The following is a 57,671-nucleotide window of genomic DNA, read 5'->3' as shown; positions in this document are numbered from 1 at the left end:
ATCTTTCGAAATTCAATTTTTACTGCATTCAGTTTGAAATAAGTGCACATTCATAACCCCGTTATTGCGAAATGAATGTGTTGTACTGTGAGAAGAGAACCTTAAAACTGCGCACCCATTTTTAATATGATGAGCATATACTGTGATAGCCCGGATCGCAGCGGTTACCCCGCAACAAGCGTTGGCCAATTTCAGTGACCTGAGAATAAGCGGCTGTGTGAGGAGTATGAGCGAAGAGCCGGAAACAGCTCCTAAAAAAACCTCTTTATTAAGACAATTACACTACAGTATGTTTTTCAACTCTGGTAACATTTTCGGCAGTCCATTTTACCTTTTTTACAAAAGGCTGTTCACGAACCGGACAGTCCAGAATCTGACAAACGGGGCAGGAGATGGGTTTGCAGTCATCCATATGGAAATTGAATTCTACGGTTCGTTTTGTGTTTTTTGCCAGAAGGAGGATTACTTTTTCCATCTCATTATGAGCATCACGAAGGCTGTAATACCAAGGCAGAGTAATGTGGGCATCAATGTGTAGAGAGGCGCCAAACTGCTGGATTTTCATGTTGTGAATGTCGATCCATTCTGTATGTCTGTTTTTTTCTAATAGATCGATGATGCTGTTGAGAAGTTCCGGGTTCTGCTCATCCATAATTCCGCTCAAAGACTTACGGACAATTTTGTAGCCCACAAAAATAATGTAAAAGCCGAAGATGAGAGCGACTACGGAATCAATCCAGTAGATTTTTGTAAAATATACTACAATTAAACTCACCACGACTCCCAAAGTGGTAAAGGTGTCGGACTGTAGATGTTTCCCGGAAGCGATCAGAACTAGAGAGCTTTCTTTTTCGCCCTTTTTAATGGAAATGTAGCCCAGTAAGTAATTGATAACCGCAGTAACTGCTATGATGGCAATTCCCCAATCAAGACCTTTCAAAACTCTTCCCGTTACCAAACTGTTGATTCCTTCGTAGATGATCATCAGTCCGGCGATGGCAATGAGGGCTCCCTCTATTCCTGCGGTGACAAATTCTACTTTACCATGACCGTACGGATGGTCTTCGTCTTTTGGTTTGGAAGCCAAGTGTAGAGAATACAGCCCCATAAAAGCACTGATGACATTGACGATACTTTCCATGGCATCAGAAAATACGGCATCGGAATTTGTAAGTTTCCATGCTACAATTTTTCCGACGAATAAAATTATTCCGAAAACGGCAATGAGCCTTTGGAAACCTATTTTATCCTGATTGGTATTTTTAGTTGTCATTTTTTTATTAATCTTAATATCACTTTGTGATATTATTTTAGGAATTCTTCCTATGTTTTTGAACGTTTCACTATCAGTCTCAGCTATGAGAGACGGGAGTGTTGAAATGTTTTTTTGATAGGATTTAATCCTATCCTTTGTTAAAGCGTCCCTTTGGGACTTTGATGGCCAGGGGTTCTGAATAATATCAAAAGCCCTTTGATAAAAAAAAGAATCTCTTTTTGGAGACTCTTTTCTTTTTTGTTAGTTTATACTAAGTTATTTGCTACTAAGTATTCTGCAATTTGTACTGCGTTGGTTGCAGCGCCTTTTCGCAGATTGTCTGCTACAATCCAGAGGTTAAGCGTTTTTGGCTGTGAGAGATCTCTTCGGATTCTTCCCACGAATACCTCGTCTTTACCTTCTGAGTAGAGTGGCATTGGATACTCGTTGTTTTTAACATTATCCATTACGATTACTCCCGGAGTTTCTGATAAGATTTTTCTTACTTCGTCAAGCTCAAATTCGTTTTCAAATTCGATGTTCACGCTTTCAGAGTGGCCGCCCTGTACCGGAACTCTCACTGCAGTTGCTGTTAAATTGAATGTATCGTCACCTAAAATTTTCTTAGGCTCTTTCATCAATTTAATTTCTTCCTTTGTGTAATCATCATCAGCAAATACGTCACAGTGTGGCAATGCATTTTTAAAGATTTGATAAGGATACACTTTAGCAACAGAATCGTCACCTGCGATTTCAGCATTCAGCTGATCAACTGCTGCTTTACCGGTTCCTGTTACAGACTGATATGTAGAAACAATAACTCTTTTTAAGTCATATTTTTTATTCAACGGGCCTAAAACCATTACCAACTGAATGGTAGAACAGTTTGGATTCGCAATGATCTTGTCTTCTTTTGTTAAAACATCCGCATTGATTTCAGGAACGACTAATTTTTTAGTAGGATCCATTCTCCATGCTGAAGAATTATCGATTACGGTAATTCCTGCTTCGGCAAATTTTGAGGCATACTCTAAAGAAGTTGATCCACCGGCAGAGAAGATTGCGATATCAGGTTTGGCAGCTATAGCGTCGTCGATGCTTACGATAGTGTAATCTACCTGTTTATACTTCACCTGTTTACCAATAGATCTTTCCGAAGCTACCGGAATTAATTCTGTTACAGGGAAATTTCTCTCTTCGAGAACTTTAAGCATCACTTGTCCAACCATTCCTGTTGAACCTACTACAGCTACTTTCATTGTTGTTTAAAAAAATTAAATTAATATATAATTAAGCTCCAAAGACTCTGGTCCATGGAAATGCAAATGCAAATAAACCTACTGCGATTAATCCCATAATCACGATTCCTAAAGAAATAGTGTCATTAGATTTTACTTTTTTATTGATGATGGTCATTAAAACAGCAGCGATTAACATAGAAAACGGGTGCTCTACATACTGAAATCTCAAGTCAGCGTTTTTCATCACTGATCCCATATCCAGACCTTTTGTAAAATTCATGATCAACATTACAATACCGATTAAGAATTGTACGTGAAAGAAAATCATCGTAAAAAGCGTGATTTTTTTCAAAAACTTGTTTACTTTACCACTGTATCCGAACATTACAGTTAAGAGTGCGATAATAAATAAAGAGGTTAAAGCAAGCTCCAGATAGGCAAAGCCTTTATGTGCGCTCAGTAAAATTTTGTAAAGATCCATACTTCTATTTTTTCTATTTTTTTAAAGTGTACAAATATAAAAAAATCCCAGCTATAAAGCCGGGATTTGGTATTTAATAAGTTCTAAATTATTAGAATTTAAATGCAACAGAAGCTGCCCAAGTTCTACCGAAACCGAAGTAAACAGTGTTTCTTGTATCTAAACCTTTATAGAAGTTTGATGGATTATTAATATATGCATCATACTTTTGCTGTGCTGTTGTAGTAACACCGCCAGTCGTTGTAGTTGTGAAATCTGCAAGTTCACTAATGTGAGTAGAAGATTTACCGTCAGAAATGTAAGTAGTATCAAATAAGTTGTATACATTACCTGTTAATACTAATCTCTGTCCGTTTCCTACTTTGAATGAGTAAGAAAGACCTAAATCAAACAAGTTATAGCTAGGATATTCCAAAGCTCCTTTTTGAGCGTTTCTTGAAATTGAGCCATCATTTCCAACTAAATAATCACCATTAAAGTTTACAAGTCCATAGTAGTTAGAGTAATAATTCCAGTTAGCAAAAACGCTAAGGTCTTTAACAGGCTTCAAAGTGAATCCTAATGCAGCTGTTGTTTGAGCGGCATCTGACACTTTTACATCGTCAAATGCAAGAGTTACATCATTTTTTCCATTGAATAAAATTGGCGTACCGTTTTCATCAAAGATATTTCCTGTAGGGTTTCCTTTATAACGCCAGTCACCCATAGAGAACATACCGGTAATGTTTAAATAATCAGTAACTTTTAAATTACCTTCAAATTCAACTCCCATGTGAACTTGCTGAATTCCTGTAACGTTTGCAAACGGTCTATTATAAACATTTGTTCCTGTGGCAGGAAGCGCCGGATTGATAGCAATACCTGGAAGATTTGTAAATCTTTGATATCTGTCTTTCCAAGAAGTATAGTAAAGATTTACGTTTGCAGTAAATATTTTACTTCTGAAACCATATCCTAATTCTGCAGAAGCGATTTTCTCATTAGTCAAAAGTGGGTTTACAATCTGTTGATTTCCAGTTGCTCTACCATCACTTAAAGGACTTGTCGGATTTGCTGCAATTCTTGAAGTCAAAGGCGCATTAAATACAGCGTTGAATAAAGGCTGTTTAGAATAGTAACCTACATTCGCAAACACATTATGCATATCGTCGATGTTGTAATTCACTCCTCCTTTTGCATTAAATCCAAAAAGGAATTTTGTGTCAGTCTTAGTGTTTACTGTTTGACCTTGCTGTACTGTTACACCATCGATGATCCAGTTATCAATTCTTTTATATCCTTGTTCTGAAGCTGAACCTTGGACGAATGCTGAGATTTTATCATTAGAATATTCAAGTTGACCGAAAACTCCACCCCAGAGAACTTCACCGTCATAATTTCTATAAACGATTTGGTCTTTATCTTTAACAGATTTTGCGAAAGGATTTGCTGAAGGAGCAGCATTTTGAACTAAAGTAACATCGTATCCTCCAGGAATATTCATATTGTCCTGCTCAATGTATTTTGTATTCCCCCAAAGGTCAGTTAATACACCTGGGTGATATCCATAGTAATATCTTAAATCAATACCTCCAGAGAAATTCCAGTTTTGATTGATTTTATGCTGGAAATTTGATAAGAAACCGTACCAGTCGTGAGAATTGATACTTGCTCTTCTCGCAAGACCATTTCCTGTAGATTTTGTAATAGAACCATTTCTAAGAACAACACCAGGCATAGTGTTATTTGCTCCAAAATCAGCAACGTTTCCACCTTGATTCCATCTTACAATGTCATCAAATCGGATTAAACCGTCAGCAGTTTTTGGAAGAGTGTTGATGTTGAAACTGTTAATTCCACCAATAACTCCAGTTCCACCACCTCTACCCCAAGATCCGTAAAGAACTGAAGATAATTTTGATCTCTCAGAGATTTTCCAATCCCAGTTAACTGATGCTACTGGTTTGCTATAGAAGTTTACTGATTGAGACATTACTTCGTCATTCAAATAACCCCAGTTTGAGTTGTATCTTCTGTTTGGCTCATCTACACCATTACCGTATTTAATGAAGTTTGCAATTGAACTTTGGAAGTTCTGCATATGTCTTTGAGGAGAACCTGTAAATGTAAATTGGAAATCATGCTTTTCATTAGGCTGGTAACCTAAAGCAAAATAATAGTTGTATGCTTCAAATTCTGATCCGTCGATGTAAGTTGATCCTGCAGTTCTAGCCATTAAGAATGATGTAGACCATCCTGTAGCAGACTTACCGGTATTGTATGAGAATAATGTTTTTAGATAACCGTCATTTCCAACGCCCACCATCACATTTCCTTCTCTTTTTTTGTCAGCAGCTCTTGTTACGATGTTTACAGTACCCCCAACAGAAGCGATTGCTAATTTTGAAGAACCTAAACCTCTCTGAACCTGCATAGCAGAAGTTACGTCTGAAAGACCTAACCAGTTACTCCAATATACAGCTCCATCTTCCATACCATTTACAGGCACACCATTGATCATTACTGCAGTATTGTTTGTGTCGAAACCACGGATGTTCATACGACCATCACCAAATCCTCCACCGCCTTTAGCTGAATAGATTGATGGTGTGGATTTTAAAATTTCAGGAAATTCTTGATTTCCCAATCTTTCAACAATTTGTGCTTCTTTAATTGTAGAAACAGCAACTGGTGTTTTTCTGTCTTTTGCAAGATCGGCAACACCCGTTAGTACAACTTGCTCAATATCTTTTGACCTTGTGTCAACCGTATCCTGAGTCTGTTGTGCATAATAAACGCTAGCTGTAGAAAGTGAGATCATCACAGTTAGCATCGATTTGTTGATTAATTTCATAATCGTAAGTAATAGTTAGAATTAAATTTACCGCAAAATTCGGAAAAATAAATTTAACTATTATTAACTTAATGTTAATTTTTATTCAGTCTTAATAGTAATTAAATTATTGATTTTCAGTTAGTTAACTTATTTATGTGTTTTAACGTGAAAAAAATCATATTATTTAATATTTAAAAAAAAGCCGTAGTTTTTATTAAAAATACAATGTTTTACATAACAGCTTTTAAACTTAAATCTATGTTTTTGGCGGAATGTGTCAATGCTCCCGCGGAAATGTACGTAACTCCTGTAGTTGCGATTTCTTTTAATTGATCTCGTGTGATCCCGCCTGAAGCTTCACTTTCACATGATCCTTTGATTAATTTCACTGCTTTTTTCATAGTAGCCACATCCATATTATCAAGCATGATTCTGTCGACTTTTGCGTTGATGGCTTCCTGTACTTCTTCAAGATTGCGGGTTTCCACTTCTATCTTTAGTTTCTTTTTAGATTTTTTCACATAATCTTTCGCCATTTTCACTGCATTGGTAATGCTTCCGTTGTAGTCGATGTGATTGTCTTTCAGCATAATCATATCATACAAACCGTATCTGTGATTGGTTCCGCCACCAATGGCAACCGCCCATTTTTCGCAGACTCTGAAGTTGGGAGTCGTCTTTCTCGTATCTAAAAGCTTCGTTTTTGTTCCTACTAATCTTGAATCCCAATCCTGGGTCAATGTTGCAATGCCACTCATTCTCTGCATGCAGTTGAGAACCAGTCTTTCTGTTGACAGGATTGATCTTGCGCTTCCTGTAACGATAAAAGCAACATCTCCGACTTTTGCAACGTCTCCGTCTTTGATGAAATTTTCAATTTTTAAATTCTTATCGAAAGTTTTGAAAATAATCTCAGCCAGCTCAACTCCTGCCAAAATGCAGTTTTCTTTCACCAAAAGTTTTGCACTTTGCTGTAAGTCCTTAGGAATCGTAGAGAGTGTAGAATGGTCGCCATCCTGGATGTCTTCTTCCAAAGCGTTTTTTATGAATTGCTTTAAAACTTTATCTGTAACGTAGTCTGGTCTTTTCATTATTATAATTTTTTTAATTCGTTTTCAACTTCCTCGATTGACAGAAGATAAGATTTGAAATTTTTGGGTACTTTATTGTGTATGTGGATTTTCAAGATTCAAAAGTATGTTAAATCTGGGGTTTAGCTGATGTATTGCTTATTGCTTTTTTGCAGCATTGAAAAATTATTTATAATATTCTATTTGCCTTTTCCAAACATACAAATCTTTTCCATCTACATTCTTGATGCATTCAATCCAATTATCATATTTGTCAAATTTATATTTGAAAGTAATAATATTTGGTTTTAAAATGTCATCTTTTTTGCCCCACGTGTCTATATAGAAGAGTTTTTTAATATGATTGTTTTCATATTCAAAACAAATTTGATTGGAAATTTTTCCTTGATAAAAGTGAGTCATACTATGTAGATAACCGTTTGAATTAAAAGAATATTCTGTAGTCGAGTTGCTTGCAGTTCTTCCGGGTTTTATATCTTCGTCGTATTTTCCGTTGCTTTTAAGTAAAAAATTATGATATTGATCATCATTCAACCGTGCAATTTTTATGATCCTTCCCGATGGATCGTATTCATAACTAATTTCGTTGTTAAAAAAAACTTTGTTTAGCGTATAATCATTAGGTTCGAAAATTTTCTCCTTGACTACACGAAAAAAATCATCGTATATTTTTACCTTGGTTAATCGTGGTCTGTAAATAGTATCGGTGGCAGAAGTATAGGAGCGTTCACCTATATTCTTCATATATTTATTTGTAATAGAGAAAATACTGTCGGTTTTAGAAATACTGTCAAATTTTGAAACCGATAAATTGTCGAATTCTTTATTATCTCTTAAGTAAAATTTTATAGGATCATTCTTGATTTTATAAGTGCTTTTTTCGAACCTCGGTATCTTATTTTTCCCTTCATAGAAATAGAGTTTGGTGTCCTCAGAATAATCATTTTTTGATATTTCCTTTTTTAATCTTCCTGATAAGTCGTATTCATAGTTATAACTATCAACGATTTTTCCAGATTTATAATACCATGTTTCCTTTATGATTTTTCGATTTTCATCATAGTGCGTTTCATTGTTTATGTATCTGCAGAAATTAGTTTCAAACCATGTTTTTGACATTCTTTCCCTAAGAAATTTAGGAATCATAATTACAGCATGTCCATATTCGCTGTCACCTTTCATAAAAGTAAACGGACTTGAATCATTCAGAAAGACAACTTGTTCTTTTATGAATTTAGGTCTTCCTAAAATTGAATCTTTAATTACTTGTGAATTATATAAAGATGATAAAAATAAAATGAAAAACAGAATTCTCATAAATAATCAATTATGCCTGCACTAAATCTTTATTGTAAAATGCACCTTTATTTTGTGTCATTTCCATCGACTGGGTAATAATCAAGTGGGCAACGGTTGTAAGATTTCTTAATTCTGAAAGTTGAGGCGATAAAATAGAGTAGTGGTAAATTTCGTCAACAGCAGCTGCGATTTCCTGATGTTTTTGAAGAGCCATTTTTAGGCGGCTGTTGCTTCTTACAATTCCTACCAGGTCACTCATCATTTCCTGAAGCTGTTTTCTGAGGTAAGAAACGATTACCATTTCGTCGATAATTTTCATGCCTTCTTCATTCCATTCGGGAACTGCTTTCAGATCGTCAAAATTAAAATTATTTTCATTTAATAATTCCATTGTTTTCATGGCTGCATTATGTCCGAAAACCAAACCTTCCAGTAGTGAATTTGAAGCTAATCTGTTTGCACCATGTAATCCTGAGTTTGTACATTCTCCGACGGCAAACAGATTATTGAGAGAAGACTGCCCGTCTTTATCAACTTCTATTCCGCCCATCAGATAATGACAGGCAGGAACAACAGGAATTAGTTGGGTAAAAGGATCGATACCTTCGTCTTTACATTTTTTATAAATATTAGGAAAATGTTCTAAAAACTTTTCCTGGCTCATATCTCTGCAGTCAAGACCGACAAATTCGTCACCGGTAACTTTCATTTCTGCATCAATGGCTCTGGCAACAATGTCTCTTGATGCCAATTCTTCACGCTCATCGTATTTGTGCATGAATTTCTGACCTTTTTTCGTTCTCAGTTTTGCACCGTCTCCACGAACTGCTTCAGAAATCAAAAATAGCATTCCATCAAGTTTGCTGTACAGAGCAGTAGGATGAAACTGATAATACTGCATATTGGTCACCTTACCTTTTGCGCGGGCAACGAAAGCTATTCCGTCTCCTGTTGCAATGACAGGATTGGTGGTGTTTTTATAAACGTGTCCCGCTCCACCAGTGGCAACCAATGTTATTTTTGAAGTAATTTTTTTTATCGATTTAGATTTTTCATCTAAAATGTAAGCGCCGTAACAGTTAATTTCGCCCTCATTCAGTTCCTTTCCGGGAACGTGATGCTGAGTGATGATGTCTATAACATAGTGGTGATCAAGAATTTCGATATTCGGGCTGCTTTTGACGGTCTCCAGAAGAGCTCTTTCGATTTCAAAACCTGTAATGTCTTTGTGATGTACAATTCTGTTTTCGGTGTGGCCACCTTCTCTTCCTAAAGCAAATTCACCATTTTTCATATCGAAATTGGCGCCCCATTCCACGATTTCATTAAATCTTGCTGGTGCTTCTCTCACTACCATTTCTACAACATCACGCTTGTTTTCTCCGTCTCCGGCACGCATGGTATCTTCGATGTGTTTTTCGAAATTGTCATTTTTAGAATCTGTAACTACGGCCAAACCGCCTTGAGCGTATTTGGTGTTGCTTTCGTCTTCGTCAGATTTTGTTACAATGATTATTTTGGCATCGGGAAGCTGTTCTGAAACTTTTATGGCATATGAAAGTCCGGAAATCCCGGAACCAATTACTAATACATCCGCTTTTATCATATTCTTGCTTTAAGACAATCGTCTAAATAATTAAATAAATTTAAACAATTTTTCGTTTGGTTTCCTTACTTTTTTCATGTGCTGAAACTGATCTTCTTCCGATCGGTAGCCAAGTGCCAATGTTACAGTCACTTTTTCTTTTTCAGGATTAATATCTAAAATTTCTTCGATCAGTTCTTGTCTGAATCCTTCCATCGGGCAGGTATCCACATTTTCTATTGCCGCAGCATACATTAAATTGGCTAATACGATATAGGCCTGCTTTTCTGCCCAGTTCAGAATGTCATCATGCTCCTGTCTGCTGAAATGATTGGTTATGCTTTTTTTAAATAAACTTAAATCTTCAACAGGATGTTTGCGTACTTCTGAAATATGATTGAAATACCCATCAAGATACGTTTCTTCCATATCTTTTTTGGATATTAAAACGATGAGGTGCGAACAGGTGGAAATTTGAGAAGGATTGTAGAAAGCCGGAATCAGTTTTTCCTTCATGTCTTTGCTCTCAACAACGAAGATTTTATACGGCTGAAGCCCTTGAGAGCTAGCTGCCAGTTTTCCCGCCTCAAGAATATTGAGCAATGTTTCCTGCGGAATGATCATTTCGGGATTAAATTTTTTCACAGAATATCTTCTGCCTAAAGCTTCCAAATAATTCATAAAGACAAATTTAAGAATTGAATATGAATAAAGAGAGTTTTGTGCCGAAATTCTATTTTTTAAATTTTCTAAATAAAAAACCACTCCTTTTTTAGGGGAGTGATCTCAATATAATTAAAATATGAAAAAAAATTAGTCTCTGTTTTTGACCATAATCCAACCTGTGAATTTGACTGGAGTCTTGGTTTTGTTATTCTCGTTCCATGTTACAGAATACCAATAACTTCCTGTAGGAACTTTTCTTCCATTCGCAGTTCCATCCCAGATATATCTGTTGGTTTTGTCTCCCTGATGAAGTTTTGAACCATATCTGTCGAAAACATTAAAGGTTAAATCTAATTTATCTGATAATGCAGAATAGTCAATAAAATCATTCTGTCCATCTGCGTTTGGCGTAATTACATTAATTAAATTCGGAACCGTAACATTTACCACAATCGGTTCGCAGTCGTAAACATCTCTAACGTAAATTTTGTGCATTCCTCTTGAAATTCCGGTAAATATATTGGAGTCCTGCCAGTTGACGTTATCTAAAGAATATTGGTAAGCCGGAGTTCCGCCGTTTACGTTAACGGTGATTGTTGTGTTCGATATATCAATTGAACTTACCACCGGTTGCTCTGAGGCATACACTTTTACAGTTTGTGTAGCGGTACAGTCACCTGTTTTTAACTTTACCCAATATGTTCCGACACCCACGTTAGTAATGATTTGAGTAGTAGCTCCTGTGCTCCATTCGTATCCGCTAAATCCCGGTCCGGCGTCTAAGGTCGTTTTGTCTTCAATACAAATTACTTTATCTACTAAAACTGTAGAAAAAACAGCCGGTATTACAATTAAAGTCACTTTAGCAACAGAAAAACATCCGTCTGTGCTGAATACGCTGATGTAAACTACACCATTTGGAGCTGTGTATGTTCCGGGATTGCTGATTTCATTTGTACCGTTCAATGCATCAGTTAGTGAAGGATAATATTTTTTTGTAGTACCACCCATAGTAGTTACGCTGGCGTTAACCAAATTAAAAATTCCTACTGACGGATTGGTTGGTTCAGAACAGGCTCTCAGGGTGGCATCATTGACAACAACAACCGGGAAAGTGTTCAGTGTAATAACTGCATTGTCTACACATCCCTGTGGTGTAGTAACTTTTACATGAATCGTAGTTCCCTGTGCGGCAGGAAAAGCAGCAAAGTTAGTTATCTGATTAGTGCCTGCGATTAAATCTGCAAGTGTAGGGTAATATTGTTTTGTAACAACGGGAAGTGTAGTTACGGCGGCATCATTTAAATTAAAAATACCAACGCCTGCATTGTTATTGTTACATTTTGTCAACGATGCATCGACGGCTTCGAATGGAGACGGGTTTAAAATAATCCTTGCATCACCATTATCACATAAAGTAGCAGATGGATCTTTGATTACTACGGTTATCGTTGTATTTCCTGTGTACTGAAAATTGGTAGGATTAGCAATCGGAGTAGAGCTTCCTAAAACATAATACGTAATAATATAGTTGCTCGGAATGTTGACAAACTGGCTCGCGTAAGATGTCAAATCAACAAAGCCATTTCCTGTAGAAGGATTGGTACATACGAAAGGCGTAATAGAGTTCTGTAAAATCGGAACTTTGTCGATGAAAATTTTAGCATTTTTAATAGAATGTCTTGCGCTCGCGGCACCTGTACCTGCTGAAAAACCAAAATATCCCGTGGTCATCCCAATAGCTCCGCCTGAAGGAGCAAATGACTGATTGGTAATTAAAACACCATCAATTCTAATCTGAATAATCCAGTTGTTGATGTTGGCTGGGTCAACCTCTCCGTTTACTTCAACGTGCTTGTAAGCAGTTCCTACAAAAGGTTGTGTTGACTGTAAATCTGGCGAATGAAACGTGCTTCCTGCTGTAACATTATATTCTACGTTAGGATTTCCTGCAGGAGTATTATTTGTACCATAAAGCAGGTGTACTTTGCTCATTTGGCCTTCTGTGGAATTGTTGAAAATGTCAAATGCGACCATCAGTCCGTTTGCGTTAGCCGGAATTCCCAAACCTCCACCTGTTGTAAATGCTGTTGGTGGGTTAGAAAGGTACCAGAATGTTAATCCATCGCCTCGTCCGTATGATGTTGTTCCGTTTCCATCGATTCTAAAATCAAATTCCACTTTCCATTTATCACAGTATTTTAAGTTAATCGGATTAGAAAGTTTTATTGCACCAAACTGGCTGGTCTGGTCTGCAGTAAGCTGTACGAAATCATTGGGCGCTGTTGCTGAAGGAACAATATCCCATCCTGTTGTGTTGACAGGGTTTCCTGTGAGTTGATGAGTCTGGGCAGATATTTTTTGAAAAAAGAACAAAAGAATGACTGAAAAATAAAAAAGTAACGTTTTCTTCATTTTAGTAGATTGGTTATTATGGTGATGTTATAAATTGCTTTTAGAAAATTTTATTAAAAGTGAATTATCATTATTGAAAAAATCATAGTATGCTCAATGATTAATAAAGTTTGTTTCTATATTGATTGTTTTGTATTTAATTCGCTTAAAATCAAAATTTGTATTAATTTATTTACTGTAATTAGACATTACAAAAAATCACCCCAAATTTGGAGTGATTTTATTTAAGAATTATTCTCTGTTTTTTACAAGTACCCAGCCATTGTATCTCGTCGGGGTGCTGTTTTTATCGTTTTCGTTCCATGAGATAGTGAACCAGTAAGTTCCTGTTGGAATTTTCTTTCCGCCGGAAGTTCCATCCCATTTAAAGTTTCTCATTTTGTCGGCTTCGAACTTCTTATTTCCATATCTGTCGTAAACAATGAAAACAAGATTTTTCTTGTATGCTAAAGCAGTGTAATCGATGAAATCATTTACATTGTCTCCGTTAGGCGTTATTGCATTCAGAAGATTAGGAACAGTTACCTGCACTTCTACAGGTTCGCAGTTATAAACATCCTTCACGAATATTTTATTTTCACCTCGTGGTAATCCGGTGAAAATATTTGAGTCCTGCCAATTGGTTCCATTCAGAGAATACTGGTAAGGAGCAGTTCCGCCCTCAACATTTACAGTGATGGTGTTGTTTGTAATATCTAAACTTGCAATTACAGGATTAGAGGCAGCCTTTACCGTTACAAGTTGCATTGCGTAGCAGTTTCCTGTTCTTAAAATAACCCAGTAGGCACCAATAGGTACACCTTGTATAGATTGGGTCGTTGCTCCGGTGCTCCATTCGTATCCGTCAAAACCTGCTCCGGCATCTAAACTTGTTCTGTCTCCAATACAGATAATTTTATCTTTTAAAACAGTAGATCTCACTGGAGGAATTACTTTTAACGTAATCTTTTTAATAATAAAACATCCGCTGACTGCTGTAACTTTCACATACACATCTGCATTGGCAGAAGTATACAAAATAGGAGTCGGAATTTCATTAGTTCCTGCTAAGGCATCTGCTACAGAAGTGTAGAATTTTTTAGTAACGCTTGGTTCTGTAGTTATATTAGCTGAGGTCAGATCAAATACACCTGTCGTAGGGTTGGTTGGGTTAGAGCACGATTCTATATTTCCATCGGTTACAGCCGGTAGAGGAAGGAAGTTTAAGGTAATCTCTGCTGTTCCGCTACATCCTTGAGGTGTCGTTACTTTTACGTAAACAATGGTTGGAGCTGATACAAAGGCGGTCGGATTGGTAATCTCATTGGTTCCCGCAATAAGATCGGCCATGGTTCTGTAATATTTTTTTATAATTCCAGGCACGGCACTTACATTCGCTGTTGTAAGATTAAAAGTAGCTGTACTTGCATTATTGTTATTACATTCAGAAATAGTTCTGTTGTTTGCTGTAAAAGGTGACAGCGAAAGCTGGATCTGTCCGTCGGGATTGTCGCAGAGTATTCCGTTGTTATCTTTAATAAAAACATTTACAGTGGTGTTTGCGCTGAAAGGATAGTTTGTAGGGTTGGTAATAACGGTGCCTCCTACAGAATATGTAAATGTGTAATTAGCCGGAGTGGCCACAAATTGCGAATTAAACAAAGTTAAATTTGCATTTGCAACTCCAGTTGTAGGATTTGGGCAGTAAGTCTGCGTTGCACTGGGCTGTAAAATACTTACTTTATCTGTATAGATTTTTACGTTTTTGATAGAATGTCTTGATCTGTTTCCTCCGGTTGATGCTGAAAAACCAAAATATCCGACAGTCATTGTTGCTGCAGCACCTGACGGAGCGAAAGACTGGTTACAGATGACGTTGCCGTCAATTTTTATCTGAATAATCCAGTTTGTGGGAGCGGCCGGATTTACTTCTGCTGTTACTTCTACATGTTTGTAGGTAAGTCCCTGAAAAGGCAATGTAGTGTTCATATCCGGTGAATGGAATGAACTTCCTGCAACATTGAAAAACTCCACGTTATTTGTATCTGTAGTGTTTAAAACCTGTCCGTAGGCAACATGTACTTTACTCATCACAGCAGTCGTTGTGTTGTTGTAAGTATCGAAACCTGCAACAAGACCCACCGCATTCTGAGAAACTCCAAGTCCTGATCCCAATACACTTGCAACGGGTGGATTAGCCAAATACCAAAATGCAAGACCATCTCCATTGCCGGTCTGGTTAGAGTCCATCCTGAAATCGAATTCCACTCTCCACTTATCACAAAATTTTAGGTTGATCGGATCATTTAATCTGATCGAACCGGATTGGTTGTTGGTGTCTGGAGTAAGCTGTATAAAATCTGTGTTTACAACAGTGGGGGAAACCATCGTCCATCCTGTTGTATTAACCGGGTTTCCAGATAATTGATAAGTTTGTGATTGTAGATTTCCGAAAAAGCAAAGGAAGAGTATAGTAAAATAAAATAGTAGTTTTTTATTCATCGATCAGGTTACTTTATGATTAGACGCGTAAAGATATTAAATCCTGATCAATAAATATTGATATAATGTTAATTTTATAAAAATATATGTTTATATGGTAGAATATTTTGTAATACGTAAAGAAATAATTAAAATCTGTAATCTTAAATTAGAATGATTCAAAATTTATACATTAAAATAAAGAATTGCTGTCAATATTCTCAAAGAATGAATCAACTTCAAGGTTAGAGGAACTAGCAGCTGCTACGGCGAGTTTATCACAGAGTTCATTCTCAAAATGGCCAGCATGCCCTTTTATCCAATGCATTTTTGGGTGGTGTTCATTATAAAGCACTGCAAAACGTTTCCATAAATCTGGATTTTTCACGTTTTTCCAGCCTCGCTTAATCCAGCCTGCAAGCCAGTTTTGATTGATGGCATCAGAAACATATTTGCTGTCTGTGAAAACATGGATGTCGTTTTCTGTAGATTTTAGTTTTTCTAACGCTGTAATTACTGCCAGCAATTCCATTCTGTTATTGGTGGTTTTTCTGAAGCCTTTGGAAAATGTTTTCTGGTAATTTTTCTCAGGAACTTTCATGACGATCCCATATCCTCCTTTTCCCGGATTTCCGCTGCATGCGCCGTCTGTATAAATTTCGATTCTCAAAATAGTTAGGTTGAGATTATGGTTGAGTTTATGGTTGAGTTTTGTTAAATAGATTTGAAGGTAAAAGTCTAAACCTCACATTCATCTTACATTAAAACGGAAAATCATCCTCATCATCCAAATCATTCATTGAAGATCCCGATACTTTAGAATTATCCGGCAAATCAAATGCTGCTCCTGGCTGAATCGTTGTTTTTATTTTTTCAAAACCACTTGGTTCGGGAGAAGCTGAACCTCCTGATGGATATCCGTAATCTGTTTCTCCAAGATCACCAAATTTTGCGAAATGCTTCATGAATGAAAGCCTTACATCTGCAGTTGCTCCGTTTCTGTGCTTTGCAATAATCAGCTCGGCCTGGTTTTCGGTAGAAGATTCCTGACCTTCTTCATCGTTATCCCAAACAGCAATTTTATAATATTCTGGTCTGAAAATAAAAGATACAATATCGGCATCCTGCTCAATGGCTCCGGATTCCCTCAGATCTGAAAGCTGAGGTCTTTTTCCGGGACGCGTTTCCACGGTTCTTGAAAGCTGCGAAAGTGCAATTACCGGCACGTTAAGTTCTTTGGCAATTGCCTTTAGTGAACGCGAGATCATTGCAATTTCCTGTTCACGGTTTCCTCCGCCTTTTCCTCCGCTGCTTGCCGTCATCAGCTGAAGATAATCGACCATGATAATCCTTACCCCATGCTGCATTACCAATCTTCGGCATTTTGCACGGAAGTCGAAAATAGAAAGGGAAGGAGTTTCGTCAATATATAGAGGTGCATTTTCAAGTTCAGAAACATTCGAGAACAAACGTTGCCATTCTTCATCGCTCATTTGTCCTTTTCTTAATTTTTCTGATGAAATTTTTGTTTCAGAAGCAATCATCCTGGTGATCAACTGTACTGATGCCATCTCGAGAGAAAACAGAGCCATCGGGATTTTTGAACCTACAGCAATGTTTCTTGCCATAGAAAGTAGAAATGCCGTTTTTCCCATCGCCGGACGTGCTGCAATGATAATTAAATCTGAATTCTGCCAGCCTCCGGTTTCTTTGTCAACTCCTGTAAATCCGGATGGAACTCCGGAAATTCCTTCTTTATCTTTTAAAGATTTGATGGTGTCAATCGCCTGTTTTACCAAAGTGTTTGCCGTATCAAATCCTTTTTTGATGGTTCCGTTAGTAATTTCAAAAAATGACTGTTCAGCTTTATCCAAAAGTTCAAATACATCTGTTGATTCTTTATAAGAAGTATCAATGACGTTGGCAGAAACATTAATTAGACTTCTTAAAATATATTTCTCCAAAATAACACGTACGTGATATTCGATATGGGCAGATGAACTTACACCCATCGTTAATTCTATGATGTAATGATCTCCGCCTGCAGAACTCAGCTTATCTGTTTTCTTTAGTTCCTGAATAACCGTCATCAGATCGACAGGCTGGTTGCCCTCGTATAATTTTAAAATTACTTCAAAAATCACCGAATGTCTGGGGTCATAGAAAACTTCGGGTGTCAAAAGGTCGATAGAGTGGTCAAGTCCTTTTTTGTCAATTAAAAAAGTACCGACAACCAAACGTTCAAAATCTACAGCATTGGGAGGCATTTTTCCATCTGCAATCGATAATTCTCTAGCAAAGTTTCCTTGAGTAAGAGAAGATAAAGTTTCTTTCTGCGCCATAATGCAAAGATAGTTTAAATAAAAAATAATTTGAAATGAGTAATTAAGATTTATTGTTGATAACTTATAAAATATCAGTATCGAAAGGTGTTGGGTGATGTTAATAAAAAAATCACCCCATCGCTGAGGTGATTTTAACAATATATAAACAAATTAATTTATTCTCTGTTTTTTACCAATATCCAACCGCTGTATTTGGTTTGGGTACTGTTGGTATCAGTTTCTGTCCATGTGATCGTATACCAATATGTTCCGGTTACGATTTTTTTACCACTGGAAGTTCCGTCCCATTTATAATTTCTCATTTTATCAGATTCGTAGATTTTGTTTCCGTATCTGTTGTAAACTGTAAATACCAAATCTTTTTTGTATGCTAATGCAGAATAATCTACTTCGTCATTTACATTATCTCCGTTTGGAGTAATTGCATTAACTAAATTAGGTACCGTTACCTGTACCAAAATTGGGTTACAGTCGAATGAATCTTTCAGATAGATTTTGTTTTCACCTCTTGGAAGATTATTGAAAACATTTGAATCCTGCCAAGTAGTTCCATCAAGAGAATACTGGTAAGGAGCTGTTCCTCCGGAAGCATTCACGGTGATGGTGTTGTTTGTAATATCTAAACTTGCAATTACAGGCTGCTGAGAAGCATAAACACTGACCTGCTGTAAAGTGAAACAGTTTCCTGTTTTCAATTTAACCCAGTATGCTCCCACAGGAACTCCCTGAATAGCTTGCGTTGTCGCTCCGGTGCTCCATTCGTAAGCGCTGAAACCTGGTCCTGCGTCTAAAGTTGTTCTATCTTCAATACAGATAGTTTTATCTTTTAGAACGGTAGATTTTACTGGAGGATTTACTGTCAAGGTTATTTTAGCAATGTTGTAACATCCATTTTCAGTATAAACTCTTACAAATGCAACACCTGCTACAGAATCATACAGATTAGGAATAAGTATTTCGTTGGCTCCACTTGTAGCATCGGCTAAAGTTTTGTAATATTTTTTAGTAACAGGAGTTTGACTTGTTACCACAGCTGTTGTTAAGTCAAAAATTCCGTGAGTGATATTGTTTTCAACAAAACAAGCTTCTATAGTTGCATCGTTTACAACAGATATTGGATAGAAATCTAATGTTATAATTCCTGATGCACTACAGCCTGTATTTGTCGTAACCTTTACGAAGACCTGTTTTGGAACCGTAGAAGGATAAGCTAAAAAGTTTGTAATTTCATTTGTTCCCATATTAAGATCATTCAATGTAGGGTAGTATTTTTTAGATACTGCCGGATCTGCATATACCGGTGCCAATGAAAGATTGAAAATACCTGTTGTAGATTTGTTATTGCTACATGCTTTGATGGTAACATCAGTCACAACAATTGGACCTATAACGAAATTGATTGTTCCCACCTGTGTACAGGCATTAAGCGGATTGGTCGGGTTTGCTGGATCCGTGTAATGAATGCCGTAATAATATGTGTCTGTAGTATTTACACTAATGGGTGCAGTTATAGGATTAGAGTTTGTTAATGCAGTATTTGATGTTAAGTGATACGTAACGCTGAAATTTGGATTTCCGTTAATAATTCCGGTAGAGAGCGTGCTGAAATCAAATACCGAAGGATTTGAACAGATACTGACATTTCCATCATGGTTTGTTCCTGGTGCTAAAAACGGGTTAGGCGTTAAAGTAGAATCATCAAAAGCAGATACTAATGTTGCTGAACCGCCCCATGTTAAAGAAAAACCAAGATTACTTGTAGGAATAAAGTTGTCTATAAGCAGATAATATGTTTCTCCTGCGATAACATCCAAAGGAAGTTCCCATTGATCAAAAGGTGCGATAATAGTTGAGCTAAGACCGGTTGCTCCACTTGTACCTGAGTAATTACATCTGATTGCGTCTCCAAAATCCTGAGTGGCACAATTAATATTTGGACCATAAACTGCAAAATCGTAATCATAATGAAGTACACCAGGTACTGTGTCAGGATTAATGGTAAATTCAACTGTACCGCTGGTTGCAGCTGTGAATACATACCATACAGAATGGTTCTCGTTTCCCAAACAACTTCCAGATGTCTGTTCTAAAACTGTACCGGCAGTATCGGAGTTATAGGAGATTGAAGAATTTCCACAAACAGGTATGGCAGATATACAATCTGACTGTGAAAAATATAATTGTGATGTTATTAAAACAAAAAAGAGTAGTAATTTTTTCATGTGAAATGAATTTAAGCAAATTTAAGCAAAATATTACAAATAGATTAAAATAAAGAAATCGCCCAAAAGCGATTTCTTTATTTTTTAATCCTGAGATTAATCTCTGTTTTTAACCATCACCCATCCTGAGAATTTAATAGGTGTTTTGTTTTTGTTGTTTTCAGTCCATGTTACAGAATACCAGTAAGTTCCTGTAGGAATTTTCTTACCTGCTATCGTTCCATCCCATGTATAATTATTAGACTGGTCTGCTACATGAATCTTGGTTCCGTATCTGTCAAAAATTGTCAATACTAAGCCAGATTTATTTCTTAAAGCTGAATAATCAATAACGTCATTTACCCCGTCACCGTTTGGTGTAATTACATTGATAATATTAGGTACTACAATGTTTACTTCCATTGGCACACAGTCGTATGAATCTTTTACATAAACTGTATAGTCACCTCTGGTAAGTCCGGTGAATGAATTAGATTCCTGCCAGTTTACGTTATCTAATGAATACTGATAAGCCGGTGTACCACCAATTACATTAACATTGATTGAGTTATTCGAAATTTCAATATTTGAAACTACCGGCTGCTCTGTTGCGTAAACTTTTACTTTCTGAATAGCTGTACAGTCTCCTGTTGTTAGTTTTACCCAATAAGTTCCTACTCCTACATTTGAGATCACCTGAGTTGTTGCTCCTGTGCTCCATTCATAACCTGAGAATCCTGGTCCTGCATCTAATGTTGTCTTGTCTTCAACGCAGATTACTTTATCGATCAATACTGTAGAGTATACTGGTGGAATTACAATCAGGGTGATTTTCGCTACTGTGAAACAGCCGTCGGTACTGGTAACTCTTACGTATACAACTCCGTTTGGCGCAACATAATTAGTGGCGTTAAGAATTTCGTTGGTTTGGTTAACGGCATCTGTTGCAGACGGATAAAACTTTTTGGCAGCTCCTGTAGTGTTTACACTGGCATTGGTAAGATTGAATAATCCTGTTGATGGATTGCTTTCAATAAAACAAGCTCTTAAGGTTGCATCTGTAACCACTACGACCGGGAAGAAATTTAATTTAATTTCTGCAATATCTGTACATCCGAACTGAGATGTCACCAACGCGTAAACTGATCCACCGGCAGATAGATACTGGTAAGGATTTGTAATTACATTGGTATTGGCATTCAGATCAAACATTGAAGGATAATACTTGATCGTCGCAGTAGGATCATTGATCACGTTTGCTGTTGTCAGATTAAATACTGCAGTTCCTTCGTTGTTATTGTTACATTGGGTTAGTGTAGCGTCGGTTGCCGTGATTGCCCCATTTTTAAATTTAAATTTACCAGTCTGTTTACACCTGTTAATAGGGTTGGTAGGATTGGCAGGATCTGTATATGAAATACTGTAAAAGTACGTGTCTGTCATATTCACACTCGTTGGAACGGTGATAGCGTTTGTACCCGTCAACATATCATTTGTATTGTAATAATAAGATACGTTGAAGTTCGCATTGCCGTTGATGATTCCTGTTGATAATGTGCTGAAATCAAAAACTGCAGGACTTGTACATACTACGACCTCGTTTGGTTCTGCCGGGTTAGCGTTAGGAAGTCCTGGCGCAATGAAAGGATTGGTAATAAGTCCCGGATCATTAAATGGTGATGCTAAAGAAGCAGTACCACTCCAGTTTAAGTTAAATCCAAAAGCTGATAAGCTAAAGTTGGTAATCACGATATAATACGTTTGACCCGCTACTACGTTCATGTATGGGCTAAACTGATTGTTGTTACCATAAAGTGGTGGAATTGGTGCAGGAGTTGGTAATGGTAAATTGATGTCCAAACCTGTATTTCCAGGTGTTCCTGAATAATTACATCTTACAGGAGAAATGAAAACATTGCTGCCATTTTGAAGTGAAGTACAGCCATTAATTGTTGGTCCGTACACAGCAAAATCGTAATCATCACTTGGATCGTTTGGAGCAATGGTAAAAGCCAAAGTTCCGGTAGTAGCTGCTGTAAAATTGTACCACACAGAAAAACGTTCGTTGGTACCCAAACATCCACCATTCTGATTTAGGATTTCAGTAATATTACCGATTCCTGATGAAGTATAGGAGATATCTGAATTTCCGCAAATAGAGATAGCGCTAATACAATCTGACTGCGCATAAAATATCTGAGAAAACATAAAAAGAAAAACGAGTAGAGTTTTTTTCATTTTCGAAAAATTTAATTACAAATATATAAAAAATATTAAGCTAAGGGTGAGCGTTTTATAATATATTTAAATGTAACGCTCAATGTTTCCTAATATTGCATTTTTCTCAATTTAGGATTTGTAGTTGCTACCACCAATGCAATCAGTAAAGTCATGCTGCCCCCGAATACAACCGAGCGAACGACTCCCATCAGTTTTGCAGCAAGTCCGCTCTCAAATTGTCCCATTTCGTTGCTCGACATGATGAAAATGGAGTTGACACTCAATACTCTGCCTCTAATGTGATCCGGAGTTTTCAGCTGAACAATAGTTCCGCGGATGACTACGGAAATTCCGTCGAGCATTCCACTTAAAACCAAAAACATGAACGATAACCAATAGTAATGTGACAGCCCGAAACCGATGATGCAAAGTCCGAATCCTGCAACGACACTGAGTAAAACTTTACCCTGATTTTTGCGTAACGGGATGATAGAAAGCGTAGTAATGATAATCATAGAGCCAATATCCGAAGCGGCATTCAGTAATCCGAAACCTTCAGCACCGGACTTTAAAATATCTGTCGCAAAAACTGGAATCATCGCAACGGCACCGCCAAAAAGAACAGCGAACATATCCAGACAGAGTGCTCCAAGAATCTCTTTCGTTTTAAAAATATAACAAATCCCTTCACGCATACTTTCCATTACTTTGATCTTGTCTTTTTCATGTTGCGAAAATTGCTTATTCAGCTGCCAGAAAAAGATAGAAGCAATAGATATTAAAGATATGATAACGATTAACGTCCATTTTACTCCAACCAAACCAATTAAAAATCCTCCAGCAGCGTGCCCACAAACTGAGGAAATCAGGAATGTTCCCTGATTTAAAGTAATAGCACTCGGTAAATTGACTTTCTGAACAATTTTAGGAATCATTGATGGAACAATCGGTCCTATGAAAGCTCTTACAATTCCTGTGAAAAAAATAACTCCGTATATGTAATAGGTAATTTCGTGTCCTGAAAAGTGAAGTTCTACATTAAAGAAGGCAGGAATCAACAGTAAGCCAATCAGAAAAACATAGAGATAAGTGCAGATAAGAAGCAGTTTCTTCTTCTCATTCATATCGATCACGTGACCGGCGTACAAAGCGCAACTCACTGCTGGAATCACTTCCGATAGTCCGATCAAACCGATGGAGAAAGGATCTTTTGTTAACTGATACACCCACCATCCTAATAAAGTGGCCAGCATTCTGAATGCTAAAACAATAAAAAATCTCCCTGTAAGAAGATTTCTGAACTCTATATTTTCTAAGGTTTTAAGCGGTGCAAAAGAAATCATTCCGCAAAAATAGCCCTAAAAATTCATTCAGGGCTATTCATATATGGTCTTTTCAAAAGAATTTTCTTATTTCTTCCGAAAGATAACGTCTATTTTAGTCGGCTCTCAAAGAGCTGATCACCAATGCAGCAACTCCGGCAGCACCAATCACGGCAGCTCCGCCTACAACTCTACCCTGAGATCTGTCTTTTACTGCAGCAACATTAGATTTTGGGATTACTACCTCTGTACTGTCTTTTCTTCCGGCAGTTCCGATGATATTGTCACCACTGATATTTCTAAAAAGGATGGTTTGTTTTTTAGATCCGTCTCTAGGCGTCACAACATACATTTTTCCTGCTTCAAGATTAGAATAATTATTTGTTGAAATGTTTTCGCTGTACTTTGTGGTAGCACAAGATGAGATGACAAATAAACCCGTTAGTAAAGATGATTTTAAAAGTACAGATGCTTTCATTATAATTTTTTAGTTTTCCAAATTTATAATTTTTTTTGAATATATGTTTTCATAAAAAAAGAAAATCTTATCTTTTTGTAAGATTAAACTAAAAAATGAAGAATTTTTATGTTCGAATGATTATTTTATCAAAATTAGTTTAAACCACTTCCAAATGCAGCAGCGGTGTCTGCTAAAACATCAGTAGCTTTTGACATCACTATAATCATTGTTGTTAATGCGGCAACTCCTCCTGCTGTTGCAACGACGGCAACCGCCGTTCTGTCTTTTCTTATCTCCGTAATATTGGTTTTTGCAATAGAAATTCTTTCATTTTTTTTGCTTCCGATAATACTGTCTTTAGAAATCGAACTTATCGTCATTGGAGTTTTGCTTCCGTCAGTCTGATGAAAGGTATATTTATTTCCCGCTTTTATATTTTTATAATTGTCAGGATTTTCTGTTGCGCTGTATTTCAGCGAACTGCAAGATGTAATTGAAATGATTACTAAAGCGTACAAAATTCTTTTCATAAAAGGTGATTGAAGGTGTGTTATTTTTTATAAATCTGCAGTAAATCTGCAATTTTTCTGTCGTTAGCCAATCTCGGAATTTTATTCTGACCGCCTAATTTCCCCTGAGATTTTGCATATTCCTGAAAAGCATTTTTAGAAACCTTGCTGATTTTTAATTTTTGAAGAATGTTTCCCGATATCAAGTCATTATAGTAAGTATTTCGCTTTCTCAACTGATCATCAAGTTCATTTTTAAATTGATCTAAACTTTCAGGTTCTTTCTCAAATTCCACAAACCATTCATGATAAGGTAAGCCTTCTTCAGGATTTACTTCCGGAGCAAGGTGAAATTCTGTGATCTGCGCAGGGAATTTTTCTACGGTAGCTTTCATTGCCTCTTCCACTTCAAATGCAATAACATGTTCGCCAAAAGCTGAGGTAAAATGTTTGGTTCTGCCGCTGACCAAAATACGGTGCGGATTTTTATCAATAAATCGCACAACATCACCAATGGAATAAGCCCAAAGTCCTGAATTTGTTGTTAGGATTAAAGCATAATCTTTATTAAGTTCGATTTCTGCTAAGGTAAGTCTTTTTGCATTTGGTTTTCCGTAATCTTCGAGTGCAACAAACTCATAGAAAATTCCATGATTGGTTAAAAGTAGAAGCCCTTCTTTGGTGTAATCATCCTGAAACGCAAAAAAACCTTCTGACGCAGGAAAGGTCTGAACAATGTCTACTTTTCCACCTAAAAGTTCTTCCATCTTTTCACGGTAAGGCTCATAGTTTACGCCGCCTGTTACGATAAGTTGCAGATTGGGAAACAGCTGTTTTATTTTTCTGCCGTTCTTCTCAATCAGTTTTTCAAAATACATAATCAGCCAAGGCGGAATTCCTGAGATCAGAGTCATGTTTTCCTTTTCAGTTTCTTCCACAATTTTATCTACTTTGGCTTCCCAGTCTTCCATCAAGTTGGTTTCCCAGCTTGGCAGACGGTTTTTCTGAAGATAGTTTGGGATATGGTGAGCCACAATTCCTGAAAGTCTTCCGGTTTTTATTCCGAAAACTTCTTCCAGTTCCGGACTTCCCTGTAGGAAAATCATTTTTCCGTTAACAAAATCAGCGTTTCCTTTTTTTGAAATATAATGAAACAGGGCGCTCTGCGCTCCTGCAACTTGAAAAGGCATTCCTTCTTTGGAAATCGGAATATATTTTGAGCCTGAAGTTGTACCGGAAGTTTTTGCAAAATATTCCGGCGTTTCTGTCCAGAGAATGTTTCGTTGGCCTCTTTTTACTTTCTCGATATAAGGTTTAAGATCTTCATAATCGGCTATTCGTACATTTTTCTGAAAATCTTCTACGGTCTTAATGTTTTCAAATTGATGTTCTCTTCCAAAAAGTGTTTTCTCGGCAGTTTTCACCAAGCCCAAAAGCAATTTCTCCTGATTTCTTTCTGCGTTTTGCTTAAAATCATTCGTTTTCTGCACATGTTTTTTTGCCCAGATTAATGCTGCATTTTTCTTGAAGAAGTTTAACATGGTTCAAATTTATAAATAAGTAGAGAATTCCATCAAATATTTTAAAATTTAAACAAAAAAAAACCGATGAATACAATTCACCGGTTCGTCGAAATTTGATTATGAAAGAACAACATTCTTTAATGTTGATTATTTGTTCGCCTTGTATCTCTTGTCAGGAGTTCCGTCTTTTTTTAATTTTTGATTTTCTTTATATCTTTTGTCAGGAGTACCGTCCTTTTTAAGCTTGGTTGCGGGTTTCGCTGCTTCCGGCTTGGTTACTTTTGATGTCTTGGTTGTCTGTTTTACAGTTGCTTTAGCAGCCGGTGCGGTTTGTTGGGCAGTTGCAAGTCCTAATCCTAAAACGATTGACATTGCGGTAAGAAATTTTTTCATTCGTTGATATTTATTGTTTTTGTTGAAGTAAATTTATGGAAAATCTTAATATGAAAATCTATTTTTGCGGACTTAACTAAAGTTTATCACAGATTAAAAAAAGATTAAATTGCTGTATTGCGCAAAAAAAACCTGCTTCCCAAAAGAGAGACAGGTTTCAGATATGTATGAATAGTTATTATCTTGTACAGTTTGCTGTCCAGATTTTTCCATCTTTTGCATATAAAATCTTCAAATCATTGTTGTCGATTCTAATGTAAGAAGTGGCAGTAGATCCTACACTTACCAAAGTGTTATCACCTTGCTTTTCAAATTCAACACCGTTCAAATCCGGGATACTGTTTGAGAATGCAAAGTTATATTTCGTTCCGCTTGCAATTTTTGTTACAAATACACTTCCATCATCTGCTGACACGGTATTTGATCCGTCATTATATGAGATGCTTCCTTTGTAAGTTCCTGCGAAGAAATCATTGTTTGCCGGATCGTCATCATCGCTGCATGAAGTGAACGAGATTGCTGTGAACATTACCAGCATAAAAACGCCTAAAATTTTGATTACATTTTTCATAATATTTTAATATTTCGGTTTATGGAAGAAGACTTTTCAAACACTGTGCCGTATCAGAAAAAGTGAATTTTATTTAACTTTTTTTTGGTTTTTTAGTAAAAAGTTATGATTAATGAAGATATGTTGATGAATTTTTCAGCTGATGGGTTTTCAGGGAATCATAAATAAAAATTAGCATTATCTTTGTAATGCTAAAACGGTTTCGGAATTCTCCCGAAATCGCTTTTGTCGTTTATACCTATATTATTTTTATGCATTTAAAAACCATAAAAGAAACCTTTCTTCCGGATCTTTTAAAGAAAGAATTTGGAAAAGAAATTTTTGTTCAGCTTGAGAATCATCAGCATCTTTCTGTGAAGGGAAGCGCGGGTTCGTCGGTTTCTATTTTTACCGCAGAACTTTTTCTTATCCATAAAAAGACAATTCTTTACCTTGTTGATGATAAAGAAGAAGCTCTTTACATCAATACCGAAATGGAGGATTTGCTTGGCAAAGAAAAGGTTTTATATTTTCCGGCTACGCATTTGGAGCCTTATCAGGTTGAGAAAACTCAAAATGCCAATTTGGTGCTGCGTACGGATGTTTTAAATAAAATAAATTCTGAGAAGTCCCCGAAGATTATCGTTGCCTACATGGGCGCTTTGTCTGAAAAGGTTTTGAAAAAAGAAGATTTTAAAGCGATTTCTCACCACATCAAAGTTGGCGACCAGCTCGATTTTGATTTTGTGGACGAATTGCTTTCTCATTACCAGTTTCAGCAAACAGATTTTGTTTCGGAGCCGGGAGAGTTTTCTGTACGTGGAGGAATTGTAGATGTCTTTTCTTATTCAAATGAAAAACCATACCGAATTACTTTCTTTGGAAATGAAGTGGAAAATATTAAAACATTTGATATCGAAACTCAACTTTCTATTGATAAGGTAAAAGATTTTCAGTTGGTCTCGAATATGAATTACTCAGTTTCAGGAAACCGTGTTTCTCTGTTGGAGCTTTTGCCAAAAGACAGTTTTGTAATTTCAAAAAATGCTGTTATTGGTTTAAATAAAATAAAAAGTTTTTATGAAAAATCATTAGAAAAGTACGATACCTTAAGCAAAGATATTTCGCACAGAACTCCACAGGAATTATTTATTTCTGATGAGGAGTTTCTTTTTGATTATAAAAAATTTAAAACCATAGATTTCAGTCCGCAGACTCTTGAACTCTCCAACTCTGAAACACTTCAGCTTAATCAAACGCAGCAGCCTTCTTTTCATAAAAACTTCGAATTGCTGATTGAGGATTTGGAAGAAAAACAGCAGCAGGGTTTTGAAACATGGATTTCTTTTGCCACCGATAAACAGAAAGAACGGTTAGAATCTATTTTTGAAGATATTGATTTCTCTCAGTCTGGTTTGTCTAAAGTTTCCTTTAAAAGTTTTAAATCTGAACTTCACGAAGGTTTTGTAGATGCAGATCATAAAATCTTAGTTTATACGGATCACCAGATTTTTGACCGTTACCAAAGATATAAAGCCAAAAACACATTTGCCAAATCTGAACAGCTGACATTGAAAGATCTGATGTCACTGAAAGTAGGAGATTATATCGCCCACATCGATCACGGAATCGGAAAATTTATGGGATTGGTAAAAGTAAATAACGATGGCAAAATTCAGGAATGTTTTAAGCTGACTTATAAGAATGGAGACTTATTGTATATAAGTATTCATTCACTCCATAAAATTTCAAAGTACAACGGTCCCGACGGAAAAGAAGTGGTTCTGAGCAAGCTGGGTTCACCTGCATGGAAATCTTTAAAACAGAAAACTAAAGCCAAGGTTAAGCAGATTGCTTTTGACTTAATTAAATTATATGCAGAAAGAAAAACTGCAAAAGGTTTTGCGTACACGCCGGATTCTTACCTTCAGAATGAGTTGGAAGCAAGCTTTATTTATGAAGACACACCTGATCAGGAAAAAGCAACCATCGATGTGAAAAATGACATGGAAGCAGAAACCGTGATGGATCGTCTGGTTTGTGGTGACGTAGGTTTCGGAAAAACGGAAGTTGCCATTCGTGCTGCATTCAAAGCTGCCACAGACGGAAAACAGGTCGCAATTTTGGTTCCTACAACCATTTTGGCGTTTCAGCATTACCGGAGTTTTAAAGACAGATTGAAAGATTTTCCTGTAACTATTTCTTATTTAAACAGATTCAGAACGGCGAAACAGAAATCTGAAACCATAGCAGGTTTAAAAGACGGAAAAGTTGATATCGTCATCGGAACACATCAGTTGGCTTCTGAAAAAGTAAAATTTAAAGATTTAGGTTTACTGATTATTGATGAGGAACACAAGTTCGGAGTCGCAGTAAAAGATAAACTGAAAACATTAAAATCTAATATCGATACGCTGACTTTGACGGCGACACCTATTCCGAGAACACTGCAGTTTTCTCTGATGGCGGCGAGAGATTTATCGGTGATTAAAACGCCACCGCCAAACAGGCAACCCGTAGAAACGCAGATGGTCGGTTTTAGTGAAGAAATTATCCGTGATGCCGTTTCTTATGAGCTACAGCGTGACGGGCAGGTTTATTTTATCAACAACAGAGTTGAAAACCTGAAAGATATTGCGGGACTGATTCAAAGATTGGTTCCAGATGCTAGAGTTATTACCGGTCACGGACAAATGGAAGGGAAACAGCTTGAAAGAAATGTTCTCGACTTTATGGAAGGGAAATATGACGTTTTGGTGGCCACAACGATTGTAGAAAGTGGAGTAGATGTTCCGAATGCGAATACCATGTTCATCAACGATGCACAACGTTTTGGGATGGCTGATCTTCATCAGATGAGAGGCCGTGTTGGCCGAAGCAACAGAAAAGCATTCTGTTACCTAATTACTCCGCCTCTGGATATGGTAACTTCTGACGCGAGAAAAAGATTGGAAGCTATTGAGCAGTTTTCAGATCTGGGAAGTGGTTTTCAGATTGCGATGAAAGATTTGGAAATTCGTGGAGCCGGCGATTTATTAGGTGGCGAGCAAAGTGGGTTTATCAACGAGATGGGTTTTGAAACCTATCAGAAAATGATGCAGGAAGCTTTGGAAGAACTGAAAGACGATAAAGATTTTGAAAATCTGTTTGAAAACGAAGCAGACCGCCAAAAATTATTTAAGACTGTAAAAGAAGTTAATATTGATACAGATTTAGAATTGATGCTTCCGGATTCTTACATCTCGAGCACGGAAGAAAGACTTTTATTATATCAAAAGCTAGCTGAAATTGATAATGAAACGGATCTACAGAAGTTTGAATCTGAGCTCACAGACCGCTTCGGAACTTTACCGGATGAAGCGATTAATCTTCTGAAAAGCGTAGCACTGAAATGGCTGGCCGCAGATATTGGCTTCGAAAAAATAGTGATGAAAAACGAAGTGTTCTTAGGGTATTTCCCGAATAATCCTCAGGACAAATTTTACCAGACGGATAAATTCAGACATATTATAAGCTATTTAACTCAAAATCCTTCACAGGCACAGTTGAAAGAAAAAATTGGGAAAGAAGGTAATCAGCTGATGATGAGGAAAGATGGCGTGCAGAATGTAGATGAGGTGAATGTTCTGCTGAAGTCTATCTTAGCATTGTAAAAAGATTGTGGGTTTTTATATCCTTAAGTAATTGTATAAATTGAAATCTAAAAGCGAAAGTTTTTAGATTTTTTTTATTAAATATTTAAAATAAGTTGAGTGGTGTTGAAAAATAATTATATTTGTTGTGTTAAAAACTATACCTATGATTAGAAACCAACTTTTGAAGGGAGGAGCAGTATTGCTTCTTGGCCTTATGTTCTCATGCGATAATACAACCGCAGATCCTATTAATCAAAATAATCCTAACACAAATTCTGGTAGCAGTGGGAATGCTCCGGCGACCATCACGGGACCCAGAATTTTGCATAAAATTGTTGTTAATAATACCACGAATCAAGAGTTTGTAACCACAGGAAATGTTCTGCAGAAGGCAATTTTCAAAGAAGCAAGTGGTCCAACGTCATTTTTTATCGGTACGGTAACGTATACTTCAGGAAAAATTACAAAAGTAAAATTCGGGCAGGAACTGAATGGTGCTCCGGCGAACAGTTTGAATTATGACTTCAATATTACCTACGATACAAGCGGAAATATTAATTATACTACTTGCAGTACGAGCTTAGGAAATGTGCCTAATTTTAACAGTGAGTATACCTATACTTATACAGGTGGAAAAATGACAAAGATTGTAGAAAAGAAAAAAGCCGGAACTACGTATACTCATTTCACCAATTATAATTTCACCAATACTGGGGATAATATTACAAAAATGGTCACCGAAACTGGGGTTACGAGCTCTACAGGTGTGCCGGATCTTTCAGCAACTGTACTTACTACAACCTATAATTACACTGCGTATGATAATCAGATCAATCCTTACAATACTTTACCGAAGGCGTTTTTCGTAGTCTGGAGTTTGGTGCATCCTATTAATTTCCCGGCATTATCTGCTAACAATCTTAAGAGTTTCAATATTGTATATCCATCTCCTGTGGCCGGAGTTCCCGCCCCTGTAATACCAGGTGACTATACTTATCTTTATGATACCATGAATTATCCGATTTCAGATCAGACTCAGGCTCAAAAATATATTTATAAGGCTTTATAGGGCGTTTTTGTTTATTAGTTTTATGATAATATAAATAAAAATATGCTTTTTATTCAAAAAAAAATTATATTTGTGGAAAAATAAATAATCCCTTCGGAAATGAAACAACTTTTCTATTTTATTTTACTTGTAGCTGGCATCTCGTCTGTTCATTCTTGTAAAGACCTGACCGATGAAGAAGGTAACCCTCTGATTGACCTAAACCCAAATACAGGTTTAAACGGTCCGAGAGCTTTATTCAGAGAAATTACAGATTCTGATACTATTGCAGAATATCATTATAACGGACTTCTATTATCAAGAGTTATCACAGATAAAAATTCTGTAGCTAATGTGATGTGGAGTGGCGACAAAATCAGTCAAATTAATTTCAACGGTCATTTAGATAATGATGGTGATGGATTATTAGATGATGACAGTATTGTTTATACACGTTTGTTCACTTACGGTAATCTAGGCAGACTGACAATCATTTCAGAAAACAGATCTAAATTTACTAGAACGCCAGCTGCACCAGGTGTGCCTGCGGGACCTTATACTCTGGATGCAAAGACAAAATCGCTTTACGATTTAGCTTACAGCACAGCAACAGGTAAACTGGATGTGATCAATATGAAAAATGGTCCTGACGCTGCCGGAGTTCCCTTTGAATATAAAGATTACTCGAAATCTTGGTATACTTACTTAGGTGACAACGTATCAAAAGTGGAAAGACACTACGGTATCATCACTGCAGGTGTAAACGGTACTCCAATTGAGAAGTACGCATATGAGTTTTTGAATTACGATTCTCAGATTAACCCATATACGCTTCTTCCTTTCGCATTTAAAGTTTCTAACCTTTTGGCAACTGATTATGGAGACAATAAATCTTTTGACTTATCTCCGAACAGCCCGAAAAGAGTATCTATTACTGACTTAATGCCGCCAATCCCGGTTGCACAGATTTTCTCTACAGATTACAGATATGATGTACAGACTTATATGGTAAAAGGTTTTGGAGTGAATTACATTTACAAACCGATGTAATCATTCATCTAAAAAATATTTAAACTCAATTCTTCACAGGATTGAGTTTTTTATTTTATAACTCTTAATTTTGCAAAAAATTTCTAATGAAATATTTAATTGTAGGTTTGGGCAACAAAGGTCCGGAATATGAAAATACCCGCCATAATATTGGTTTTAAAGTTGCTGAGAAAATCGCAGACACTCTTGATGTTTCTTTTAATACCACGAATTTTGGCTGGATGGCTGAAGGTAAATATAAAGGCAGAAAAGTTTTTGTTCTGAAGCCGGATACGTATATGAACCTGTCGGGAAATGCCGTGAAATTCTGGATGCAGAAAGAAAATATTCCTTTAGAAAATGTGATGATTGTAACTGATGACTTAGCACTCCCTTTTGGAACTCTGAGAATGAAAATGAAAGGGTCTGATGCAGGACATAATGGACTAAAGAGCGTACATCAAAGTTTAAATACCCAAAATTATGCAAGGCTTCGTTTCGGAATTTCTGCAGAGTTTTCTGAAGGCAGACAGGTAGATTACGTCCTGGGAACCTGGAATGAAGAAGAAACATCTAAACTTGGTGAAAGAATCGAGAAATTTTCTAAAGCGTGCCTCTCATTTGTGTTTGCCGGAATCGGTAACACGATGTCAGCTTTTAATGGGAAATAATTTATTTAAATAAAAGTCAGTCAAAAGTGATTCAAAAAAAACGCCGGGAGCAAAGCTCCCGGCGTTCATATTATCTACATTGCTCTTTTATGAGTAATGATAATGTGAGAGTCTTCATCTGTCTCATAATCTCTGTATGAGGTTTTAAAACCCATTAATTCCACATTTATATCTTCCTCTTTTGCCCTTATATTTGCAAAATCCTGAATCATTTCCAAAACATCGGTTGCGATGTACGATGTCGTTGTAGCATCTATAATTACCGTTGAGTTTGCTTTAATGTTTTTCAAAGTCTTTTTAATCGCAGCTTTATTTAAAAACGAAACTTCTTCAGCCAGTTTAATGGTGATTCCGTCTGCGTCGTCCAGTTTTTCTCTGCTTAAATAATACGCACGTTTCATATTTCCCTGAAGAATATAGAATACCGAAATTGCCAAACCAATGCCGACGCCTTTCAGTAAATCAGTCGCAACAATTGCCACAACCGACGCTACAAATGGTATAAACTGGAATTTGCCTAAATGCCAGAAGTGCATAAAAGTCGCAGGTTTTGCCAATTTGTATCCTACTAAAATCAAGACCGCAGCTAATGTAGCTAGAGGAATTAAATTTAATAAAAACGGAATCGAAAGAACGCAAACCAATAATAAGAAGCCGTGAATCATCGCTGATGCTTTTGATGTCGCGCCTGCGTTAGCATTCGCAGAACTTCTTACAACTACCGATGTCATCGGTAGTCCGCCAATGAATGAACTTACTAAATTACCAATTCCCTGAGCTTTTAACTCGAGATTGGTATCTGTAATTCTTCTTTGGACGTCTAATCGATCTGAAGCTTCAATACATAGCAGAGTTTCAATAGAGGCCACGATGGCAATGGTTGCTCCCGCAATCCAAACTTTTAAATTCGTGAATCCGTTAAAGTCCGGCATGATAATCAGATTTTTAAAATCAGCAAGACTTTGAGGCACGGGCAGTGATACAAGATGCGTAGGTGTAATCGCTAAAGAACTGCCTGTCATTTTAAACAGTTCATTCAATAAGATTCCTACCACCACAGCAACTAAGGCACCGGGAAGCATTTTCATTCTTTTTAAAAAGGAAATTCTATCCCAAGCCAAAAGTAATCCGATAGATACCAAAGTTATGATGATAGCACCCGGATGAATTGCTGCTAGCAATTCATTGAAGTATCCAAAATTCAATCCTTTATCAAAAATAGATTCATGTCCTTCATAATCTTTATCAAATCCCATTGCATGCGGAATCTGCTTTAAGATAATAATAATTCCAATTGCAGCCAGCATTCCCTCAATAACATTGTTTGGGAAATAATTGGAGATACTGCCGGCTCTCACAAATCCCAACACCAACTGTAATAGTCCTGCAATAATTCCGGCACAGAGAAAAAGCTCAAATGCACCAAGATCCGTTATTGCTGTTAGGACAATTGCTGTTAATCCTGCTGCAGGACCGGATACTGAAATATTTGAATTACTGATCGCTCCAATCACGAGTCCACCTACGATACCCGAAATAATACCGGACAGTGGTGGTGCTCCTGATGCTAAAGCAATACCTAAACAAAGGGGCAGAGCTACCAAAAAGACAACTAAACCCGATGGAAAATTCTCTTGAATTCCTCCAAAGAATGATTTTGATTTTTTCATGGAAAGTGAAATACACGTCAGAATTGAATCATGACAGTAGATGTATGAGGTTGAGAATGATTTTAAAACACAAGATATTCACCATCAGTTATGATTATGAATGTCTTTAGAGTATTAAATAAATTTCTCAGGTGGAGGAGAAAATATAGTAAGAAATGGCGGATGATGAAAGGTGTCATCTACCCATAAAAAAGCACCGCCTTCTAAATCTGGCTCGAAAAACTTCAGATAATCATAGACATCTAATGTTTTTGGAAGTGTTTTTTCGTAAACAGAAAATAAAGATGAATAGTGAGAATGAGTTTCTTCTTCGTTTACAATTACATTGGTTCTCATGATTTTCCAATCCGCAATCGCAGCAATGCTGGGCAATGCTGTGAAGTTCAGAACGATCATTAATGTAATAATACTCCAGAATTTCATTTCTCTCAGTTTAAGAAGGTTTCATTACCTTCTGTTCATAATCCACTGATCTTCGCTCAGATTGTAGATTTTTTGGATGTCTTTCAAAACTTTTTCGAAATCGATCTCCAAATCAATAATCTTACCCGTTCTCAGGTCAAATACCCACCCATGAACAATCGGATATTCTTCAAGAATATATCTCTCCTGTACACATGCCATTTTGATAACGTTGATACACTGCTCAAGAACATTAAGCTCTACCAGTCTGTCATAACGTTTTCCTTCATCCTCAATAGCATCTAATTCGGATTGATGAATTCTATAAACATCACGGATGTTTCTTAACCATGGATTCAAGATTCCAAGATCCTGAGGAGTCATCGCTGCTTTTACACCGCCGCAATTGTAATGTCCACAAACAACAATGTGCTTTACTTTCAGATGTTGTACAGCGTATTCAATAACTGCTGTTGCGCTCATATCCAAAGCATTAACTACATTGGCAATGTTTCTGTGAACAAAAACCTCCCCTGGTTTAGCTCCCATAAGTTCTTCTGCTGTAGCTCTACTGTCTGAACATCCTATGTAAAGATATTCCGGTGTTTGAGTTTTAGCAAGATCTTCAAAGAAACTCGGATTGTCACCGATCTTTGACTCTACCCATTTTTTGTTGTTTTCGAAAATAACTTCGTACGAATTTGACATAAATTAAAATTTAAAGGTTTATAATTATTTATTTCGTTTAAATTATTTTTAAATTCAATAGATTGTATCAATAGTATACAAAAATATACTTTTTCACGAATTTTGAATCATTTTTAACATTATTTAATATAGATTAATACTAATATTAAGTTAGACCCGATTATTGATATATCCTTCTGTTGCGTCAGTTTTAGGATAAATTTTTGCTTTATTCCCTGCTACAATTGAATTGTCGGGAACATCTGTATTTACATAGGAATTGGGAGCAATCAGAACATTGTTTCCAATGGTGATACTTCCTACAATCACTGCATTGGGACCAATCCATACATCATTTCCTATTACTGGGAAACCTTCATTTTTTCCTCGGTTTTGTTGACCGATAGTTACTCCCTGTGCAATATTACAGTTTCTTCCAATGACTGCTTTGGGATTGACAACCAAGCTTCCCCAATGTCCCAGATACAGACCTTCGCCAATTTGCGTTTCAGGATAGATTTGAAAACCATATTTAATCTGGAAGTGTCGCAGAACGATCTTCCAATAAAAACCTAAAATCGGAGTTTTATCAAATTTCTGTGCCTTTCTTAAGATATAAATAAAATGTAGATTAGGATTAATGCATTTCATCAAAATCTGAAGTGGTGAAAGCCATTCACCGCTTTCTCTGTAAAAGTCTTTCTGTATTATGGAGTAATTTTTGGGCATGTAGCAAATTTAAGGATTCTCTTTTATTTTTATTTAAAGGGAGTTTTAATTTTATCAAAATTAGTTTCTCAACGGTGTAAATGCTTATTTTTTAACAAGCGTATTTCATTATCAGTGATAATATTAAGCCAACAACAAAAAGTTCGATTAAAGCTCATCTAAAACCGAAACTATTCTGGCAACAGAATGATCGAGATTGAACGGCATGGTATAATTTTCAAGTTTTTCTGTAAAGTCCGAGAAAAATTCAGGTTCTGTTAGGGCTTTTTTCATTCCAAGATAAATTCCATCTTCTGAGTTTTCAACAATCAGGCCCAGTTCACCATTGTTCAGCATCTCATTTACTCCGGAAACTTCTGTCGCAATAATTTTCTTATTTAACGTAATCGCTTCAAACAGAACTGTCGGAAAACCTTCATACCTGGAGCTTAAAATATAAAAATCTGAATGTTTAAAATAAGGATAGGGATTATCTGTGAAACCAAGCATTGTTGCAGTTTCGTCAACTTCCAATTCTGTTTTTAAATGTTTAATGTTCTCAAAATCATAACCGTCACCTACAATTACTATTTTGTGATGCAAGCCTTCGTCTAAAAGTTTTTTATGAACTCTTAAAAGTCTGTCGAAACCTTTCTGAGGAAAAACAGTGCCTACAGAAATAAATGTCGGAACATTTTCATCAAACTTGTAATTAACAACAGGCTGTTTACTTTTAGTTAAGATTTCTTTTGTATCTAAAGGATTGTAAATCTTTACAATTTTTCTCTTTTCGATTTCATTTTTAGCCAAATCATAAAACAACTGCTCGATTTTTTTTGAAATCACCATAATAGAATCAAAACCAAAAAATTTCCTGATTTCTTCATTGGTATATTCTTTTACCTGCGAAAGGTCATTGTGAATCCAGATGATTTTTTTAGATGAATGATTGGTGGAGTGTAAGATTTCGTCGCGCATCCCATGAATTGCGGCAAACTCAATATCGTATTTTTTATCTTTTAGAATTAGTGTGTACAAAAGATCCGGGAATTCCTTCAAGACCCTTTGAAAAATAACTCTTGCGGCCTTTTCCGGAATGTCCTGCAGTCGGTTTGTGGTAATCATTTCTCCTTTGTTGAGGTAAATTACATTTACCCAATCAGGAACTTCACTCAGATATTTTCCTGAATATAAATTTAGAAGAAGGTCAATTTCATATTTGTCTTCCGGTAGATTTTTAAGGAAAGTCACCAATACTTTTTCTGCTCCGCCATGACGAAGAGAACCGATGCGAATGAGGATTTTTTTCTTTTCAATCATTTTATTTAAACAAGTTCATGTTTCTAACTATAAAAGTAGATATTTTATGCTAAAACTGGTTTCTATATTTTTTAATCTTTCGAAGAAGATAGCTTCAAAGACTATTTTTTTATTAAAAGATTTTTATAAGCTCTTAACAATCTGTAACTATTCAATTTAATCAGTAGGAAAAGTATTTTTCTATGAAGAGAGCCAACGTGAAAATGTACAAAGTGAACTGTTTCCTTTAGTTTAGAAAATTCATTTGACATCTCATTGGAAAAAGCATTGATATTTTGATCGATTCCCGTTTCAATCATGTCCCAGTCCACCGTATAAAAATACTTCAGATTACCATTAGCTCTACTGCTGATAGAATGAATAAATTCAGATATTTTGATGTGAAGCTGAGCATAGGTTTTCCACGGGTGATTTTTTGATGTGCTTAGAGAACCGGAAATATATCGGTAGTTATATTTTGTTGAATTTAAAAAAGTAATGTTTTTAATATATTTGATGTAATCAAGAAAAAATATCAAATCTTCACCATAGGATATATTTTTATCAAATAATATGCTATTATCGGATATGATTGCTTTGCTGTAAAATTTAGCGAAAGGGGCGCCGGAATATAATAGGTTGTTTTCAACAAATAATTCCACTATCTCGTGGCTGGTGCTATAATTTTTAAATGTATAATTGCTTATTGTTTTTCCGTCTCTTTTAATGTTTTGAAATAGAAGTGTATGATGATCGTGAAAGTTATGAGTAAAGACCTCAAGATAGTCTTCGTCAATCCAATCATCAGAATCAATAAAACAAATGAACTCACCCTTTGCGGCTATAATACCTAAATTTCTGGTGTCACTTACCCCCGAATTTGCTTTGTGTATTACGTTTATTCTGGAGTCTTTTTTGGCGTAAACCTCACATATTTCTCCGGAATTATCGTGAGAACCATCATTTATAAGATGCAGTTCAAAATTAGTATATGTTTGAGCTAAAATTGAATCAATACATTCTTGTAAATAAGCTGAACTATTGTAAATAGGGACTATAATCGATATGAGCATATTTTTATGAGATAGTTAATAAGGTCATCCACTTTTCTAAAACTCTTTCTTTTCTCCAAAATCTTGATTCTTCAAAAGCACCTTCGTTTAACTGTTCAAGATAATGACTATTGTTAATTAATTCGCCTAATTTTTCCTGAAAAAGCACTTTGTCATTCATAGGGATTAAAAACCCGTTTTGATCATTTACAATGTCGGAAGGGCCATGTTTACAGTCATAAGAAATGAGGGAAGTACCACAAAACAGCGCTTCAAGCAAAACCATTCCGAAAGCTTCTGTTTTACTCATAAACAAAAAAATCTTACTTTCCAAAAGTTCCTTTTTTATTTGATCAGCAGAAAGCTGGCCTGTAAAAATTATTTTTGATTCAAGATTTTTTTCTCTACTTAGTTTTTTTAAATTTTCAAGTTCTGGTCCGTTACCAATAATTTTAAAAGTAAAATCTTTCATGTCTGTTTTTGAAAGAACATCAATAATGCTGCTTACATTTTTATCCTCATCCAGTCTGCCGACGTAGATCAGTTGATTTTTTTTTGATTCAAAATCAATCTTATCAATACTTTCAAAAGGTTCGCCGATCAGGTTTGAAATGAGAAAAGTATTAGAATTTAAATTCTTATAATACTCAACTGAAGCTTGGTTGATGCAGATTACACCCTTTAAGTTTTTATATTTTGGACGTAAAATTTCTCCCCAGATTTTTCCGCCAACTTCAAAATTTGAGTGTTCCCAGGCAAATGTTTTAGCAGCTATTTTTTTATTTACAGAAATCTGTGCAGATAATTTGTACCAACAGGATATAATGGTGTCATACTGGGAATGATTTTTTTTCAGCCATTGATTCATCACGTCCCATTGTCCGAAATCGTAAACATATTTTTTAAGATTGTATCGGTATCGGTATTTTTTCAGATATTTATCCATTAAGGGGTTGACCCTGTTGAAGCCCCAGTGTCCAAAAGAATTAACGGTGTGAATTTTTATCTTTGGATTAATTTCATAAAATGTATTCTCACCTTCCATCAAAAATAAAATACTTACATCATACCCGTTCTCACAAAATTCATTTGCAAGATTAATCATCACTCTTGCAACGCCTCCCGGTTTCACATTCTGATAGTAAATAAATAGTATTTTTTTCTGCATTCTTAAATGAATTTTGAAAATGGGTAAAGTAGCGTTGCTAACATCTTCATTTCAACTGATTTTAAATCTGATGAAATTTTTTTTAATGATCTCCCGTCTACTTTTGAAAATTTCAGATATCCTCCCAGGTTTCTTATAACCGGCATCGGGTTAGTCCAGATTTTTGAACTGTAGGCATTAAGAAAAGCTTTGTAGTTTTCGGCCAGCCCAAACGCATTTTTATGATCGTAAAACTGATTCGCCAAAGACTGCTCATCATCTTTGTCACGAAAATATATTCTGGTTACCTTATTGATGCAGTAGTGAAAGCCAAGTTTGTCAAACTGAAACTGAAAAACACCCTCTGGAATAAAACCCTTTCCTGCAAGATTTCCGAAATTCAGCTTCATTTTTTTATAGATTTCCGTTTTTCCCATGCCCCACTTGTCACCTTTGATCTTGTATTTGTAACGCATGTCAAAAATACTGCAGATAAATGGATCTTTTGGAAAACGATCGCCTACAATGTTCCCAAATTGATCTTCACAGAGCGTTGAAACAAAAACGATATTTTGATGATCTGAAATCTGATCCCAGGTATTCACCAAAATCTCCATAGAGTCGATTGGCAAAGCGTCGTCAGAATCTAAGGGTGAAAAATACTTCCCTTCTGCCAGATCAATCCCTCTGAAGAAAGTTAAAAATTTATGTTGGTTCTGCTGGTAATAATAACGAACTTTAAAATCTGCTGTCTTCTGAAACTCTTCAACTAAATCTTTAGTATTGTCAGTGGAGCCATCGTCGATCACAAGCCATTCAAAATCTTTAAAAGTCTGCTTTTGCAGAGATTCAAAAACCCTGGGCAAAGTATGCGCACGGTTATAAGAAGGAGTTAAGATGGTTACTTTAGGGGCATTCATTATTTCAGCTGATATTGGTTGACAAATACATCGGTAACAGCATTATAGATTTTTTGATTGTCAAATTTCTCTACTGCCTTTTCTGTATTGTCTTTTAATTGTTGAGGAATGCTAGAATCTGTTAGAAACAGTTTCATTCCTTCATAAATAGAATTTTCATCAGGATTTACCAGGTATCCGTCAACCTTATGATCAATCATTTCTGGGATACCACCTACATTGGTGCTGATAATAGGAATATTAAGACCCATCACTTCTCCAATGGTCAATGGATAAGATTCAGATTCTGAGGGTAAGACAAAATAATCAGAGTTTTTAATATAAGGATATGGGTTTGTCTGCGTATCTAAAAGTAAAAATGTTTTTTCAACATTGAGCTCTTTTGCCTGTTTCTTTAAATTTTCCATCTCACTGCCACCACCGATCACCGCTACTGAATGCGGATATCCTTCATCCAACAATTTTTTGTGAATATTCATCAACGTATGATAGTTTTTTCTACTGTGTAATCTTCCCATGGAAGAAAATACAGGATGCAGATTATAAGTAACTGGAAATTCTTTGGCTTTTTTTCTTACCTCATCAATTTTTATGGAATTGTAAATTACCGAACTTTTAGGATATTCTATCTGAAAAAGCTCCTTAATAACATCTCTTGTCTGTCTTGATCCGAAAATTACCCAATCAAACTTTTTAAGATTATTAATCCTATTTAAAACTCTTTCCTGGTTGGGGTCGTAACTTACATCAGTATGGAACCATGCAATCTTTCGTGACTGTAGAGGGCTTGACAGGATATTTTCGAACTCTGCATAAGTAGGAGCAATCTCTATATCAAAATCTTCTTTGATAATATTTTTGTACAGTAATTTCGGATTTTTTCTGTAAAAGAGTAGGGTCAGATTTCTTTTAATTAACTGCAGTGTTCTGAGCAATTTATTACTGCTCATATCCTCTTTTCCTTTTTGAAAAGTGATGACATTTATGTCTTTTGGAATATCAGTTCTTAGTTCACCCTGGTTCAGGGTAAGAAAGAATGTGATATCAAAAATATCTCTCGGAAGATTTTCTAAAAGATCAATAAGAACTCTCTCTACACCTCCCATTTCCATAGATCTGTGGCGGAAAAGCACTTTTATTTTCTGATGCATTTGTGTAGTTTTCAAAAAAATAATTCTTAAAAAAGCAAATATAAGATTGTTTGGGCAATTCTTTTGTATTTTTGCACCTCAAAACATAACTGTATGAGTAAAGTCGCTGAAATTGCAACAACATTTTTTGGATATCTGAAACGCCCTGATTTATATCCCGAGCTGAGAAGGAAAATATGGAAAAATATTTTCAACCGTTCGTCAGCTTTGCGTGGTAAAGAAGAGGCGGAAATTTGGTGTAAAAATCTAGCAGTTTCTGAAAAAGAATTTATAGAAAAAGTTCTGAAAATACCATTTGTTCCTTTTCAGGAAATATTCGCTCAGGAATATGAAGCAGCAGTACAGGCTCAGGAAAAAGCACCGATCAAAATGGGAGGCGCTGGTTCATTAAGTGTGATTTATTACATTAATGAATACGCATCGGCTTTAAAATCGATCGAGACCGGAGTTGCATATGGGTGGTCATCTTTTGCTGCTCTGGCGTCATTGGTAAAAAGAAATGGAACCCTTTACAGTTCAGATATGCCATATATTATGCAAAATCAAAGCGAAGACTTTGTAGGCTGCGTGATACCGGAAAAATATAAAAGCAACTGGGATCTTTACCGTTTCGCAGACAAAGAATCATTACCAAAAATATTTTCTAAAACGAATTCATTAGACGTTGTACACTACGACAGTGATAAAACGTACGACGGAAGAATTTGGGCTTACACTTTATTGTGGGATAAACTAAGAAAAGACGGAGTTTTCATGAGTGATGATATTGGCGACAATGCTGCATTTAAAGATTTTTGTGAAAGCAAAGGCCTCAATCCACATATCATAGAATTCGATGGTAAATATGCGGGAGTCGTTATAAAATAATAAAGCACAAACCACAGAAATTGTTTCTGTGGTTTTTTTATGATTTAGAAAAATTTCCTTTGTATTTTTTTTAAAACACCATTTTGTTTTACCTTGAGAAAACCTGGTAGATTTTCAATTTCAGAAATTTTTTTGCCATATAAAGAATCAACATTTCTTCTTATAGCGCTGTCTAAAATAGTTTGATGCCAGTTTTTGTGCAGCTTTTCTTTTTTTGAAAATTCTTGAGAAACCCCTTTTTCATGTATACGGTAAAAATATAAAGGAATTTTTACAAACTTAAAATTTCCGATTTCATAAAGCTTTAAATATAGATCCTGATCAACCGCTGAGGTTAATTCTTCATTGATACCTGAAGTTTTCAGATATGCTTCTCTTTTAAATGTAAAAAAGTGAGTCGCTTCAAAAAAGACATTGAAAAATTTTTTATCTCCGTTTGTAATTCTCCGGGAATGTGGGAACACTCTAATTGGCTTTAAGTCTGGATCACATTCGTAGAATTGTGAATATACTGCAATAGTATCTTTACTATAATTTTCAATAATTATTTGAAGAGCCTTATCTGCTAAGGTATCATCGGGATCGACAAATCCACAGACCTCACCTGATGCCAGTTCAATACATTTTTTTTTGGTTAAACCTACACCGCTGTTTACCGCGTTTCTGAAAACTTTAACCTTGGGATTGTTTTTAGTGAGTTCTATTATTTTTTGATAAGAATCATCGACAGAGCAGTCGTCTACAAGTATGATTTCATAATTCTGGTAAGTTTGTCTCAGGATGCTGTCATAGCATTCTCTGAAGTAATGATAGTTATTGTAATGGGCAATAAGAATGGAGAAAAGCATATCGAATTATAAATTTTGCAGTGATATATTGATTTGATTCTGAAAATGCTCTTCAGAGTACAGTTCACGTAACTTTTTACTGTTTGACTTTAAGTCTTGTTCTACTTCAAAATTATTTTTAAAAACAGTAATGTCAAAAACCTTTATACCGTTTTCTACAAAATAATCATAAAACCCATTTTCTTTGTTTAAATAAACTTTAATCCCAGATCCTATCAAGTGGAAGAGATTTCCGCCCGCCTGCTGTCTTCGCTGATTCATCATAGCCACTGAGCAAGATGATAAAATTTTGGAATATTCTTCTAATGAAAGTCTTTCGGTAAGTGGAACGAATCTTTCGCCAAAATACTCTTTGCCTTTTTGTATGACTTCACCTATATATTCTTTACTTCCTCCATAGCTTAGTGGTGAAATTATTTTTTGTGTAGACAAATTGCAGCTTTTCAGAATTTCAAGACAATCTAAATGATTATTAGTTTCTGCTGCAGAATGTGCCAATAAAATATTATTTCCCTGAGCTATATTATCATTATTCTCCTTAAAATGATGAAATTGTGGAAGATCTGGATCACTGTATAAATGACAAAATACTTTTCCGGGGAATATTTTTGAAAGGATTTTTTTTTCTTTCGGTACAATGTAGCTTATATAATCAATATTCTCTTTAATAAAAAAATAACGGTCTAGCGCGAAATGATTGTTCAGTTTTGTTAGTAGTTTTGACTTTATACCTAATGTATTAATGTGTTTTAATGTGTTGAAAATTAATGTCTTAAATTCTGGTCTGTTATAGATTTTTCTTACAATCGATTTATCTTTTTCAAAAAAGGCCAGGTTAAACTTTTCATACAGTTTAAATGGATAATAGTAATTAGTGTCATAAAAATCGTTTCCCCAAAGGCACCAAATTTTTCTAATATCTTTTCGAAGAGATAAAATGATTTCCATTTTTACGGCATTTAATACATGAAAAACAGCAACCTTTGTCTCATTTTTATTAATGGAATTTATAATTAGTGATCTTTCGTTATTATCATCCATGTCAAAGAGTTTCACATTATCTTTTTTCATGTATTCACGATCTAAGAAACCATTATTAATAATATAAAAAGTTATATCAGATGAGGTTTTTTCAAAGCTATTAATAAAAGCTTCCGTAAATAAGGTGGCTTCTAAAAAGTGTACTACTTTAATATCTCTACTCATTGATCTTTATAATTTTTGCAGGGATACCTACAGCAACACAATTTTCGGGTAGGTTTTTATTAACTACAGCTCCTGCGCCAATAATTGTGTTATTTCCAACTATTACATTAGGTAAAATCGTTGCATTGGTTCCTACGAAAACATTACTGCCAATATTGCAATTACCAGATATTGATACACTAGGACAAATTTCCGTAAATTCTCCTATAACTACATCATGGCCTATAGAAGAAAGCTGATTAACGAGACATCCTTTACTAATATGAACATCGTTGGTAATAACAACTTTCTGCATGATGTTGACTCCTTCTCTTATAGAATTATTGTAGTTTCCAATATAACAAGAAGAAGAAATGGTGCTTGTAAAAAGCCCCCCTAATTCAACAAATTTTGTATATAACATTTTACGGACAAGAGGATTGCCAATTCCAATAGTAAATCTTGCATCAATCTTTTCAAAATGATCTTTCGCTTCTTCTAATGATTTTAGGATCGGGAATTTTCCATACAATAGGCCATTCACATCATCATTCACATCATCATAAAAAACAAGATTTTCCAAATTATTATTCTGATGACAAATTTCTAATACCTCTTTTGCAAAACCTTTGGCGCCGACTATTAACATTTTTTAATTATTTTGAACTCTTAAAATTAATCTACATATAAAATTTACTTCCTCTAGTGTAAGATCATAATAGAGAGGAAGGCATAAGACCCTTTTTGAGATGTCATGCGAAATCTCTAAAGTTTGCTTTTCAAGATATGGCAACGCTTCAGCTAAACTTGGATAGAAATATCTTCTCGTGAAAATTTCGTTTTTATCAAGTTCAGATTTTATTTTTAGTAATAATTCTTCACTTTCTAATATTACAGGATAATATGCATTATTGTTTTCAGAGTCTTGATGCCACTCTGGAATATATGCCTTTAAGTTGCTTAATAAACTGTTATATTGCGTAACCAAAATTTTCCTCTTGTCTAAGATTGATGTTATATGTTTTAGATTTGCAAGCCCCATCGCTGCATGAAATTCAGAATTTTTACCGTTGATTCCCAGCTCAGAAAAAGAGTCATAGCCAGAGATTCCAAAATTTCGTATTGCTGCGATTTTCTTTAATAAATCAGGGTCTTTAGTGAAAATAAGCCCTCCTTCTACAGAATGGTATAATTTTGTAGCATGCAATGAGCAGATAGAGATGTCGCCGTATTCGAAGATTGATCTTTCTTTAATTTTTACACTGAAAGCATGAGCACCGTCGTAGATTACTTTCAGATTATATTTTTCCGCTATTTTCTCAATATTTTCTACATCACATGGGTTTCCATAAACATGAGTTGCTAAAATTGCCGTAGTTTTATCTGTAATCGCTGCTTCTATCTTTGATGAATCAATATTTAGAGAGTTTCTGTTGATATCTACAAATACAGGTTTGCAGTTTTCCCATACGATTGAACTTGTGGTTGCAACGAATGAAAAAGGAGTCGTAATTATTTCACCTGTAAGATTGAGTGCCTTAATCGCCATTTGCAAGGCAATTGTGCCATTTGTGACAAACAGAAGATGTTTGACATTCAAATAATCTTTAATATCCATCTCCAGCTGACTGGCCAGAGGACCTAAATTTGTCAGCCATTCTCTTTTGTAAATTCCTTCTACAAAATGCGAATATTCTTCAATCGGTGGTAAAAAAGGTTTTGTGATAGGGATCATTCTTTGGATAAAAATATTTAATGATAATATAAAATTATCTTTTAAAAAAGTAAATAGAAATTTTTAAGATGCTGATCTTTTATATAGTTTATGGACTTTAGTATTTTCTACTGAATATTCAAAACTTTGGTTTACCAGAATCAATTGTGTCATAAGCACTAAGTTACAATAATTTCTCATAGTGACAAAATAATGATTTGATGAAACTTCTTAGCAATATTATTATTTCATCGTACAGAGATAAATTGAGCGTTAATAAATTAAAATTTCACTGTATGTGCTTTATATTAAAAATAAAACTTTCATTATTATTTCTATACTTTTGCCGGAATAATTTATTAAATTCCCTCCATGAATCCATTAGTAACTATTTCTATTCCTATTTTTAAATGTGAAAAGTTTATCATTAGATGCCTAGACTCTGTGAAAAGCCAAACGTATAAAAATATAGAAATTATTCTTGTTAATGATTGTACTCCTGATAACAGTATGTTTCTTATAAGGAACTTTATGGAAGCTAATCCGGAGCTTAATATTAACATTATAGAGCATACTGAGAATTCTGGACTTTCTGTTGTCAGAAACAATGGTATTAAGGCAGCAACTGGAGACTATCTGTTTTTTTTGGATAGTGACGACGAAATTACACCTGACTGCATCCGGTTGTTGGTTGAAAATGCAAAGAAAACTGATGCACAAATTATCATAGCTCAAAACCGATGGATTAATACATTTGACAATACTACAAAGGATTATGGATTTCCAACCATTGCAGAAAAAAAATATTACAATAGCAATCTTGAGATATTTTCGGTTTACAGCAAAGGAGGATTTCCTTCATCGTCTTGGAATAAATTATTTAAGAAAGACTTTATAATTAACAATCAAATATATTTTGTACCGGGATTATTTGCGCAGGATGAGCTGTGGTTTTTTCATTTAATATTAAAAACAGATACTTTATCAATTATTGATGACATTACCTATCTGTATTATCTTCATGGTGAATCGGTTATCTTTAACCGGGGAAAAAAGAATTTTGAGAATTACCTGACGATCCTTGGATACCTTACTAAAGCTTTTAAAGAGGAAAAGAATGAAGTTTTAAAAATGTTGATCAAAAGCAAAATTATTCTTTTTAAAGAGATGGTTCTCGTAATGCAATGGAAAGCGTTGAAAGATAAAAAGTACTTAAAAACAAATATTTCTAAAATGCAGAAACTTACAAGACTGAATCTCACAGATTATTTTAGTTCAGATTTTTCTTTAGATGTCAAAAAGAAAAATTTCTTTCATAATATTCCTTCAGATTTGGCTGTCAGACTTTTTATTTGGCGTTTTGAGAGATAAATTTATTTTTTGTATTTATAGAAATTTGATAGCAGAGAAAAATTTGATAGCAAAAAAGCATTATAGTATTTCGCAAATCCACTGAATTGAGAGATGATAATTTTTTTGTCTAAATTATTATACGATTCCCGCAGCCTTTTATCATGCTTGGAATGTTCTTCTGCACTCATATCCTTCGCAAAATAATAAAAAATTTTAATGGCATTGACTAGATTTTTGTAGGCTATAAATTCAAAAATTGCCTTTCTATTTTCGTAAATACCTTTTTCTTTAAATATTTTTCTAAGTAAGAAATCTGTTCTCGCAAAATCTATCCTTTTTGGAGAAAGAAGTTTTGCAGATGAATCTGGGTGAATATAATGGGTATAAACTGCATTACAGTTACCAACAAATCTAGCTTCTTCATAGATGAGTCTCTCAACGATTTCATCGGCATTCAGAAGTGGTTCTGTAAAATTATAAGAATGAGATTTAAAAACTTCTTTTCTGTATAATCCTCTGATGTGATTGTCATATCTTCCAACCGTATCTTTGATAATCTGAGATCCTGTAAATTTTTTAAATATAAAAGTTGCTGTATCAGAAAGATAAATGTTGTGCGTGTTTTTAATGTTTCCGCTGGTGAATTTTGTAATAACAATCGGAGTAACTATGTCAAGTTCAGGATGACTTAAAAAAGTTTGATAACATTTTTCGATAGTATCAAAATCAATAAGATCATCGTGATCAAAAAGAAAAATAAATTCTCCTGAAGCTTTTTCTTGCCCGTAAGCTTTAGAATACTGAGCAAACTTTTGATTTTCTTTGGTATAAATTTTAATTCTGGAATCTAGTTTTGCGAAAGATTCTAAATCATCTAAGGTAGAATCTGTAGAGCCGTCATTTACGCAGATTAGTTCTAAATTTTTATACGTCTGATTCTGTAGACATTTCATAGATGATTTTACAAAATCTCCCAACTGCACAGAGTTGTAATAGGTGGTAATTATTGAAATCAGAGGTTGTGCTTGCATATTGCTGCAAATATCTGAAATTAATTTTTATTTATCTGATCAGAAACTTTACGATTTAAGCTTGTGTAAAGATTTGAAGGACATAATAGTTCCATAAATAAGTTTTAAATTTGTGAGATATTAATGATCTATGTGCGGAATAGCAGGTATTGTAAAAGAAAATATTTTAAACGATGACTCATACATAAAGAATCTGAAAAACATGACAGATTCTATTATTCATCGCGGTCCGGATGATGAAGGTCACGAGTATTTTCAGAATTGTTTTTTAGGTTTCAGAAGATTAGCGATTGTAGATTTATCAGAAGATGGTCATCAGCCCATGTATTCGGATACTAAAAATGAGTGTATTGTTTTCAACGGTGAAATCTATGGCTACCGTGATTTAAAAAATGAGTTATCAGACTATCCTTTTAAAAGCAATACAGATACAGAAGTTATTCTTTCGCTCTATCAAAAATACGGTTCTGAGCTCCCAAAACATCTAAACGGAATGTTTTCTGTCGCAATTTGGGACGAAGAAAAACAACAGTTATTTTGCGTGAGAGATCGTTTTGGAGAAAAGCCATTTTATTTCGCAACTGGAAAAAACGGAGAGTTTATATTCGCTTCGGAAATTAAAGCTATACTGGCAACAGATTTAGTAGATAAAGAGATAAATGATGAAGCTGTTTCCCATTTTTTACGTCACTCTTACATCAACAGTCATCAAAGTATTTATAAAAACATCCACGTGTTAGCACCTGCTTCACAATTGATATATGCTGACGGGAAAATTAAAATTTCTCAGTACTGGAATTTACCCGAAAAAGAATTAAATATTTCAGAAGAAGATGCTGTTCAAAAATTTAAAAGACTGGTAGAAAATTCGGTAAAAAAGCAGTTAATTGCCGATGTAAAGGTTGGAGCTTTTTTAAGTGGTGGATTAGATTCGGGGACATTGGTTGCCCTGTCTTCTAAACACCATTCTAATCTTACAACATTAGGATTTGAATATCAGGGTGAATGGAATGAAATGCCGGAAGCAAGAAGCATCTCTCAAAAATACAATACCAATCATAAAGAAGTATCTCTGAAAGACGAGGATATTCCGAAATTATTACTAGATATTCTGAAAAAAATGGATGAGCCACTTGCTGATACAGCAATCTTAGCAACATATACCATCTGCGAAGAAGCGGCGAAAAACATGACAGTAGTAATCACCGGAAATGCTGGTGACGAACTTTTCGGAGGATATAAGTGGTATCAGAAAGAAAAAGAAATTCTAGAAAAAGGAGGTACAAATCTAAATCTTCTGAATTTTTATAAAGTTGGTTCTACGGTTAGCGAAAAAATGGGTTTCAAAAAAGCACAGGATTATTTTCTGGATAAAATTTTAAGAGCAAAATTTCCGGATATTGTTTCTTATCAAAAAGAAAAAGTGCACAGTAATTTTACAAGAAAAGAGACCAGTCTGCTTATGAAATCCTATTCAGAATATGAACATGTCTATCACTTTGCTTTAGATAATACTGATCTGAATACCACAATGAAAATGGATCTCACCAATATCATCCCTGGAGACTATATGGTAAAGGATGACCGTATTGCGATGATGCATTCTATTGAACTGAGAACTCCCTTTTTAGATAAAGATCTTGTGGAATTCTGTTCTGCACTTCCCGCAAAATATAAAGTGAATACCGATCAGACCAAAATAATACTAAGGAAAGCTTTTGGAGATTTACTTACAGATCGTATTTTAAACAAGCGAAAACAGGGATTTGGTGCACCTGTAGAAAAATGGCTGAAAATTCCGGGAATGGAAGAACTCACAGCGAAGATTCTGAAAAATTCGAGTTCAAAAATCTTCTTTAAACTTGATTTCCATCAGGTTCAGAAAAACTTAAAGTATAATTATAAACATTGGTCTCTATTGGTTTTGGGAATATGGATGGAAGAACATTGATAAGATGAGAGCAACAGTCAAATTCAACTTCCTTATCTTCTCTTTTTTACTCGATTTACTTTTATCTTCAAAATAAATTGAAGCACTAGATCGAATTTTGAAATATTAAGAAAAGATAATTTATTATTTGAAAAAATAAAGTGAAAATGGTTGTGCAAAGTTCTTTTTTTAGAATTACAGAACTGCATTTTGTATAAATTCTTTTTTAAAAGATTTTTTTCGCAAAAAGCTAACAAGTACTCTATGATTGCAGTTTAATAAAACTTCAGGAGATTACTCTTTATGGGAGGTAATATTTATTTAATATCTTCACAAGATAATCTTCTTTACTATTTAAATTATTTTTAATAAAATAATCTTCTACGTCGGGGATATTTATATCGTATCCAGAGCCGCTTTTTATTAGATTAATCTTTGCTTTTTTCACGTAAAAACTTTCAATAATTTCTAGAATTTCAATAATCGAATAATTGTGAGTATAAGCTAGGTTAATGATTTTATTAAGTTTTTTCTTCTCAAGCAAATCAAAAGTTATTTTCTTAATATCATCGGTGTCTATAAGATTTCGTTTTGCTTTAGTGTGAATATTTATGGTATCATTGGTAACGACAGCTCTTGCAAGATAGTTAATCAAAAGGTTAGGATTGCCTCCTTTTCCAACAGCATTACTTACTCTTAAAATTAAAAAATTTTTGCATGAGTTCTTTACAATCTGTTCCATTTTGAGTTTGTGTAGAACGTATGCACTTCCGGTTTTCGAAGAATCATAGATACTGCAGGTTGAAAAGTAAACAAAAATTTTATCAGGATATGTTGAAATTGTATTTTTTATAAGTGTCTCTTCTCTAAGAAATTCTTCCGGTCTAATTTCTAATGAATTAGATACGCCAGATGCAAAGAAAATCGTATTCTCTCTGTCAGAGTTTAAAAATAATGAAGCTATAAGTCCTTTTCCAACAATCATTCTAAGATTTTTTTTACAATTTTTTCTGCCGATTTTCCGTCTCCGAAAGGATTGTTTTCACTCTTGAAAATATATTCTTCAGGATTATTATAGATTAGATTAAAGTTGCTTTTAATTTTCTGAATATCTGTTCCTACCAATACACCGCAATTACATGTAATTACTTCGGGTCTTTCGGTTTCTTCACGCAAAATTAGCACTCTTTTCTGAAGGCTGGGTGCTTCTTCCTGTATTCCGCCAGAGTCTGAAATGATCAGTTTAGATCTTGCCATTTTTCTGATGGCTTCGAGATAGGAAAGGGGTTCAGTAAAATTTATATTGTCAGGAGTTCCTTTTTCAAATACTTCCATAATAATTTTTCTTGTATTTGGATTTGGATGTAAAGCCCAATCAAACTGAGTCTCAGGATTTTCTTCGGCTAATTCTTTGATTGCCTGAGCTATATTTTTTAACGGTTTGCCAATATTTTCCCGTCTGTGCGCGGTAATAAAGACATGATCCTTATATTCGACAGCAATATTTTCTTTTTTTGTAACATGCTGGATCATGTCCACTATACTGTTTCCAACCAGAGAAATTTTACTCTCAGGAATTTTTTCATTTAAAAGGTTCTGTTTTGATAGTTCTGTTGGAGCAAAATTTACGTTAGCTGTGAGAGATACAACCCGTCTGTTAAATTCTTCAGGAAAAGGAGTATGAATATCTGATGTTCGCAATCCGGCTTCGATGTGGTAAAATTTTCTCTGTTCCAAAAAAGAAGACATCGATGATGCCAGCACTGTAAAAGTATCACCCTGTGCTATTATCTTTTGGATATTTTCTTTGTGGATGAGGTTAGATATTTCATCAATCAGTTTAGCAATCAGATTAGAATTGGTAAAAGTCAACGACTGTACAGACAGTTGATGATGTGAAATAACGCCGAAGCTGTTTTCCATCTCCGTAAGTAAAGAATCATGCTGACCGGTATTTACAATGCAAATATCCTCATGAAGTCTTTTAAATTCATTAATGATGGGGAATACTTTTAGAAATTCTGGCCTCGTGCCGTAAATAATTGCAATTTTATCGTTCATCAGGTTTGTTTTTGCAAAAGTAATTAAAGCTTACCGTTTTATACGCTTAATAATATATTTTACCAACATTCTTAGTGGGAACTGATCTAAAATCTCTTCTGCAGAAATCATTTTCATGTTATTAATTACATTGTGGATTTCCTTTTTTCCCTCTTTTATTTCAGCTATATTTTTAACGTGAAAATAAGCATGTACAAAATCTTTAAATGGGTTAGGTGTATCCCTTTCATGCCACGTTCCCACAAAATGGTGGCTGGCATAATTCTTTGGAAGATCAAGACAGAAATAAGTGGAAGGATAAATCACAATTCCATCCTTTAGTTCCTGATATTCATCTTTATCTGCATCAACATTGTATTCATTTACTAAAAGATCAGAAACAAAAACAGTATTGGTAGTGAGATCAAAATCTGTTTTTTTATTGTAGAAATCTAATACTTTTTTCGGCCATGGATGTCCTGCTTCGGTACCCCAAAGCGCCGTAAAAGGAGATCCTTTAATTTCGAATCCTGAAAAAGCACGGTGAATCAGAAATTCGTCCAGTGAAAATTTTACTTCCACATCAATATCCATGTATATTCCGCCCTGCTCAAACAGTGCTAAAGCTCTTGAATAATCGGAGACAAAGGCCCATTTTTTCTGTTCAGCAGCGAGGCGAACGTACTCGCAGCAATTTATATCAAAATTGGTTTCATTCCACTCGATGATCTCGTAGTCAGGAAGGTTTTTTTTCCATGAATCAAGGCATATGAAGAAAGAATCCGGCTTTGGCTTTCCTCCAAACCAGCAGTAGTGTATTTTTTTTGGGATCATTAATTATCTTTTAGGCATTTCGAAAACATTTCTTCTTTCTGTTTCTTCGTGTTTTTTTATTCATACTGTAGCAATGATTCTAACTAAATTAGTTTGTTTCATTTACTAAATAACCGTCTTAAAAAATAAGTTATCATATAAAACTTCAGAGTCATACCTTTAATTTTACTTATTTTAGAGGCAAAACTTTTATTGGTTAAGGTTTCATAATCCCAATAGTTTTTGGCAAAAATTTTTCTATTTTCTAACGGGATTTTAAGATTGTTCATCTTTTCTTTGTAGGCCAAAGCAGCACTTTTCGGATTGTCAATCAGTTTTTTTTTCCCCTGCGCCGTTAAACCATCGGGTATGTATTCTGCATTAACAATAGACTCAGGAATATATAAAAATTTATATGTTTCATCCATCCTGTTAAAGACTACAGACTCTAACATAAATTTCTCTCCCGAAAAAATTGGATATTCAAACTTTCTAGCCAATTCTGTTTTGAAGATTAACGTGGCTTCACATTGTATTTTGTGCTGGTAAATTATGTCACAGGTGGAGGCGACAATGTTTGAAGTTACTTTACGACCATCTGTAACTTGGTTTAAAATTTTAATCGGTGAAGCTATCGCGATTATATCCTTCGAATGATCTATAAGTGGTATTTTTTCGAAAATGGTTTTCACGGCATTATCTTCGAGATAATCATCACTGTCAACAGTAGTGAAATATTGGGTGTGTATATTTTTGAGAGCCGTATTAATCGCAATGTGTTTACCCTGATTTTCCTGATAGATATATTGTATTTTAAAACTTGCCTTGGTGGTTAAATTTTTAACGAGTTTTTCTGTTTCATCAGATGAACCATCATCAACGATAAGCCAGTCAAAATCTTTTGCAGTCTGGCGTTGAAGACTTTCAAATAATTTTGGCAGCATATAAGCTCTGTTATAGGTAGGAGTGAATACCGTTAATTTCATTTTAGTTTTTCTAAAATTTTTGAAAACTCAATGCCCCAATTTTCCCAATTGAGTTCCTTCTCGTAAAGTTTACGTGCATTTTCCGAGTACTCTCTCACTGTTTGCGGCTTATTTATTAATCTCTCTATTTCATCTGCATAATCCTGTGCAATGGCATCTTGAGGTAGCAGACTTCCGTTATAACCATTGATCACATGGGCAGAAACACCGCCCGTATCTGTAGAAATTACCGGCAGACCATATCCAGCAGCTTCACAGAAAGCGATAGGTGTACAGTCTGCTTTTGTGGGTACAAACAGAAAGTGGGAACGCAGCAAATGATTTTGGATTTCTCTGAATTCATCAGGATTATTTTTATTAAGAAAAGGAATGATCGTAACCCAGTCGGCTTTTATTTCGGGATTGCAGCCAACAACCAGCATTTTTACCGGATAACCCTTTTCTCTCAAAATTTTCAAACTTTCAAAAGCAAGTGTTCCTCTCTTTCTGATCCAATCGACAGCAAGAAATAGAAAAGTAAATTCAGTGCTATTTTTATTAAAGTCAATTCTTTTTGGAACGATGATATTTGCTCCAAACTTGATGGTTTTAACCTTGTCCTCTGCCAATCCGTAGAACTCTACAGCAAAATTGCTTGCCCAATCTGATGAAAATATAGAATATGTTGCATTCTTCAATGTTTTCCTTTCAAGATATTTAGTTTCTATTTTTGATAGAATTCCAAAACCTGAATAATAGTGGTAGTAGTTGAGCAGTTGCGCAACATTCGCATCGTTAAGGTAAACAACGGGAATATCAGTTTTTAAATACGCAAAGTCATTGACGTGAGTTGGATTAAAAATTACATCTACTTTAATGTCTTTTAAATTTTTCTCTAAACGCCTGGCTGCAGTTTTTGCTTTATAGATAAATAAATGACGGTTATAGCCTCTGTCAAAAATTTTATTAAAGGTTTTTTCAATAATTTTAAAGGTTTTTTCCTCCCTTTTTGTGAAACATACCCTAGGAATCCAAACTACCTCATAACCCAGATGAAGTAGTTGCTCATACATCTTAAACATTGTACCAGACCAGTTCTTTTTGTCATCCAACGGCACCACACTGTAGAATCCTATCTTCATAAATATTCTTTTTTAAGATATACTTTTAAGTTTCCTTTCTTTTTCAGAATCCATTTTAAGTGCTGAAATGTCAAGCTTAATCTTCCCTGTTTCAAAAGATGTATGAATGCGATTCTGCTTCTTGAGAAGATCTGCCAGTTGGCATATTCCCTTACTTTTCCACCATAGGTTTCGGCAATAATTTCGTCAAGATGATTATGTCTGAGATCTCTTTGATAGTTAATGCCGTTTGATAAGCCTTCTTCGTGTCTCAGATAACATGACATGGTAAGATTCGAACCGCGAATTTTTCCGTTCAGAGAGCAGGCCATATACAGAAAGGTGTCAAAATATAATAATTCAGGATGCTTGAAAAGTGTTTTTACTGCTTCATTTTTTAAAACTTCAGCATTCATAAACACCGAAGTTGTATGTACAGTCCAGTGCCTGAAAATCTCAAAAGGTGTGTAATCTCTGTCTTCCACATGGGCGAAAACAGTTTCGTTTATCTGAGGATCAGGAGAAATATTTTTAACCTGATGAAAACACATCGAGTACTCCGTATTTGTTTCTAAAAAGTCATATTGGATCTGCAGTTTGTTTTCATCGGTCCAGTAATCATCACCTTCACAGAAAGCGAGATACTTCCCGGTGCATTTTTGCAAAGCATCAAAGAAATTGGGTGTCGAACCTAAATTTTTTTGATGTGACGTAAATTTGACTTTAATGTGAGAAGGTGTGTTTTTAATAAAATTACTGATAACAGATGTCGTCTCATCTGTGGAGCAATCATCAGAAATAATAAGCTCAACAGGGAAATTTACTTTCTGCATAAAAATCCCTTCCAAATTTTTTTCTATAAATTTTTCTTGATTGTAGGTAAGAACAATAATGGAAACTTTATTCATGTGGGCTATCTGAAAAAATTTTGAAAGTCAAGATCTTTTTCAATATTATAGGTTGCTAATATGTTTTTTGGTTTGGTTGTCCAGCATCGTCAATACTCCATGATCCGGAACTGGAAGTATGTTCCCGGTAATATTTCTGTTCATCAGTAAGATTAGAATAGTCAATATGCCAACCCAAGTGATCACAGGTGAAATCACCGGCAATTCTTAATGCTTTAAAATGATTGTCATTTTCATGGTATTCCGCATAAGAAAGTGGTTTGTATAATGCGAAAGTTGTGTCAAGACTTGTCAAGTAAATATCTTTTTCAACTTCGTTTTTCCAAAATCTCTGCTCCCATGCTTTAACTTTATCTTTTGCAGGATAAGAGTCGGGAATATTTAAAACATCCAAGGCAAAACCAACTTTTGTAACCCATTCATCATATTTCAGTAAGTTTTTGATTAAAATTCGCATAAAATTTTTTGGAAGTCTTTTGTTAGGTAAAATGTCTGGATCTGTAAGTATAAAAAAACCCTGAGCAAATTTGTTAAATAAATTTTCATTTTTGAAGAAGACCATGTGCCCCTCATTTGTATCCAATTTGATAATTTTAACACTCTTTTCAATTTTATTATAATAATTTAAAAGAGGCTCGTAGGTTGA

Annotated in this window: 48 protein-coding genes; 7 read left to right on the top strand and 41 right to left on the bottom strand. The window is 35.1% G+C overall.

Going from position 1 to position 57,671, the window contains the following annotated elements:
• Positions 1–277: 277 nt before the first annotated feature.
• The 20 genes from OMO38_RS03375 to OMO38_RS03280 form a co-directional block, all read right to left on the bottom strand.
• Complete coding sequence (locus tag OMO38_RS03375) at positions 278–1,273, bottom strand: cation diffusion facilitator family transporter (protein ID WP_264748813.1); 996 nt, start codon at positions 1,271–1,273, stop codon at positions 278–280.
• 248 nt (positions 1,274–1,521) lie between these two features.
• A complete protein-coding gene (locus OMO38_RS03370) occupies positions 1,522–2,514 on the bottom strand; it encodes an aspartate-semialdehyde dehydrogenase (RefSeq protein WP_264748812.1) in 993 nt (330 codons plus the stop codon).
• 31 nt (positions 2,515–2,545) lie between these two features.
• Complete coding sequence (locus OMO38_RS03365; protein ID WP_264748811.1) at positions 2,546–2,977, bottom strand: hypothetical protein; 432 nt, start codon at positions 2,975–2,977, stop codon at positions 2,546–2,548.
• A 91-nt stretch (positions 2,978–3,068) separates the two neighbouring features.
• On the bottom strand, positions 3,069–5,810 hold the full coding sequence (locus OMO38_RS03360; protein ID WP_264748810.1) for a TonB-dependent receptor: 2,742 nt from the start codon (positions 5,808–5,810) through the stop codon (positions 3,069–3,071).
• A gap of 212 nt (positions 5,811–6,022) precedes the next feature.
• Positions 6,023–6,883, bottom strand: a complete 861-nt coding sequence (gene nadC / locus OMO38_RS03355) for a carboxylating nicotinate-nucleotide diphosphorylase (protein ID WP_264748809.1) — start codon at positions 6,881–6,883, stop codon at positions 6,023–6,025.
• Positions 6,884–7,048: 165 nt separating this feature from the next.
• Positions 7,049–8,002, bottom strand: a complete 954-nt coding sequence (locus OMO38_RS03350; protein WP_264748808.1) for a hypothetical protein — start codon at positions 8,000–8,002, stop codon at positions 7,049–7,051.
• A gap of 208 nt (positions 8,003–8,210) precedes the next feature.
• On the bottom strand, positions 8,211–9,788 hold the full coding sequence (gene nadB, locus OMO38_RS03345; RefSeq protein WP_264748807.1) for an L-aspartate oxidase: 1,578 nt from the start codon (positions 9,786–9,788) through the stop codon (positions 8,211–8,213).
• 30 nt (positions 9,789–9,818) lie between these two features.
• Positions 9,819–10,448, bottom strand: coding sequence for an NAD(P)H-dependent oxidoreductase (locus tag OMO38_RS03340; RefSeq protein WP_264748806.1), 630 nt, complete (start codon positions 10,446–10,448; stop codon positions 9,819–9,821).
• A 132-nt stretch (positions 10,449–10,580) separates the two neighbouring features.
• Positions 10,581–12,848 carry a T9SS type B sorting domain-containing protein gene (locus OMO38_RS03335; RefSeq protein WP_264748805.1) on the bottom strand — a complete coding sequence of 756 codons (2,268 nt, stop codon included), beginning with the start codon at positions 12,846–12,848 and terminating at the stop codon, positions 10,581–10,583.
• A 231-nt stretch (positions 12,849–13,079) separates the two neighbouring features.
• Entirely contained in the window at positions 13,080–15,329 is a 2,250-nt protein-coding gene (locus OMO38_RS03330) for a T9SS type B sorting domain-containing protein (RefSeq protein WP_264748804.1), read from the bottom strand.
• 172 nt (positions 15,330–15,501) lie between these two features.
• On the bottom strand, positions 15,502–15,978 hold the full coding sequence (gene rnhA, locus OMO38_RS03325) for a ribonuclease HI (RefSeq protein WP_264748803.1): 477 nt from the start codon (positions 15,976–15,978) through the stop codon (positions 15,502–15,504).
• Positions 15,979–16,069: 91 nt separating this feature from the next.
• Entirely contained in the window at positions 16,070–17,650 is a 1,581-nt protein-coding gene (gene dnaB / locus OMO38_RS03320; protein WP_264748802.1) for a replicative DNA helicase, read from the bottom strand.
• A gap of 158 nt (positions 17,651–17,808) precedes the next feature.
• Positions 17,809–19,875: a gliding motility-associated C-terminal domain-containing protein gene (locus OMO38_RS03315; protein WP_264748801.1), complete on the bottom strand. Its 2,067-nt coding sequence runs from the start codon at positions 19,873–19,875 to the stop codon at positions 17,809–17,811.
• Between the two features lie 96 nt (positions 19,876–19,971).
• On the bottom strand, positions 19,972–22,092 hold the full coding sequence (locus OMO38_RS03310) for a T9SS type B sorting domain-containing protein (protein WP_264748800.1): 2,121 nt from the start codon (positions 22,090–22,092) through the stop codon (positions 19,972–19,974).
• Positions 22,093–22,181: 89 nt separating this feature from the next.
• The gene (locus tag OMO38_RS03305; protein ID WP_264748799.1) at positions 22,182–23,417 is read right to left on the bottom strand and encodes an MFS transporter; all 1,236 of its coding nucleotides are present in this window, start codon (positions 23,415–23,417) and stop codon (positions 22,182–22,184) included.
• Between the two features lie 94 nt (positions 23,418–23,511).
• Entirely contained in the window at positions 23,512–23,874 is a 363-nt protein-coding gene (locus OMO38_RS03300) for a hypothetical protein (protein ID WP_264748798.1), read from the bottom strand.
• A 134-nt stretch (positions 23,875–24,008) separates the two neighbouring features.
• Complete coding sequence (locus tag OMO38_RS03295) at positions 24,009–24,386, bottom strand: hypothetical protein (protein ID WP_264748797.1); 378 nt, start codon at positions 24,384–24,386, stop codon at positions 24,009–24,011.
• Between the two features lie 20 nt (positions 24,387–24,406).
• Positions 24,407–25,906, bottom strand: a complete 1,500-nt coding sequence (locus OMO38_RS03290; protein ID WP_264748796.1) for a GH3 auxin-responsive promoter family protein — start codon at positions 25,904–25,906, stop codon at positions 24,407–24,409.
• 129 nt (positions 25,907–26,035) lie between these two features.
• Positions 26,036–26,281, bottom strand: a complete 246-nt coding sequence (locus OMO38_RS03285; RefSeq protein ID WP_264748795.1) for a hypothetical protein — start codon at positions 26,279–26,281, stop codon at positions 26,036–26,038.
• 178 nt (positions 26,282–26,459) lie between these two features.
• On the bottom strand, positions 26,460–26,852 hold the full coding sequence (locus OMO38_RS03280) for a hypothetical protein (protein ID WP_264748794.1): 393 nt from the start codon (positions 26,850–26,852) through the stop codon (positions 26,460–26,462).
• A 251-nt stretch (positions 26,853–27,103) separates the two neighbouring features.
• Here OMO38_RS03280 and mfd point away from each other — a divergent pair, with 251 nt between their 5' ends.
• The 4 genes from mfd (at position 27,104) to pth (ending at position 33,214) form a co-directional block, all read left to right on the top strand.
• Positions 27,104–30,484, top strand: coding sequence for a transcription-repair coupling factor (mfd, locus tag OMO38_RS03275; protein ID WP_264749121.1), 3,381 nt, complete (start codon positions 27,104–27,106; stop codon positions 30,482–30,484).
• Between the two features lie 145 nt (positions 30,485–30,629).
• On the top strand, positions 30,630–31,535 hold the full coding sequence (locus OMO38_RS03270; protein ID WP_264748793.1) for a hypothetical protein: 906 nt from the start codon (positions 30,630–30,632) through the stop codon (positions 31,533–31,535).
• Positions 31,536–31,634: 99 nt separating this feature from the next.
• Entirely contained in the window at positions 31,635–32,564 is a 930-nt protein-coding gene (locus tag OMO38_RS03265) for a hypothetical protein (RefSeq protein ID WP_264748792.1), read from the top strand.
• An 86-nt stretch (positions 32,565–32,650) separates the two neighbouring features.
• Positions 32,651–33,214 carry an aminoacyl-tRNA hydrolase gene (pth, locus tag OMO38_RS03260; protein ID WP_264748791.1) on the top strand — a complete coding sequence of 188 codons (564 nt, stop codon included), beginning with the start codon at positions 32,651–32,653 and terminating at the stop codon, positions 33,212–33,214.
• Positions 33,215–33,288: 74 nt separating this feature from the next.
• Here pth and OMO38_RS03255 read toward each other — a convergent pair whose 3' ends face one another.
• From OMO38_RS03255 to OMO38_RS03215, 9 genes are all read right to left on the bottom strand, one after another.
• Positions 33,289–34,884: a SulP family inorganic anion transporter gene (locus tag OMO38_RS03255; protein ID WP_264748790.1), complete on the bottom strand. Its 1,596-nt coding sequence runs from the start codon at positions 34,882–34,884 to the stop codon at positions 33,289–33,291.
• Positions 34,885–34,998: 114 nt separating this feature from the next.
• Positions 34,999–35,307, bottom strand: coding sequence for a hypothetical protein (locus OMO38_RS03250; RefSeq protein WP_264748789.1), 309 nt, complete (start codon positions 35,305–35,307; stop codon positions 34,999–35,001).
• A gap of 24 nt (positions 35,308–35,331) precedes the next feature.
• Positions 35,332–35,994 (bottom strand): carbonic anhydrase, encoded by a 663-nt coding sequence (locus OMO38_RS03245; protein ID WP_264748788.1) that lies wholly within the window; start codon positions 35,992–35,994, stop codon positions 35,332–35,334.
• Between the two features lie 150 nt (positions 35,995–36,144).
• On the bottom strand, positions 36,145–36,702 hold the full coding sequence (locus tag OMO38_RS03240; protein ID WP_264748787.1) for a serine acetyltransferase: 558 nt from the start codon (positions 36,700–36,702) through the stop codon (positions 36,145–36,147).
• A 147-nt stretch (positions 36,703–36,849) separates the two neighbouring features.
• Positions 36,850–38,001: a glycosyltransferase gene (locus OMO38_RS03235; RefSeq protein WP_264748786.1), complete on the bottom strand. Its 1,152-nt coding sequence runs from the start codon at positions 37,999–38,001 to the stop codon at positions 36,850–36,852.
• Positions 38,002–38,102: 101 nt separating this feature from the next.
• On the bottom strand, positions 38,103–39,053 hold the full coding sequence (locus OMO38_RS03230) for a glycosyltransferase family 2 protein (RefSeq protein ID WP_264748785.1): 951 nt from the start codon (positions 39,051–39,053) through the stop codon (positions 38,103–38,105).
• 4 nt (positions 39,054–39,057) lie between these two features.
• Positions 39,058–40,200: a glycosyltransferase gene (locus tag OMO38_RS03225; protein WP_264748784.1), complete on the bottom strand. Its 1,143-nt coding sequence runs from the start codon at positions 40,198–40,200 to the stop codon at positions 39,058–39,060.
• 2 nt (positions 40,201–40,202) lie between these two features.
• Complete coding sequence (locus tag OMO38_RS03220; RefSeq protein ID WP_264748783.1) at positions 40,203–41,099, bottom strand: glycosyltransferase family A protein; 897 nt, start codon at positions 41,097–41,099, stop codon at positions 40,203–40,205.
• Positions 41,099–42,250 carry a glycosyltransferase gene (locus OMO38_RS03215; protein ID WP_264748782.1) on the bottom strand — a complete coding sequence of 384 codons (1,152 nt, stop codon included), beginning with the start codon at positions 42,248–42,250 and terminating at the stop codon, positions 41,099–41,101. The genes OMO38_RS03220 and OMO38_RS03215 overlap by 1 nt, the downstream gene beginning before the upstream one ends.
• A gap of 93 nt (positions 42,251–42,343) precedes the next feature.
• Between OMO38_RS03215 and OMO38_RS03210 the strand changes: the two genes are divergently transcribed.
• Entirely contained in the window at positions 42,344–43,117 is a 774-nt protein-coding gene (locus OMO38_RS03210; RefSeq protein WP_264748781.1) for a class I SAM-dependent methyltransferase, read from the top strand.
• A 44-nt stretch (positions 43,118–43,161) separates the two neighbouring features.
• On the opposite strand, the gene OMO38_RS03205 is transcribed toward OMO38_RS03210, so the two are convergent.
• From OMO38_RS03205 to OMO38_RS03190, 4 genes are read right to left on the bottom strand one after another with little or no spacing between them, the layout of a single operon-like run.
• A complete protein-coding gene (locus tag OMO38_RS03205) occupies positions 43,162–43,965 on the bottom strand; it encodes a glycosyltransferase family 2 protein (RefSeq protein ID WP_264748780.1) in 804 nt (267 codons plus the stop codon).
• A 6-nt stretch (positions 43,966–43,971) separates the two neighbouring features.
• Positions 43,972–45,171, bottom strand: coding sequence for a TDP-N-acetylfucosamine:lipid II N-acetylfucosaminyltransferase family protein (locus OMO38_RS03200; protein WP_264748779.1), 1,200 nt, complete (start codon positions 45,169–45,171; stop codon positions 43,972–43,974).
• Positions 45,164–45,799: an acetyltransferase gene (locus OMO38_RS03195; RefSeq protein WP_264748778.1), complete on the bottom strand. Its 636-nt coding sequence runs from the start codon at positions 45,797–45,799 to the stop codon at positions 45,164–45,166. Before OMO38_RS03195 ends, OMO38_RS03200 begins: the two co-directional genes overlap by 8 nt.
• 3 nt (positions 45,800–45,802) lie before the next feature.
• Entirely contained in the window at positions 45,803–46,885 is a 1,083-nt protein-coding gene (locus OMO38_RS03190) for a DegT/DnrJ/EryC1/StrS family aminotransferase (RefSeq protein WP_264748777.1), read from the bottom strand.
• 351 nt (positions 46,886–47,236) lie between these two features.
• Here OMO38_RS03190 and OMO38_RS03185 point away from each other — a divergent pair, with 351 nt between their 5' ends.
• Positions 47,237–48,235 (top strand): glycosyltransferase, encoded by a 999-nt coding sequence (locus tag OMO38_RS03185; RefSeq protein ID WP_264748776.1) that lies wholly within the window; start codon positions 47,237–47,239, stop codon positions 48,233–48,235.
• A 2-nt stretch (positions 48,236–48,237) separates the two neighbouring features.
• On the opposite strand, the gene OMO38_RS03180 is transcribed toward OMO38_RS03185, so the two are convergent.
• Entirely contained in the window at positions 48,238–49,248 is a 1,011-nt protein-coding gene (locus OMO38_RS03180) for a glycosyltransferase family A protein (protein WP_264748775.1), read from the bottom strand.
• A gap of 130 nt (positions 49,249–49,378) precedes the next feature.
• On the opposite strand from OMO38_RS03180, the gene asnB reads away from it, so the two are divergent.
• Positions 49,379–51,199, top strand: a complete 1,821-nt coding sequence (asnB, locus tag OMO38_RS03175) for an asparagine synthase (glutamine-hydrolyzing) (RefSeq protein WP_264748774.1) — start codon at positions 49,379–49,381, stop codon at positions 51,197–51,199.
• A 280-nt stretch (positions 51,200–51,479) separates the two neighbouring features.
• Here the strand turns inward: asnB and OMO38_RS03170 are convergent, their stop codons facing one another.
• From OMO38_RS03170 to OMO38_RS03140, 7 genes are all read right to left on the bottom strand, one after another.
• Positions 51,480–52,163, bottom strand: coding sequence for an NAD-dependent epimerase/dehydratase family protein (locus OMO38_RS03170; RefSeq protein WP_264748773.1), 684 nt, complete (start codon positions 52,161–52,163; stop codon positions 51,480–51,482).
• On the bottom strand, positions 52,160–53,239 hold the full coding sequence (gene wecB, locus OMO38_RS03165) for a non-hydrolyzing UDP-N-acetylglucosamine 2-epimerase (RefSeq protein ID WP_264748772.1): 1,080 nt from the start codon (positions 53,237–53,239) through the stop codon (positions 52,160–52,162). The genes OMO38_RS03170 and wecB overlap by 4 nt, the downstream gene beginning before the upstream one ends.
• Before the next feature lie 30 nt (positions 53,240–53,269).
• The gene (locus OMO38_RS03160) at positions 53,270–54,052 is read right to left on the bottom strand and encodes a glycosyltransferase family 32 protein (RefSeq protein ID WP_264748771.1); all 783 of its coding nucleotides are present in this window, start codon (positions 54,050–54,052) and stop codon (positions 53,270–53,272) included.
• Positions 54,053–54,150: 98 nt separating this feature from the next.
• Positions 54,151–55,017 (bottom strand): glycosyltransferase family 2 protein, encoded by an 867-nt coding sequence (locus OMO38_RS03155; protein WP_264748770.1) that lies wholly within the window; start codon positions 55,015–55,017, stop codon positions 54,151–54,153.
• Positions 55,014–56,138 (bottom strand): glycosyltransferase family 4 protein, encoded by a 1,125-nt coding sequence (locus OMO38_RS03150; RefSeq protein WP_264748769.1) that lies wholly within the window; start codon positions 56,136–56,138, stop codon positions 55,014–55,016. The genes OMO38_RS03155 and OMO38_RS03150 overlap by 4 nt, the downstream gene beginning before the upstream one ends.
• On the bottom strand, positions 56,135–57,025 hold the full coding sequence (locus OMO38_RS03145; protein ID WP_264748768.1) for a glycosyltransferase: 891 nt from the start codon (positions 57,023–57,025) through the stop codon (positions 56,135–56,137). Before OMO38_RS03145 ends, OMO38_RS03150 begins: the two co-directional genes overlap by 4 nt.
• A 55-nt stretch (positions 57,026–57,080) precedes the next feature.
• Positions 57,081–57,482, bottom strand: a complete 402-nt coding sequence (locus OMO38_RS03140) for a hypothetical protein (RefSeq protein WP_264748767.1) — start codon at positions 57,480–57,482, stop codon at positions 57,081–57,083.
• Between the last annotated feature and the right edge of the window lie 189 nt (positions 57,483–57,671).

Origin of the sequence: Chryseobacterium kimseyorum, assembly GCF_025971945.1 — a bacterium.
GTDB classification, from domain to species: Bacteria; Bacteroidota; Bacteroidia; order Flavobacteriales; family Weeksellaceae; genus Chryseobacterium; species Chryseobacterium kimseyorum.
This window is presented reverse-complemented; position numbering and strand designations above follow the sequence as displayed.

Bases quoted from the DNA above. Each gene is read 5' to 3' on its own strand.
- OMO38_RS03170 (WP_264748773.1), bottom strand. From the start codon at position 52,163: ATGATTGTTGGAAAAGGACTTATAGCTTCATTATTTTTAAACTCTGAC.
- OMO38_RS03245 (WP_264748788.1), bottom strand. From the start codon at position 35,994: ATGTCAAATTCGTACGAAGTTATTTTCGAAAACAACAAAAAATGGGTA.
- OMO38_RS03370 (WP_264748812.1), bottom strand. From the start codon at position 2,514: ATGAAAGTAGCTGTAGTAGGTTCAACAGGAATGGTTGGACAAGTGATG.
- OMO38_RS03335 (WP_264748805.1), bottom strand. From the start codon at position 12,848: ATGAAGAAAACGTTACTTTTTTATTTTTCAGTCATTCTTTTGTTCTTT.
- OMO38_RS03180 (WP_264748775.1), bottom strand. From the start codon at position 49,248: ATGCAAGCACAACCTCTGATTTCAATAATTACCACCTATTACAACTCT.
- OMO38_RS03155 (WP_264748770.1), bottom strand. From the start codon at position 55,017: ATGAAATTAACGGTATTCACTCCTACCTATAACAGAGCTTATATGCTG.
- OMO38_RS03340 (WP_264748806.1), bottom strand. From the start codon at position 10,448: ATGAATTATTTGGAAGCTTTAGGCAGAAGATATTCTGTGAAAAAATTT.
- OMO38_RS03285 (WP_264748795.1), bottom strand. From the start codon at position 26,281: ATGAAAAAATTTCTTACCGCAATGTCAATCGTTTTAGGATTAGGACTT.
- OMO38_RS03360 (WP_264748810.1), bottom strand. From the start codon at position 5,810: ATGAAATTAATCAACAAATCGATGCTAACTGTGATGATCTCACTTTCT.
- OMO38_RS03230 (WP_264748785.1), bottom strand. From the start codon at position 39,053: ATGCTCATATCGATTATAGTCCCTATTTACAATAGTTCAGCTTATTTA.
- OMO38_RS03220 (WP_264748783.1), bottom strand. From the start codon at position 41,099: ATGAATGCCCCTAAAGTAACCATCTTAACTCCTTCTTATAACCGTGCG.
- dnaB (WP_264748802.1), bottom strand. From the start codon at position 17,650: ATGGCGCAGAAAGAAACTTTATCTTCTCTTACTCAAGGAAACTTTGCT.
- OMO38_RS03210 (WP_264748781.1), top strand. From the start codon at position 42,344: ATGAGTAAAGTCGCTGAAATTGCAACAACATTTTTTGGATATCTGAAA.
- OMO38_RS03310 (WP_264748800.1), bottom strand. From the start codon at position 22,092: ATGAAAAAAACTCTACTCGTTTTTCTTTTTATGTTTTCTCAGATATTT.
- OMO38_RS03270 (WP_264748793.1), top strand. From the start codon at position 30,630: ATGATTAGAAACCAACTTTTGAAGGGAGGAGCAGTATTGCTTCTTGGC.
- OMO38_RS03375 (WP_264748813.1), bottom strand. From the start codon at position 1,273: ATGACAACTAAAAATACCAATCAGGATAAAATAGGTTTCCAAAGGCTC.
- OMO38_RS03315 (WP_264748801.1), bottom strand. From the start codon at position 19,875: ATGAAAAAATTACTACTCTTTTTTGTTTTAATAACATCACAATTATAT.
- OMO38_RS03145 (WP_264748768.1), bottom strand. From the start codon at position 57,025: ATGAATAAAGTTTCCATTATTGTTCTTACCTACAATCAAGAAAAATTT.
- wecB (WP_264748772.1), bottom strand. From the start codon at position 53,239: ATGAACGATAAAATTGCAATTATTTACGGCACGAGGCCAGAATTTCTA.
- OMO38_RS03330 (WP_264748804.1), bottom strand. From the start codon at position 15,329: ATGAATAAAAAACTACTATTTTATTTTACTATACTCTTCCTTTGCTTT.
- OMO38_RS03350 (WP_264748808.1), bottom strand. From the start codon at position 8,002: ATGTCAAAAACATGGTTTGAAACTAATTTCTGCAGATACATAAACAAT.
- OMO38_RS03255 (WP_264748790.1), bottom strand. From the start codon at position 34,884: ATGAAAAAATCAAAATCATTCTTTGGAGGAATTCAAGAGAATTTTCCA.
- OMO38_RS03200 (WP_264748779.1), bottom strand. From the start codon at position 45,171: ATGAGTAGAGATATTAAAGTAGTACACTTTTTAGAAGCCACCTTATTT.
- OMO38_RS03280 (WP_264748794.1), bottom strand. From the start codon at position 26,852: ATGAAAAATGTAATCAAAATTTTAGGCGTTTTTATGCTGGTAATGTTC.
- OMO38_RS03150 (WP_264748769.1), bottom strand. From the start codon at position 56,138: ATGAAGATAGGATTCTACAGTGTGGTGCCGTTGGATGACAAAAAGAAC.
- nadC (WP_264748809.1), bottom strand. From the start codon at position 6,883: ATGAAAAGACCAGACTACGTTACAGATAAAGTTTTAAAGCAATTCATA.
- pth (WP_264748791.1), top strand. From the start codon at position 32,651: ATGAAATATTTAATTGTAGGTTTGGGCAACAAAGGTCCGGAATATGAA.
- OMO38_RS03235 (WP_264748786.1), bottom strand. From the start codon at position 38,001: ATGATTGAAAAGAAAAAAATCCTCATTCGCATCGGTTCTCTTCGTCAT.
- OMO38_RS03240 (WP_264748787.1), bottom strand. From the start codon at position 36,702: ATGCCCAAAAATTACTCCATAATACAGAAAGACTTTTACAGAGAAAGC.
- OMO38_RS03195 (WP_264748778.1), bottom strand. From the start codon at position 45,799: ATGTTAATAGTCGGCGCCAAAGGTTTTGCAAAAGAGGTATTAGAAATT.
- OMO38_RS03290 (WP_264748796.1), bottom strand. From the start codon at position 25,906: ATGTTAAACTTCTTCAAGAAAAATGCAGCATTAATCTGGGCAAAAAAA.
- OMO38_RS03300 (WP_264748798.1), bottom strand. From the start codon at position 23,874: ATGAAAGCATCTGTACTTTTAAAATCATCTTTACTAACGGGTTTATTT.
- mfd (WP_264749121.1), top strand. From the start codon at position 27,104: ATGCATTTAAAAACCATAAAAGAAACCTTTCTTCCGGATCTTTTAAAG.
- OMO38_RS03365 (WP_264748811.1), bottom strand. From the start codon at position 2,977: ATGGATCTTTACAAAATTTTACTGAGCGCACATAAAGGCTTTGCCTAT.
- OMO38_RS03225 (WP_264748784.1), bottom strand. From the start codon at position 40,200: ATGCAGAAAAAAATACTATTTATTTACTATCAGAATGTGAAACCGGGA.
- asnB (WP_264748774.1), top strand. From the start codon at position 49,379: ATGTGCGGAATAGCAGGTATTGTAAAAGAAAATATTTTAAACGATGAC.
- OMO38_RS03305 (WP_264748799.1), bottom strand. From the start codon at position 23,417: ATGATTTCTTTTGCACCGCTTAAAACCTTAGAAAATATAGAGTTCAGA.
- OMO38_RS03265 (WP_264748792.1), top strand. From the start codon at position 31,635: ATGAAACAACTTTTCTATTTTATTTTACTTGTAGCTGGCATCTCGTCT.
- OMO38_RS03205 (WP_264748780.1), bottom strand. From the start codon at position 43,965: ATGCTTTTCTCCATTCTTATTGCCCATTACAATAACTATCATTACTTC.
- OMO38_RS03160 (WP_264748771.1), bottom strand. From the start codon at position 54,052: ATGATCCCAAAAAAAATACACTACTGCTGGTTTGGAGGAAAGCCAAAG.
- OMO38_RS03190 (WP_264748777.1), bottom strand. From the start codon at position 46,885: ATGATCCCTATCACAAAACCTTTTTTACCACCGATTGAAGAATATTCG.
- OMO38_RS03250 (WP_264748789.1), bottom strand. From the start codon at position 35,307: ATGAAATTCTGGAGTATTATTACATTAATGATCGTTCTGAACTTCACA.
- OMO38_RS03215 (WP_264748782.1), bottom strand. From the start codon at position 42,250: ATGCATCAGAAAATAAAAGTGCTTTTCCGCCACAGATCTATGGAAATG.
- OMO38_RS03140 (WP_264748767.1), bottom strand. From the start codon at position 57,482: ATGCGAATTTTAATCAAAAACTTACTGAAATATGATGAATGGGTTACA.
- nadB (WP_264748807.1), bottom strand. From the start codon at position 9,788: ATGATAAAAGCGGATGTATTAGTAATTGGTTCCGGGATTTCCGGACTT.
- OMO38_RS03295 (WP_264748797.1), bottom strand. From the start codon at position 24,386: ATGAAAAGAATTTTGTACGCTTTAGTAATCATTTCAATTACATCTTGC.
- OMO38_RS03185 (WP_264748776.1), top strand. From the start codon at position 47,237: ATGAATCCATTAGTAACTATTTCTATTCCTATTTTTAAATGTGAAAAG.